The organism is Microvirga splendida, from assembly GCF_016427565.1.
Lineage (GTDB): Bacteria > Pseudomonadota > Alphaproteobacteria > Rhizobiales > Beijerinckiaceae > Microvirga > Microvirga splendida.
In genome coordinates, this window is the sequence record NZ_JAELXT010000026.1 from 1 (window position 1) to 54,639 (window position 54,639).

Annotated in this window: 60 protein-coding genes and 2 pseudogenes; 35 read left to right on the plus strand and 27 right to left on the minus strand. The window is 61.8% G+C overall.

The window, feature by feature from the left end; translation table 11 throughout:
• From JAO75_RS18910 to JAO75_RS18920, 3 genes are all read right to left on the minus strand, one after another.
• On the minus strand, nt 1–501 hold a 501-nt coding region (locus tag JAO75_RS18910; RefSeq protein WP_199050699.1), incomplete at its 3' end, for an ATP-dependent metallopeptidase FtsH/Yme1/Tma family protein.
• A gap of 65 nt (nt 502–566) precedes the next feature.
• Nucleotides 567–932 (minus strand): DUF4112 domain-containing protein, encoded by a 366-nt coding sequence (locus tag JAO75_RS18915; RefSeq protein ID WP_199050700.1) that lies wholly within the window; start codon nt 930–932, stop codon nt 567–569.
• A 207-nt stretch (nt 933–1,139) separates the two neighbouring features.
• Nucleotides 1,140–1,409: a hypothetical protein gene (locus JAO75_RS18920; protein ID WP_199050701.1), complete on the minus strand. Its 270-nt coding sequence runs from the start codon at nt 1,407–1,409 to the stop codon at nt 1,140–1,142.
• Nucleotides 1,410–1,934: 525 nt separating this feature from the next.
• On the opposite strand from JAO75_RS18920, the gene JAO75_RS18925 reads away from it, so the two are divergent.
• From JAO75_RS18925 to JAO75_RS18955, 7 genes are all read left to right on the plus strand, one after another.
• The gene (locus JAO75_RS18925; protein WP_199050702.1) at nt 1,935–2,285 is read left to right on the plus strand and encodes a HigA family addiction module antitoxin; all 351 of its coding nucleotides are present in this window, start codon (nt 1,935–1,937) and stop codon (nt 2,283–2,285) included.
• Nucleotides 2,275–3,777 carry an ATPase domain-containing protein gene (locus JAO75_RS18930; protein ID WP_199050703.1) on the plus strand — a complete coding sequence of 501 codons (1,503 nt, stop codon included), beginning with the start codon at nt 2,275–2,277 and terminating at the stop codon, nt 3,775–3,777. The genes JAO75_RS18925 and JAO75_RS18930 overlap by 11 nt, the downstream gene beginning before the upstream one ends.
• Complete coding sequence (locus JAO75_RS18935) at nt 3,774–6,524, plus strand: PAS domain S-box protein (RefSeq protein WP_199050704.1); 2,751 nt, start codon at nt 3,774–3,776, stop codon at nt 6,522–6,524. The genes JAO75_RS18930 and JAO75_RS18935 overlap by 4 nt, the downstream gene beginning before the upstream one ends.
• Before the next feature lie 300 nt (nt 6,525–6,824).
• Nucleotides 6,825–7,274 (plus strand): EAL domain-containing protein, encoded by a 450-nt coding sequence (locus JAO75_RS18940; RefSeq protein WP_199050705.1) that lies wholly within the window; start codon nt 6,825–6,827, stop codon nt 7,272–7,274.
• Between the two features lie 137 nt (nt 7,275–7,411).
• Nucleotides 7,412–8,407 (plus strand): phosphogluconate dehydrogenase (NAD(+)-dependent, decarboxylating), encoded by a 996-nt coding sequence (gene gnd, locus JAO75_RS18945; protein ID WP_199050706.1) that lies wholly within the window; start codon nt 7,412–7,414, stop codon nt 8,405–8,407.
• Nucleotides 8,404–9,918, plus strand: a complete 1,515-nt coding sequence (gene zwf, locus JAO75_RS18950) for a glucose-6-phosphate dehydrogenase (protein WP_199050707.1) — start codon at nt 8,404–8,406, stop codon at nt 9,916–9,918. Before gnd ends, zwf begins: the two co-directional genes overlap by 4 nt.
• Before the next feature lie 139 nt (nt 9,919–10,057).
• Nucleotides 10,058–10,435 carry a hypothetical protein gene (locus JAO75_RS18955; protein WP_199050708.1) on the plus strand — a complete coding sequence of 126 codons (378 nt, stop codon included), beginning with the start codon at nt 10,058–10,060 and terminating at the stop codon, nt 10,433–10,435.
• An 842-nt stretch (nt 10,436–11,277) separates the two neighbouring features.
• Here JAO75_RS18955 and JAO75_RS18960 read toward each other — a convergent pair.
• Entirely contained in the window at nt 11,278–11,637 is a 360-nt protein-coding gene (locus JAO75_RS18960; protein ID WP_199050709.1) for a hypothetical protein, read from the minus strand.
• Nucleotides 11,638–11,856: 219 nt separating this feature from the next.
• Here JAO75_RS18960 and JAO75_RS18965 point away from each other — a divergent pair, with 219 nt between their 5' ends.
• Nucleotides 11,857–12,792 carry an OmpA family protein gene (locus tag JAO75_RS18965; protein ID WP_199050710.1) on the plus strand — a complete coding sequence of 312 codons (936 nt, stop codon included), beginning with the start codon at nt 11,857–11,859 and terminating at the stop codon, nt 12,790–12,792.
• 440 nt (nt 12,793–13,232) lie between these two features.
• On the opposite strand, the gene JAO75_RS18970 is transcribed toward JAO75_RS18965, so the two are convergent.
• From JAO75_RS18970 to JAO75_RS19010, 9 genes and pseudogenes are all read right to left on the minus strand, one after another.
• On the minus strand, nt 13,233–13,490 hold the full coding sequence (locus JAO75_RS18970; protein WP_199050711.1) for a hypothetical protein: 258 nt from the start codon (nt 13,488–13,490) through the stop codon (nt 13,233–13,235).
• A 399-nt stretch (nt 13,491–13,889) separates the two neighbouring features.
• Entirely contained in the window at nt 13,890–14,039 is a 150-nt protein-coding gene (locus JAO75_RS18975; protein WP_199050712.1) for a DUF1127 domain-containing protein, read from the minus strand.
• A gap of 249 nt (nt 14,040–14,288) precedes the next feature.
• Complete coding sequence (locus JAO75_RS18980) at nt 14,289–14,603, minus strand: hypothetical protein (RefSeq protein ID WP_199050713.1); 315 nt, start codon at nt 14,601–14,603, stop codon at nt 14,289–14,291.
• Between the two features lie 711 nt (nt 14,604–15,314).
• A complete protein-coding gene (locus tag JAO75_RS18985; RefSeq protein WP_199050714.1) occupies nt 15,315–15,539 on the minus strand; it encodes a hypothetical protein in 225 nt (74 codons plus the stop codon).
• A gap of 50 nt (nt 15,540–15,589) precedes the next feature.
• On the minus strand, nt 15,590–15,937 hold the full coding sequence (locus tag JAO75_RS18990) for a hypothetical protein (RefSeq protein WP_199050715.1): 348 nt from the start codon (nt 15,935–15,937) through the stop codon (nt 15,590–15,592).
• Nucleotides 15,938–16,020: 83 nt separating this feature from the next.
• A complete protein-coding gene (locus JAO75_RS18995) occupies nt 16,021–16,773 on the minus strand; it encodes a hypothetical protein (protein WP_199050716.1) in 753 nt (250 codons plus the stop codon).
• Nucleotides 16,774–16,871: 98 nt separating this feature from the next.
• Nucleotides 16,872–17,453: a DUF7986 domain-containing protein gene (locus JAO75_RS19000; RefSeq protein WP_199050717.1), complete on the minus strand. Its 582-nt coding sequence runs from the start codon at nt 17,451–17,453 to the stop codon at nt 16,872–16,874.
• Nucleotides 17,454–17,557: 104 nt separating this feature from the next.
• Nucleotides 17,558–18,523 (minus strand): tyrosine recombinase, encoded by a 966-nt coding sequence (locus JAO75_RS19005; protein WP_199050718.1) that lies wholly within the window; start codon nt 18,521–18,523, stop codon nt 17,558–17,560.
• A 181-nt stretch (nt 18,524–18,704) separates the two neighbouring features.
• A pseudogene (locus JAO75_RS19010) lies at nt 18,705–18,965 on the minus strand (Tn3 family transposase); the annotation flags it as partial.
• Between the two features lie 173 nt (nt 18,966–19,138).
• Between JAO75_RS19010 and JAO75_RS19015 the strand changes: the two are divergent.
• Nucleotides 19,139–19,444 carry a DDE-type integrase/transposase/recombinase gene (locus tag JAO75_RS19015; protein WP_281433530.1) on the plus strand — a complete coding sequence of 102 codons (306 nt, stop codon included), beginning with the start codon at nt 19,139–19,141 and terminating at the stop codon, nt 19,442–19,444.
• Here the strand turns inward: JAO75_RS19015 and JAO75_RS19020 are convergent.
• A complete protein-coding gene (locus JAO75_RS19020) occupies nt 19,430–20,035 on the minus strand; it encodes an IS630 family transposase (protein ID WP_199050763.1) in 606 nt (201 codons plus the stop codon). The genes JAO75_RS19015 and JAO75_RS19020 overlap by 15 nt on opposite strands.
• Entirely contained in the window at nt 19,962–20,495 is a 534-nt protein-coding gene (locus JAO75_RS19025; protein WP_199050720.1) for an IS630 family transposase, read from the minus strand. The genes JAO75_RS19020 and JAO75_RS19025 overlap by 74 nt, the downstream gene beginning before the upstream one ends.
• 94 nt (nt 20,496–20,589) lie before the next feature.
• Between JAO75_RS19025 and JAO75_RS25495 the strand changes: the two genes are divergently transcribed.
• Nucleotides 20,590–20,787, plus strand: coding sequence for a DDE-type integrase/transposase/recombinase (locus JAO75_RS25495; protein ID WP_425523207.1), 198 nt, complete (start codon nt 20,590–20,592; stop codon nt 20,785–20,787).
• A 405-nt stretch (nt 20,788–21,192) separates the two neighbouring features.
• Here JAO75_RS25495 and JAO75_RS19035 read toward each other — a convergent pair whose 3' ends face one another.
• Nucleotides 21,193–22,620, minus strand: coding sequence for an aldehyde dehydrogenase family protein (locus tag JAO75_RS19035; RefSeq protein WP_199050721.1), 1,428 nt, complete (start codon nt 22,618–22,620; stop codon nt 21,193–21,195).
• 92 nt (nt 22,621–22,712) lie between these two features.
• Entirely contained in the window at nt 22,713–23,288 is a 576-nt protein-coding gene (locus JAO75_RS19040; protein ID WP_199050722.1) for a cupin domain-containing protein, read from the minus strand.
• A gap of 106 nt (nt 23,289–23,394) precedes the next feature.
• Between JAO75_RS19040 and gabT the strand changes: the two genes are divergently transcribed.
• From gabT to JAO75_RS19055, 3 genes are all read left to right on the plus strand, one after another.
• Nucleotides 23,395–24,699, plus strand: coding sequence for a 4-aminobutyrate--2-oxoglutarate transaminase (gene gabT, locus JAO75_RS19045; protein ID WP_199050723.1), 1,305 nt, complete (start codon nt 23,395–23,397; stop codon nt 24,697–24,699).
• A gap of 46 nt (nt 24,700–24,745) precedes the next feature.
• Entirely contained in the window at nt 24,746–25,990 is a 1,245-nt protein-coding gene (locus JAO75_RS19050; RefSeq protein WP_199050724.1) for a Zn-dependent hydrolase, read from the plus strand.
• 61 nt (nt 25,991–26,051) lie between these two features.
• A complete protein-coding gene (locus JAO75_RS19055) occupies nt 26,052–26,372 on the plus strand; it encodes a cupin domain-containing protein (protein WP_199050725.1) in 321 nt (106 codons plus the stop codon).
• On the opposite strand, the gene JAO75_RS25500 is transcribed toward JAO75_RS19055, so the two are convergent.
• The 3 genes from JAO75_RS25500 to JAO75_RS19070 all read right to left on the minus strand — a co-directional run bounded on the left by JAO75_RS25500 (nt 26,338) and on the right by JAO75_RS19070 (nt 27,770).
• A complete protein-coding gene (locus JAO75_RS25500) occupies nt 26,338–26,712 on the minus strand; it encodes an FAD-linked oxidase C-terminal domain-containing protein (protein ID WP_199050726.1) in 375 nt (124 codons plus the stop codon). The two genes, JAO75_RS19055 and JAO75_RS25500, sit on opposite strands and share 35 nt — an antisense overlap.
• A gap of 81 nt (nt 26,713–26,793) precedes the next feature.
• On the minus strand, nt 26,794–27,294 hold the full coding sequence (locus JAO75_RS19065) for an FAD-binding oxidoreductase (protein WP_246742604.1): 501 nt from the start codon (nt 27,292–27,294) through the stop codon (nt 26,794–26,796).
• On the minus strand, nt 27,291–27,770 hold the full coding sequence (locus tag JAO75_RS19070) for an FAD-binding oxidoreductase (protein ID WP_199050728.1): 480 nt from the start codon (nt 27,768–27,770) through the stop codon (nt 27,291–27,293). Before JAO75_RS19070 ends, JAO75_RS19065 begins: the two co-directional genes overlap by 4 nt.
• A 499-nt stretch (nt 27,771–28,269) precedes the next feature.
• Between JAO75_RS19070 and JAO75_RS19075 the strand changes: the two genes are divergently transcribed.
• The 8 genes from JAO75_RS19075 to JAO75_RS19110 are packed head-to-tail and all read left to right on the plus strand — an operon-like array spanning nt 28,270 to nt 38,493.
• Nucleotides 28,270–29,916 (plus strand): amidohydrolase, encoded by a 1,647-nt coding sequence (locus tag JAO75_RS19075; RefSeq protein WP_199050729.1) that lies wholly within the window; start codon nt 28,270–28,272, stop codon nt 29,914–29,916.
• Between the two features lie 11 nt (nt 29,917–29,927).
• On the plus strand, nt 29,928–30,869 hold the full coding sequence (locus JAO75_RS19080; protein ID WP_199050730.1) for an ABC transporter permease: 942 nt from the start codon (nt 29,928–29,930) through the stop codon (nt 30,867–30,869).
• Nucleotides 30,866–31,765 carry an ABC transporter permease gene (locus tag JAO75_RS19085; RefSeq protein WP_199050731.1) on the plus strand — a complete coding sequence of 300 codons (900 nt, stop codon included), beginning with the start codon at nt 30,866–30,868 and terminating at the stop codon, nt 31,763–31,765. Before JAO75_RS19080 ends, JAO75_RS19085 begins: the two co-directional genes overlap by 4 nt.
• A gap of 22 nt (nt 31,766–31,787) precedes the next feature.
• A complete protein-coding gene (locus tag JAO75_RS19090; protein WP_199050732.1) occupies nt 31,788–33,380 on the plus strand; it encodes an ABC transporter substrate-binding protein in 1,593 nt (530 codons plus the stop codon).
• Between the two features lie 23 nt (nt 33,381–33,403).
• The gene (locus JAO75_RS19095) at nt 33,404–34,840 is read left to right on the plus strand and encodes an amidohydrolase family protein (RefSeq protein ID WP_199050733.1); all 1,437 of its coding nucleotides are present in this window, start codon (nt 33,404–33,406) and stop codon (nt 34,838–34,840) included.
• Between the two features lie 10 nt (nt 34,841–34,850).
• Complete coding sequence (locus JAO75_RS19100; RefSeq protein ID WP_199050734.1) at nt 34,851–35,831, plus strand: ABC transporter ATP-binding protein; 981 nt, start codon at nt 34,851–34,853, stop codon at nt 35,829–35,831.
• On the plus strand, nt 35,828–36,910 hold the full coding sequence (locus JAO75_RS19105; RefSeq protein WP_199050735.1) for an ABC transporter ATP-binding protein: 1,083 nt from the start codon (nt 35,828–35,830) through the stop codon (nt 36,908–36,910). The genes JAO75_RS19100 and JAO75_RS19105 overlap by 4 nt, the downstream gene beginning before the upstream one ends.
• A gap of 29 nt (nt 36,911–36,939) precedes the next feature.
• A complete protein-coding gene (locus JAO75_RS19110) occupies nt 36,940–38,493 on the plus strand; it encodes an acetolactate synthase large subunit (protein ID WP_199050736.1) in 1,554 nt (517 codons plus the stop codon).
• Nucleotides 38,494–38,983: 490 nt separating this feature from the next.
• Here JAO75_RS19110 and JAO75_RS19115 read toward each other — a convergent pair.
• A pseudogene (locus JAO75_RS19115) lies at nt 38,984–39,619 on the minus strand (IS110 family RNA-guided transposase); the annotation flags it as partial.
• A 52-nt stretch (nt 39,620–39,671) separates the two neighbouring features.
• Here JAO75_RS19115 and JAO75_RS19120 point away from each other — a divergent pair.
• Nucleotides 39,672–40,373, plus strand: a complete 702-nt coding sequence (locus JAO75_RS19120; RefSeq protein WP_199050737.1) for an IS6 family transposase — start codon at nt 39,672–39,674, stop codon at nt 40,371–40,373.
• 323 nt (nt 40,374–40,696) lie between these two features.
• Here the strand turns inward: JAO75_RS19120 and JAO75_RS19125 are convergent, their stop codons facing one another.
• Entirely contained in the window at nt 40,697–41,044 is a 348-nt protein-coding gene (locus JAO75_RS19125) for a hypothetical protein (protein WP_199050738.1), read from the minus strand.
• A gap of 127 nt (nt 41,045–41,171) precedes the next feature.
• Between JAO75_RS19125 and JAO75_RS19130 the strand changes: the two genes are divergently transcribed.
• The 4 genes from JAO75_RS19130 to JAO75_RS19145 all read left to right on the plus strand — a co-directional run bounded on the left by JAO75_RS19130 (nt 41,172) and on the right by JAO75_RS19145 (nt 44,671).
• Nucleotides 41,172–41,669 (plus strand): hypothetical protein, encoded by a 498-nt coding sequence (locus JAO75_RS19130; RefSeq protein WP_199050739.1) that lies wholly within the window; start codon nt 41,172–41,174, stop codon nt 41,667–41,669.
• Between the two features lie 253 nt (nt 41,670–41,922).
• Nucleotides 41,923–43,218, plus strand: a complete 1,296-nt coding sequence (locus tag JAO75_RS19135) for an ISNCY family transposase (protein WP_199050740.1) — start codon at nt 41,923–41,925, stop codon at nt 43,216–43,218.
• A 339-nt stretch (nt 43,219–43,557) separates the two neighbouring features.
• On the plus strand, nt 43,558–43,998 hold the full coding sequence (locus JAO75_RS19140) for a hypothetical protein (protein WP_199050741.1): 441 nt from the start codon (nt 43,558–43,560) through the stop codon (nt 43,996–43,998).
• A gap of 166 nt (nt 43,999–44,164) precedes the next feature.
• Entirely contained in the window at nt 44,165–44,671 is a 507-nt protein-coding gene (locus JAO75_RS19145; protein WP_199050742.1) for a Ros/MucR family transcriptional regulator, read from the plus strand.
• A 64-nt stretch (nt 44,672–44,735) separates the two neighbouring features.
• On the opposite strand, the gene JAO75_RS19150 is transcribed toward JAO75_RS19145, so the two are convergent.
• Complete coding sequence (locus JAO75_RS19150) at nt 44,736–44,924, minus strand: YodC family protein (protein WP_199050743.1); 189 nt, start codon at nt 44,922–44,924, stop codon at nt 44,736–44,738.
• A gap of 107 nt (nt 44,925–45,031) precedes the next feature.
• Nucleotides 45,032–45,412 (minus strand): hypothetical protein, encoded by a 381-nt coding sequence (locus JAO75_RS19155; protein WP_199050744.1) that lies wholly within the window; start codon nt 45,410–45,412, stop codon nt 45,032–45,034.
• Between the two features lie 550 nt (nt 45,413–45,962).
• Here JAO75_RS19155 and JAO75_RS19160 point away from each other — a divergent pair.
• From JAO75_RS19160 to JAO75_RS19170, 3 genes are all read left to right on the plus strand, one after another.
• Nucleotides 45,963–46,376, plus strand: coding sequence for an MbcA/ParS/Xre antitoxin family protein (locus JAO75_RS19160; RefSeq protein WP_199050745.1), 414 nt, complete (start codon nt 45,963–45,965; stop codon nt 46,374–46,376).
• Nucleotides 46,373–47,086, plus strand: coding sequence for an RES family NAD+ phosphorylase (locus tag JAO75_RS19165; protein ID WP_343234658.1), 714 nt, complete (start codon nt 46,373–46,375; stop codon nt 47,084–47,086). The genes JAO75_RS19160 and JAO75_RS19165 overlap by 4 nt, the downstream gene beginning before the upstream one ends.
• 243 nt (nt 47,087–47,329) lie before the next feature.
• Nucleotides 47,330–47,563, plus strand: coding sequence for a hypothetical protein (locus JAO75_RS19170; RefSeq protein WP_199050746.1), 234 nt, complete (start codon nt 47,330–47,332; stop codon nt 47,561–47,563).
• A 65-nt stretch (nt 47,564–47,628) separates the two neighbouring features.
• On the opposite strand, the gene JAO75_RS19175 is transcribed toward JAO75_RS19170, so the two are convergent.
• Nucleotides 47,629–47,991 (minus strand): hypothetical protein, encoded by a 363-nt coding sequence (locus JAO75_RS19175; RefSeq protein WP_199050747.1) that lies wholly within the window; start codon nt 47,989–47,991, stop codon nt 47,629–47,631.
• A gap of 326 nt (nt 47,992–48,317) precedes the next feature.
• Between JAO75_RS19175 and JAO75_RS19180 the strand changes: the two genes are divergently transcribed.
• Nucleotides 48,318–49,460, plus strand: coding sequence for a hypothetical protein (locus tag JAO75_RS19180; RefSeq protein WP_199050748.1), 1,143 nt, complete (start codon nt 48,318–48,320; stop codon nt 49,458–49,460).
• Between the two features lie 89 nt (nt 49,461–49,549).
• Here JAO75_RS19180 and JAO75_RS19185 read toward each other — a convergent pair whose 3' ends face one another.
• Together JAO75_RS19185 and JAO75_RS19190 are read right to left on the minus strand one after the other, a co-directional pair.
• Entirely contained in the window at nt 49,550–49,774 is a 225-nt protein-coding gene (locus JAO75_RS19185; RefSeq protein ID WP_246742605.1) for a hypothetical protein, read from the minus strand.
• 115 nt (nt 49,775–49,889) lie between these two features.
• Entirely contained in the window at nt 49,890–50,165 is a 276-nt protein-coding gene (locus JAO75_RS19190; RefSeq protein WP_312887636.1) for a helix-turn-helix domain-containing protein, read from the minus strand.
• Between the two features lie 93 nt (nt 50,166–50,258).
• On the opposite strand from JAO75_RS19190, the gene JAO75_RS19195 reads away from it, so the two are divergent.
• The 5 genes from JAO75_RS19195 to JAO75_RS19215 all read left to right on the plus strand — a co-directional run bounded on the left by JAO75_RS19195 (nt 50,259) and on the right by JAO75_RS19215 (nt 54,444).
• Nucleotides 50,259–50,885, plus strand: a complete 627-nt coding sequence (locus JAO75_RS19195) for a hypothetical protein (RefSeq protein WP_199050749.1) — start codon at nt 50,259–50,261, stop codon at nt 50,883–50,885.
• 61 nt (nt 50,886–50,946) lie between these two features.
• Complete coding sequence (locus JAO75_RS19200; protein ID WP_199050750.1) at nt 50,947–51,450, plus strand: antitoxin Xre/MbcA/ParS toxin-binding domain-containing protein; 504 nt, start codon at nt 50,947–50,949, stop codon at nt 51,448–51,450.
• 37 nt (nt 51,451–51,487) lie between these two features.
• Entirely contained in the window at nt 51,488–52,045 is a 558-nt protein-coding gene (locus tag JAO75_RS19205) for a 3'-5' exonuclease (protein ID WP_199050751.1), read from the plus strand.
• An 86-nt stretch (nt 52,046–52,131) separates the two neighbouring features.
• Nucleotides 52,132–52,662 (plus strand): helix-turn-helix domain-containing protein, encoded by a 531-nt coding sequence (locus tag JAO75_RS19210; RefSeq protein WP_199050752.1) that lies wholly within the window; start codon nt 52,132–52,134, stop codon nt 52,660–52,662.
• 861 nt (nt 52,663–53,523) lie between these two features.
• Nucleotides 53,524–54,444 (plus strand): hypothetical protein, encoded by a 921-nt coding sequence (locus JAO75_RS19215; RefSeq protein ID WP_199050753.1) that lies wholly within the window; start codon nt 53,524–53,526, stop codon nt 54,442–54,444.
• Nucleotides 54,445–54,639 lie beyond the last annotated feature (195 nt).

The window sequence follows — 54,639 nt, forward strand, 5'->3', positions numbered from 1 at the left end:
CTCGTCGATGCCGGCCACGTCATCGAAGGTCACGCGGCCATGGGCCTCGGTGAGCAGCTTCGCCTTGGACTTGCCGATGGACATCAGCCCACCTCCGCCACCCTGCTGGCCCATCGCTCTGCGGGAGAGCCAGACGACGATGCCAATCATCAAGGCGAAAGGCAGCAGCGACAGCAGCAGGCTGCCGAGCACGCTGGGCTGCGGCGGCGGCTCGGCCTTGATCACCACACCTTTCTGCTGCAGCTGGGCAATCAGGTCGGCGCCTCGCGGAACATAGGTTGTGACACGCTCGCCTGTGGAGCGTTCGGCAACAACTTCCTGCCCCTGGATAGTTACAGAGCGGATCTCGCCCTGGTCGACGGCCGTCACAAAGGCCGAGTAGGGGAGTTGCTCACGGCCGGGTGCTGACGTGTTCTGGAAGTAGAACAGCGACAGCAAGGCCATGACCGCGGCCACAATCGCAAGATTGCGAAAGTTGGGTGCGGTGTTCGGGTTGTTCATGTCAATGCTTTCTGAACGACACTGTCACAGGGTGACGCGCACCTGACCAGCGTGCGTCGATGTTGTTAACGTTGGAAGCGGTTCGGCACCGGGTGCGCCTTGTCCAAGTGCCCACGGAGAAGGTTCATGTTGCGCAGGTTCGAGCGGTAGAACACATCACCGACCCAGCCCACGAGTGGAACGGCGCTGATCACGAAGTCGACACCGATATTGCCCATCATGCGCAGGAGCGTCGGCATGGGCACGCCCAGGCGTCGCGCCTCCCAGATCACATAGGCCGACATGCCTTTCGATGTGAGTGTTCCGACACCCGGAATCAGGTTCAGGAGAGCGTCTGCGCCGAACCGAATGTTGGTTCCGGGCACGCGAGCGGCGCTGTCGAGGAAACGAGCAAGAGTTTCCAGCCTGGCTCGTGCTCCATCTGCACGCATGGCAGTGTCATTGAAGATGGGAGTATTAGAGTAAGACGTCACAGTCGTCTCCCAGATGCGGAGCAGCTTCACATGCTCCTCAGGTGAGAGAGTCCGACATCGCAGCTTCGTGAGACTGCCAGAGGGGCCCGGACCCCGATTATCAAGATGTGGGGATAGCAAGGCCTGGGTTCAAGATCAGGCTTTTATCACTCGCGGCCGCATTATTCACCCTAAGCGGCGCTCAACGACAGTGTATTCCGCATCGATCACCCCATCTTCGGGCTGCCCCCGTTGTGCCCGGCGCAGCCGACGCCGAAGACAGAAGGACAGGGCAATGCTGCCGACCAGCATGATGGGCAACACCACGAACAGCCCGACGAGAATGACGGCCAGAAGGACAGCTCCCGCCAAAAGCAGGCCAGCAAGCCTCGACAGTGGGTCCCATACCCGGCCCGAGCCAGTCGTTGCACTCCGATCGGCATAGTGCATCTGCATCGTGGTCTCCTTCGCAACCGAGAAAGTCAACGGGTATAGCCCCTGAACCGCTCTCTATGTCTCGAATACGGACAGGACGGGCATGCTAATCCCGATCCTGCCTAAAAAAATCAGGCCGGGTCGCAGGCTGCTCCAGGCGCCGGGACTCGTGCAGGACCGCCGAACTTGGCGCGACAGCAGGCCTGAACATCGGGGGAGACCTTACACAATGCGGAATGGCTTCGCAAACGTGGATCGTTCAGCGCGAAAGTTGCTGGGTGAACGTCCGGAGTTGGCACGCCTGAGACCTAAGCTCGAAGGCAGCAGTCCTCACGAAAACAGACGTTCCGAGAGCGCAGGGAAGCTCGGCCCTGACCCCAGGCCGACCTTCTCGCCTCCTATAGTCCAAAGGAGCGGAGAAACCTCGGCGCATTCAAACAGTCTCTAGGGCAGCCGACCGTCCGATCATGCTCAGATCGGCACCAGCCCTTGTTTTCGACGGCCTGTCGCCCATAACGCTACAGTCGGCTTAACCAAGGCAATCGCATGCTCCGCTCCCGCGACGCCCTCCCGGTGCCTCCGACCCATCCAGGCTGGATCTTGCGTGACCGGGTTCTGCCTGGCCTTGGCCTGTCGGTTAGCCAAGCGGCCCGCGAGCTTCGCATCGCCCGTCAAACGCTCCATCGTGTTCTCGCCGGCACGGCTGCGATCAGTCCGGAGATGGCCACGAGGCTGGCTCGTCTCTCGGGCACGGCACCTCACTTCTGGCTCGACCGACAGCAACGCTACGACCTCTGGCACGCCGAACAGGCACTCACAGGTGTCCTCGGGTTGATCCCGACCCACACCCTTCCGGCCGCGATCCAGGCCGAGATCGGACTTCGTTATGACCGCTAAGCCTCAATTCTTCCCCAAAGCGCGCACCGGGGTTGTGGGTCTGGACGATGTCCTCGTCGGAGGCTTGTCCCCGGGACACGTCTATCTTCTGGAGGGCAGCCCCGGCACCGGCAAGACCACCGTGGCCCTTCAGTTTCTCCTCGAAGGCGCCAAGGCGGGAGAAACTGGGCTTTACATCACCATGTCCGAAACCGAGCGGGAGCTGCGGGAGGGTGCGGCCTCCCACGGCTGGGTCCTTGGCGAAGGCATTGACGTGTTCGAACTCGTGCCGCCGGAGAATCTCCTCGATGAGGCGCACCAGCAGAGCTTGCTCTACTCGTCCGATCTGGAGCTGGGTGAGACCACCAAGGCTGTGTTCGAAGCCATTGACCGAGCCCGACCAGTCCGGATCGTGATCGACAGCCTGTCCGAGATTCGGCTTCTGGCACAGAGCTCCCTGCGCTACCGCCGCCAGATCCTGGCGATGAAGCACTACTTCGCCCGGCAGGGCGCGACGGTGCTGATGCTGGATGACCTCACCACGGACACGAACGACAAGACCGTCCACAGCCTCGCCCACGGGGTGATCCGCCTGGAGGAGCTCGCGCCGACCTACGGCGCCGAACGTCGCCGCCTGCGCGTGATCAAGTACCGCGGCCAAGCGTTCCGGGGTGGCTTCCACGACTTCATTATCGCCGAGGGGGGCGTGCAGGTGTTTCCGCGTCTGGTGTCCGGCGAGCACAAGACAGGGTTTGACCGCCACGTGCTCACCAGTGGCATCGGCGCGCTCGACATGCTTCTGGGCGGCGGCATCGAGCAGGGCTCCAGTACCTTGATCATGGGACCTGCCGGGGCAGGCAAGTCCCTTCTGGCTTTGCAGTTTGCGGTCTCTGCCGCTACGCGGGGCGAGAGGGCGGCCTTGTTCATCTTCGACGAAGAGCTTGGCTTGCTCATCGACCGGGCCAAGCTGATGGGCATTGACCTGGAGGCGCTGTGCGCCAGCGGCAACATGTTCATTGAGCAGGTCGACGCCGCCGAGCTCTCCCCGGGAGAGTTTGCCCACAGGGTCAGGGCTATGATTGACAGCAACAGCGTGAAGACGGTCGTGATCGACGGCCTCAACGGGTACCAGGCCGCTATGCCGGACGAGAGCTTCCTGGTCCTACACATCCACGAGCTGTTGCAGTACCTGAACCGGCAGGGCGCCTCGACCTTCCTGACGATAGCCCAGCACGGTCTAATCGGCGACATGAAGTCCCCGGTCGACGTCACCTACCTGGCCGACACCGTGGTTCTGCTGCGCTACTTCGAGGCCTTCGGTCAGGTCCGGCGGGCGATCTCGATCATCAAGAAGCGGTTCGGCACGCACGAGAACACCATCCGCGAGATCCGGATCGACGGCCGAGGCATCGCCATCGGGGAGCCTCTAGAGGGCTTCCAGGGGATTCTGCATGGTACTCCGGTCATGCCCAAGGGCGACCGGCACCGGCTGCTCGAAGACCGCCGACCATGAGCGATGGTCTCCAATCCCGTTCGGAGCGGGCGCTCGTTCTGGCTCCGCATGGGCGGGATGCTGCCATCGCAGTCGACATCCTGGCGGCCGCGGGGATCGCGGCCGAGATCTGCCCCGACCTGCCAGCGCTGGTACAGGAGATTGAGCGCGGCGCGGGCTTTGCGCTCTTGACTGACGAAACGCTGCGGACCGCTGACCTTAAGGGGCTGTCGCAGTGGCTTGCTCGGCAGCCCCCCTGGTCAGACTTTGCCTTCATCGTCCTGACCATGCGGGGCGGCGGCATCGAGCGCAATCCAGCCGCCCGGCGCTACCGCGACGTGCTCGGCAACGTCTCGTTCCTGGAGCGTCCCTTCCACCCCACTACCCTCGTCAGCCTGGCCGGCTCGGCGCAACGCGCACGGCGACGGCAATACGAGGCGCGGGCACGGCTCGAAGCCCTGCGCGAGAGCGAGGCGCGCTACCGCACCTTGTTCGAGAACATCGACGAAGGCTTCTGCATCATCGAGTTCCTCGACGGACCTCACGGCCCCTTGAGCGACTACATCCATGTCGAGGCAAACCCCGCCTACGCCATCCATGCCGGCATCCCGAACGTCGTGGGGCAGAAGGTGCGCGAGATGGTGCCAGACGAGGCGGATGCCTGGGTGGCGCTCTACCGCCGCGTCCTGGAGACCGGCGAGCCCACCCGCTTCGAGCGGGAGCTCGTCGCCACGAGGCGCTATCTGGAACTGGCTGCCTTCCGGGTCGAGCCCGCGGGCCGTCGTCAAGTCGCGGTGGTTTTCCGGGACGGCACGGCACGCAAGCAGGCCGAACTGGCCCTGCGCGAGAGCGAAGCGCGCCTGCTTGCCCTCAATGCGGATCTCGAACGTCAGGTGGCGGAACGCACGCGCCAGCGCGGCCGCACCTGGCAGGTGAACCCGGACCTCCTCGGCGTCGCAAACGCCGCAGGCTACTTCACGAGCTCCAACCCGGCCTGGGAGCAAACACTCGGGTGGACGCAGGAGGACATCGCGCGGACGCCATTCCTAGACCTGCTGCACCCGGATGACATCGGGCCAACGCTCGCTGCCTTCGATAAGCTCAGGCAGGGTGAGCCGGTGTTGCGGTTCGAGAACCGCTACCGCGCGAAGGACGGAACCTATCGTTGGATCTCGTGGGTCTCTGTTCCCGAGGGCGAGGAGTTCTATTGCAGCGGGCGTAACGTGACGGTGGAAAAGCAACAGGCGGCTGAGCTTGCGGAGCGCAGGGCCGAGCTCGACCGCCTCTGGACTTTGTCCGAGGACATGCTGGCGCGCGCCGATTATCAAGGGATGATGTCGGCGGTCAGCCCAGCCTGGACGCGGGTGCTGGGATGGTCTGAGGCGGAGCTGCTGTCGCGGCCGTACGCAACGTTCATGCATCCCGACGACATCCCCCCGACCCTGGCTGCGCTGGCTCGGATGAGCGAAACCGGCCAGCCGACGCGGTTCGAGAACCGCATTGCGACCCGGGACGGCGGTTGGAAGCCCATCGAGTGGACCGTCGCGCCCGAGGCTGAGGGCGTCAACTTCATCGCGGTGGGACGTGATCTCAGCATCATGAAAGCACGGGAGACGGAACTCGCCGTCGCTCAGGAGGCACTGCGTCAGTCGCAGAAGCTGGAAGCCGTGGGACAACTGACGGGCGGTGTGGCGCACGATTTCAACAACCTCCTCACCATCATCAAGAGCTCGACCGACCTCCTGCGTCGGCCCGACCTCGTCGCTGAGCGTCGGCGTCGCTACATCGATGCTATCTCTGACACGGTGGACCGAGCGTCGAAGCTGACGGGTCAGCTCCTCGCGTTCGCTCGCCGGCAAGCATTGAAGCCTGAGGTGTTCGACGTGTCCAAGCGCGTTGAGGCCGTCACTGACATGCTGCGCACGGTTGTGGGTTCGCGGATCCAGATTATCACCGAGATCGATGCGCAGAGCTGTTTCACTCAAGCCGACGTGAGCCAGTTTGAGACGGCGCTGGTCAACATGGCTGTGAACGCGCGCGACGCCATGAACGGTGAGGGCAGGCTCACGGTGACGGCGCACAGCATCCCTGTGTTGCCGCCCTTGAGGGGCCACGCCGGAGGCCCGGGGCCGTTCGTAGCGGTGTCCGTCAGCGATACCGGTGCCGGCATCCCGGCCGACAAGCTCTCGCAGATCTTTGAGCCGTTCTTCACCACCAAGGAGGTAGGCAAGGGGACAGGTCTTGGCCTGTCCCAAGTCTATGGCTTCGTCAAGCAGTCGGGCGGCGACGTTGCGGTCGTGAGCGAGACCGGGCACGGCGCGACGTTCACGATCTATCTGCCTCAGGTGGAAGGAGCGCTGGACGAGCAGACCGCTCAGTCCGGCGATGCGGCAGGTGTGTCAGAGGAGGGACGAGGGCGGCGGGTGCTTGTCGTCGAGGACAACGTCGAGGTGGGGCGGTTCTCCACCCAACTCCTCCAGGATCTCGGCTATGAGACCACTTGGGCGGTCAATGCTCGCGAGGCTCTCGACCTCCTGGGCGAGGTCGATGGCTTCGACGTGGTGTTCTCGGACGTGGTGATGCCGGGTATGGGAGGCGTGGAGCTCGGCGAGGAGATCCGGCGCCGACGCCCTGGCTTGCCCGTGATCCTTACGTCCGGCTACAGCCATGTGCTGGCTGAGGAAGGCCGCCACGGCTTCGAGCTCTTGCACAAGCCTTATGCGGCCGAAGAGCTGTCCCGGGTGCTGCGCCGGGTGACGTGCCGTTGACAGGCGACCTTCTGGGCAGTTTTCCATCTCAACCCTGGCCCAGCCGGTTATACTTCTCCGTTTCCGAACACAGGTGGGGTCTCCTGCGCTAGCAGGGATCAGTAGACGTGGGTCGCAAGCAGGCCTAGGACAGGCTCTTGGGCCTTGAGGGTACTGAGCGGCTTACGCGGCCGTACCCATCAGGGTTTGTTCCACCCAGGCTCCGGCCTCTTGGGGTGTCTTGAACACGTGTGGAGCAACCCGTACGTCGCATTTGCCGAACCCCGCTTCCAGGTGCCACCAGCCCTTGTACTCAGGGTCATGGTGCGTTCGGTCGAGGCGCACGAACACGGCGGCAAGCTGCTTGAAGGCCGGTCCGGCATGGTGTCCGAGACCCTCGAGAAGTTCCGGAAGCAGGGTGTTCAGATTGCGCTTGACGATTTCGGAACGGGGTATGCGTCCCTGACGCACCTGAAGCAGTTTCCCGTCAGTCACATCAAGATCGATCAGAGCTTCGTACGCGACCTCGAATGCGATCCCGAAGACAGAGCCATCGTTGAAGCGGTGATTGGCTTAGCCAAGAGTCTGAACCTCCATGTCACGGCCGAAGGCGTGGAAACGGAAGGTCAAGCGCGGCAGCTACGCGAAATGGGGTGTCATGCCGCACAAGGCTACCTGTTTGCACGCCCAATGAATGCTGCCGGATTGGCCGAGTTCCTTACATCGCAGAGCGGAACAACAGCGGTCACTCAACGCGGGGATCTACAATGATACCCGGTAAACGCCTCTAAAGCGTGACAACTTCCTGTCGAAGCCTATCTTCAACCTCCTCGATGGGGGCGTTTGTCCTAGCTTTGCCGGACGAACTCCGCTCCGAACACCTGGCAAGGCTGTGTGAGGGCCAGGAGATGCAACTGGGAATGGTTGGCTTGGGCCGCATGGGCGGGAACATCGTCCGCCGCCTAATCCGAGCAGGACATGCAGCCATTGTGTACGACCACAATCCGGAAGCGGGCAAAGGTTTGACAGGTGAGGGCGCTATCGAAGCGTTGAGCCTTGAAGACCTCGTCGCAAAGCTGCAGGCCCCGCGGGCTGTCTGGGTCATGCTGCCCGCCGGTGAGATTACCGAGGCAACTATTCAGCAGCTTGCTGGCCTTTTGGAGGAAGGCGATACCATCATCGATGGCGGCAACAGCTTCTGGCAGGACGATGTCCGGCGCTCAGTCCAGCTCCGTAGCCGCGGCCTACACTACGTCGATGTGGGCACCAGCGGCGGGGTCTGGGGGCTCGAACGCGGGTACTGCCTGATGATCGGCGGCGAGACAGCCATCGTCGAACGCCTAAATCCGATCTTTGCCGCCCTGGCGCCCGGCCATGGCGACCTGCCGGTCACCCCTGGGCGCGAGGGCAGGGATCCTCGGGCCGAGCAGGGCTACATCCATGCCGGGCCAAGCGGCGCCGGCCACTTCGTCAAGATGATCCACAACGGCATCGAATACGGCCTGATGCAAGCTTACGCCGAGGGCTTCGACATCCTGCGCAATGCCGCAGGCCTAGCCCTGCCGCCCGAGCATCGCTTTGACTTCGATGTCGCCGATATCGCCGAGGTCTGGCGCAGAGGCAGCGTGATCACCTCCTGGCTGCTTGATCTCACCGCCACGGCCCTGGCCGAGGATGAGCACCTCAGCACCTACTCGGGCTATGTCGAAGACTCCGGCGAGGGCCGCTGGACCATCCAGGCGGCGATCGATGAGGCGGTTCCGGCCGAGGTCCTCACCGCCGCCCTCTATGCCCGCTTCCGCTCGCGCCAGGAGCATACCTTTGCCGAGAAGATGCTCTCGGCGATGCGCAAGGGGTTCGGCGGCCATGTCGAGCCGAAGCGGCAGGAAGGAGAAAGGTCATGACGCGATCTCCCGCGCCCGCCGCTGACCGATGCTGCTTTGTGATCTTTGGGGCCTCCGGTGATCTGACGAGCCGCTTACTCCTGCCGGCTCTCTACAACTTGGCGGCCACAGGCCTGCTGCCGGAGCGCTTTGCCATTGTTGGCGTGGCACGCAGCGTCCACACGGCGGAGGAGTTCCGCCAAGATCTGCTCGACGCGCTTCAGGCACATGCAACCCGGGAGGTGGATCCACAGCTGGCTCAGCGGCTGGTGGCTCATGCCGCTTACGTGTCCGGCAGTATCGACGATGCGGAAACGTTTTCCAAGCTCAGGACGGCTTTGGAGGAGATCGAGGCAACCGCCGGCACACAGGGCAACCGGCTGTTCTACCTGGCGATGCCACCGGACACGTTCGAGCTTATCGCGCGCCAACTAGCCCGGGCTGGCCTGTCTCAGGAAGAGCCCTCAGGCACGCCATGGCGCCGGGTGGTGGTTGAGAAGCCGTTCGGGACGGACCTAGCCTCGGCCCGAGCACTCAACCGTGCCCTTCTGGAGGTTCTGACCGAAGACCAGATCTACCGCATCGATCATTATCTCGGCAAAGAGACGGTTCAGAACATCCTGCTGTTGCGCTTTGCCAATGGTTTGTTCGAGCCGATCTGGAACCGCAACCACATCGATCACGTGCAGATTACCGTGGCCGAGACCGTAAACGTGGAGAGGCGAGGGCGATTCTACGACCGGACGGGAGCCTTGCGGGACATGGTGCCCAACCACCTGTTCCAGCTGCTGGCGTTGATTGCCATGGAGCCACCCGCGCGCTTTGAGGCGGAGCGGGTTCGGAATGCGAAGGCCGAAGCCCTGGCGGCGATCCGCATTCCCAGCGAGGCTGAAGCGCTTGCGAACTCAGTGCGCGGGCAGTATCGCGCCGGCCGCGTTCACGATGAGCCGGTGGTGGCCTACCGGGAGGCTGAGCATGTGGCACCCGGAAGTGTCACCGAGACCTACGCGGCCCTTCGACTAGAGGTCGACAACTGGCGCTGGGCGGGCGTGCCGTTCTACCTGAGAACCGGCAAGGCCCTCTCCGTCCGCCGCACAGAAGTGGCGATCAAGTTCAAGCAGGCGCCGATCTCGATGTTCGAGCAAACCTCTGTCGATCGTCTGGGGCAGAACTTCCTGGTTTTGCGGATACAACCCAACGAGGGGATTACACTCCGCTTTAATGCGAAGGTGCCTGGACCTGTGCTGGCGGCAGAGAGTGTCGACATGACTTTCAAGTACAAGGATCATTTCGACGTTGCCCCGAGCACCGGCTACGAAACGCTGATCTATGACTGCATGACGGGAGACGCGTTGCACTTCCAGCGGGCGGACGGGGTGGAGGCGGGATGGGCCGTGGTTCAGCCGTTTCTGGATGCATGGTCGAAGGCTGGTGCCAAGGGACTGGAATTCTATCCCGCCGGTTCATCTGGACCAGAGGAGGCAGGCTTCCTGCTCGCACGAGATAGTCGGCGCTGGCGCGTGATCGAATAGGATCGTGGATACGACTGGTCCAAGCCAATTCTCTGAAGGCATGGCTCACCCGCGTAGGCATAACCAAGCTGCTGAGCGCTGGCGAAGACCCTGCATGCTCGCATTCTGTCGCATTTCTGCCCCTATTGCAGTTAAACAGATGCCCTCCAAGCTGAACAATAAGGAAGGGTTGACCATGATTGCTCAGGCCACGGACAACGCTCCTCCTGACCCGTCTCTGGAGTATGAAGGGGTAAAGGTCTACCGCATCTACCAGTTCGACGATCCGTCCACCTATCCACCTTCATCCCACATCTTCACCACCTCTCCAGACGGACGTTACGCGTCTGATCACTTCCGCTTCGACATCCGCAGCCTGACCGTCCCTGCGGCATCAGTTGACGAGAGTGGTGTGCGGACAGGGGAGAAAGCTGCAATCGCGGCCGTGCTGGAGCAAGCCATCGATCGCGGCATGGTCACTCCGCCGGCTAGCAACTCCACATCTCGGCCCGTGCAGGTTCATCACCAAGCCTGGTGAATTTTGTTCAGGTGGGCTCAAGCATCAGCAGCGGGATAGGAGAACGCATTGTGCAAGTAGACTTCTGGAGCTCTCGGATCGACATCTCCTGCCCCGACTGCCAACAGATGTTTAAGGTTCGGCTTCGCAAGCTTCAGTTCGGCTCGGTACTCGTCTGCCGCCTCTGCCGACACGAGTTCGAGGCCAGCCGCGACTCTGATCTTCCAGAAGTCCAAGTCGCCCTTGCTCACATGAGGCACATTGTGAAGCAGCAACCCATTCCTCAGAAGGCTCGCACAGCCGACAAAGTTCCGGCACGGACGGGTTTAGAGAAGGCTACTGAGCTTCAGGCTTGCCGGCTTGGGGCACTTGCGACTCAAGGTGCCACGAGCAGGGGATCCACCGATCCTTGAGAAGATCGTCCAGTCCGGGCCTCTCATTCACCCCTCGTACATCCGAGAACTGCTCGTCTAAGGGCAAGTAAGCGAGCCTATCCTAGGCTGTTGTCGGGTGCTGGAGGCTCTTGCTAGCCCCTCATCAATCAAAGCTCGTCTCATGGTGATTTCTCAATGACACGCAAGCACTTGGCCCGCCTCCTGTTTGCCAGCGCCGCCGTTCCGCTCGTAGCTTTTGGAGCTGGTGCTCAGCCTCGCTCACCTGTCTTTGCTGACATGCCGTTCCATGAAAGTGCAACGTGGCGCGACGGATCGCTCCGTCCGGCGGATCGAGCTGGCCCCGTGCTGGCGCAGACTGAAGAGCCGGACGAACGAAGGCGCCGGCGCGACCAGGATGAGCGAGGCAAAGGACAGAGCGACCGGCGTGAGCGGCGCGAGGAGCGGCAACGGGACCAGCAGGACCGACAGCTACGGCAAGAGCAGCGCCGGCAGGAGCAAGACCGGCAACAGCGCGAGGAAGAGCGGCAGCGCGACAGGCAGGAGCAACAGCGCCAACGGCAGGATGATGAACGGCGCCGGGAGCAGGAGCAAGAGCAGCGTCAGCGCCAGCGGCTGCAAGAGCGCCAGGAGCAGCAACGCGGACAGGAACGCGAGCAGCGCCGTCAGGAACAGGAACGCCTGCGGCAGGAGCGCCAACAGGACCAAGATCGTCAACAGAGGGATGAGGAGCGACGTTGGGAGCAAGGACGCGAACGGCGCGAGGAACAGCAGCGTGCGCAAGAACGCCTGCAACGGCAGGAGCAACGCCGCCAGGAGCAGGAGCTTCAACAGAGGATCCGGGAGCGCCAGCAGCGGCTGGAGCAGGAGCACCTGCGCGACCGGGACCGGCAGCTAAGAGAACAGGAGCGTCAGAGAAGCCAGCAGCAGGAGCGGCTCAACCGCCAATTGGAACGCCAGCGGGATGAAGAGCGTCAGGAACAGCGTGAATCGAGGCGGCCAGGCCTCGCTCCTCAGGACAGCCGGAGGGACCCCGGCGAGCGTGGACGCATGGGACCAGGGTTCGAAAACCAGCGCGACCTGCGCCTGGAGGAATTGCGGGCACTGCGGCGCGAGCGTGTCGAAGAGGGTGGGCGCCGCACCATCATCGAGGAGCAGGACCGCGTCATCGTGCGCGAGGGAGACCGCTACATAATCCGCCACGACGAGACGGACCGCTTCCGCCGCGCCTATGGCGACGCGCAGGTCCGGCGCGAGCGGCGTGGCCAGAACGATGTGACGATCGTCCGCCGTCCAAACGGAACTGAGATTGTCACGATCCGTGATCCTGACGGCAACCTTCTACGCCGGCTCAGGCGAGAACCCGGTGGGCGTGAGGTGATCCTGTTCGAAAATGCGGCCCCAAGCCGCCGTGACCGGACCCTTGTCGAGGAGACCATTGTTCTGCCGCCTCCTCAGATCACTATCCCGCGTGACAGATACGTCGTCGAGGTCGAGGAGGCGAGCCAAGAAGATCTGTACGAGGCTTTCACGGCTCCGCCGGTGGAGCGGATCGAGCGCTCCTACACGCTCGATCAGGTGCGCCAGAGTCCAGCCCTTCGTGACAGGGTCCGTCGGGTGGACGTCGACACGGTCACCTTCGACTTCGGCTCCTGGGAACTCTCGCAGGAACAGGCACGAGCTCTGACTGGGGTGGGGCAAGCCCTGCGCCGGGCCATTGAGCGCAATCCCAGTGAGGTCTTCCTGATCGAGGGGCACACGGATGCGGTGGGCAGCGACATTGACAATCTTACGCTGTCGGACCGGCGGGCCGAAACCGTGGCGACCCTCCTGAGTGAAATGTTCGGCGTTCCGGCTGAGAACCTCACCACGCAGGGCTACGGGGAGCAGTATCCGAAGATCAGCACACAAGAGCCGGAACGCCAGAACCGGCGTGTCACAATCCGCCGGATCACGCCCCTGCTGCGAAATGAGGCACGCCGGTAAGGGCGTGCCCGCAAACACCAACGTGACACCAGAGGTCGGGCAGGAAATTCCAAAACTATAGAGCAGGGAAAGGGAATGACGATTGTGACCCAGAGCATCAGCGCTCTCGTCGGATTCCTCTTCCCAACTCACAGCTCCGACTCCAGTGACGTCAGCGCAGTGCTCTGTTTGTTTATCCTCAGTAGCGTGAGCATCGCACCGGGAACAGGATCAAGAAGCTCCTCACGGGTGCGATTTCGCAGAACTTGTCCGATATGCTCCAGGAGGTATCGAGGCACGTGTGGCGTGCGTTGGCTCTCCGATTGGCTCTGCCGCCGGCTTTCCTGGCCCCCCATAGACTCTTCTCCATCGCCGTTAATCGGCTGTTATGTCAGCTGTCGCAGACCAAACTCATGGCGGCAGGATGGGTTTCAGAGCGCCTGTGCGGCCATTTACTGCGTTCAGAGGGATTCACTTTCGCGCCGGTTGGCCTTGACCTGAGGATCGCCAAGCCAGGTGCACAGCTCCTCCAGGGTCGAGAAATTGTGTTCGATCGTCGTGAACGGCGCAGGTCTCTTGCTCTGAGGCAGATCCTCGAGCAGTTCCGCCGTCCAGGTGTAGGGCTGTCGGGAGCCGCTCCTCACGACACTGCCTATGATCTCACCGTTGAGAAGGAGGTCATAGGCGCCGGGCGCAAGCTGGGTGAGGCTGTAGGTCATAAAGTGCCCTTAGCAGAGTTGAGCTTGAGCTCAATGCACTCGTTAGCTCTGGCGATGGTAGCTTGCGACTGGATCAAACATTGTAAGCCGAATGACAAGTCAGGAGAGGCCGGAAGCGTGTACGACCCGGCCTCTCCCTGCCTGGTCCCGAACAACTATTGTGGCAGCCACACCTCCAGGCAGACGAAGCATAGCCAGCTTCGCACTTTCCTACATCAGGAGCGTTCCCCCAACCCGCGGGACTGATCAGCTAGGGAGAGGAAGCCATTCCTCCATGTATGCAAGGGGCAGCTCGGGCCTCCTGACACGCCATCAAAAGACATGCACAGGCACGGATACACAGCAGACCTTGTCGCCTCCACCCAATCTCATCAGTCGCCGCGGTACTCAGTTCAGGCTTCACTGGCCCTGGCGTGCCACCTGCGCGATGTCATGCCTGGCAATGCCGATGTCCGACAACTCACGGTCGGACAGGGCATTCAATTGCCGGGCTGTTTCACGAGCTCGCAGCCAGCGACGGAGGCCTGACAGAGCAACTGATAAAAACATAACGCAACCTCAATGATGAGCTGGCCTAAGCGCAGAGGCGCCGCGCAAGGGCAGCGAGAAAAAAGGGCCACCTGAAGGGAGGTGGCCGAGTTTAGGGAGGAAACCCGCCACAGGGAGACCGTGACGGAGGAGAGGTCATCTACAGCGCACCTGGCTCAAGACCAACCTGAAAGTGGTCGCCCCTGCCATGCGCAATGAGCATGGAACGCATCGGGCGCATTTACCCCTCGTTTACGGCTGCCGGGCGGTTCAATCAGGGACCTTGCTGATGATCCACCTGACCGCCTCAGGACTGAAGCCGATCTCGATCAGCTCCTCTTCCAGATCCTCAACTGCATCAGGATCAAGGGTGATGGAGTTGTCCTCTGCATCTGCCTCTGAAATGGCCTTCGGCTTGTCGACCATCTGCTCGGGCTCACCGGCCTCGTCGTTAATGGGAGCTACTGTCACGCGGACAACGGGGTCGTCATCATCCTCCTCCTCGTCGTCCTCACTCTCGTAAACTTTGAGCGTGACCCAGCGCCCCTCGACCTCATCCTCATAGACTGTTTTCCACTCGCCCATGTTCCCCTCCTGGATCAGGCACTACTGCCGCCGTGTTCCCGCATTGTAGCGCAATACTCTCGGACCTTGAGAGTTTTGCCGTTGCCGAGGTGTTCCACAGACCCTGTGTTCTCCCTGCGCCAGAACTCCGCAGACTTGAGCCCCGTTCAGCTCAATCCCGACGGGCTCTTTCTATGGCGAAGCGCACGCAGCTCCGGTACCTGCCTCAGCCATCAAAGCGATTGCTTCACACCTCGTACAATTGGCTCATGAAGACCATCTCAACCATTCCGTTGTGGCTGTAGAAGGGTAGGGGCGCTTGGGCTGCCGCGCAGAACCTTAGGTTTCTCCTCACTAGCCGTCATGACAGGAACCGCAAGGCCCTGAAGCAGAGGCAGCGTGATGATGCCAGCCACGACGGCAAGCACGGCAATGATGAACTCGGCTCGCCCATACGCAGCCCTTTTGCTGTGAAAGGGATGGCAGCTTTTCGGGGGACTGAACACAGCGTTGTTATCATTCACCGCCATCAGCGGCCTGGGTTTTAGGTGCGCCAACGGCATTGGGCCGCACGAGAACGCTTTGTTGGTGCAAGCAGAAAGTACAACCCTCATCCGGCAGCCTCCCCTACGAGGTCCTTCAATGAGTGTACGTTGCCCGCCTGGTTCATGCTCTCGCCCGAAGGGGTAACTCCGCCGCTCCAAGGGGGTACAAGGTCCCAAGGTGTTGGTTTCAGGTCACCTGGAATGCGCGCTGAGCGCGCTCCCGGATCTCGTCCAGTTCGTCCTGAAGGGAATTGATCTGCCCTTCGATCTCTTCGAAGGACGTGCACTCGGGTGTGATAAACAGGCGGCCATCCTCGCCCCGGGTGTAGCGGAGGAGGGCGATCTTCACGCTTGCCGGGTTGTCCGGTGTTCCGGGTTGGATTTCGAGCTCCAAGGCTCCGAAGAGATGCATCGATGGTCCCCGTGCTAGGGCTAAGAGTGAGGCTGCATTCCAGAGATTGCCTAACCGGCTTGTGCCTCCGTTTGCTGGCGGTGAAGCATCAGCGCGATCTCCGGCCTGTTCTCCTCAAGCCACTGTGTAGCATCAGGCTGGCTGACGACACACTCGATCGTAGCCCAGGTGGGATCCTCGAGCGCCTCGTCCCTCAGCCGGGTAGCCGCATAACCGATGAGCCGATGAAGGCCCTCATAGCCGGGCCGCGCCTCAAGCGCATCGGCGACCCAGACGCTGGACCAGCCCTGCTCGGCAAGATGCAGGATGCTCTGCCCATCGGCCTCGCGAAACCATGGTGTCGCGTCGAACTCGAGAGCGAGTGCATTATCGGCGGTATGGCACGAAGCCCGGATCATCGCCTGCCTCCCGGATCAGCTCTCCGGAGCGCAATTCTAACACACGCTCCCGTGCAGACTGAACCGATGCTGTCCCCACAGAACTATCGCCTGAGCTTCTCCAGTCCCAGATCACCCCAGAGCCAGGTGAAGTCATAGCTGACCATCGGATCGTCGGGCTGTCCCCCGCTCTTCGACTGGTTTTCGATGTGCTTCAGCCAGTCTACGACCTTGCGCCGTCCCGCGGCGGTTTGAACGGCGGCCCGCGGGCTCAGGTCCCCAAGCGCCGAAATCGGCTCGTCGAGGGTCTTGCGGTAGTGGTCGGTCAGAGCCTCATGGACCAGTTCGGTCTGTAGTTCAGCGGGAAGGTCGCTGGCCCTGTCCTGGTGGACGTCTCCATCTCGCCCGGCCATGACCTGTTCAAGCGTTTCGATCTCGGTCAGAGCCGGCCCGACCAGTGCTCCGGCCAGTTCAGCCAGGTTGGCCATCCCACGCTCGGCCCGCTCGCGGGAGTTCGCCTCCAGCACCAGCGCTTTGCCCGTCAGCTCGATAGTGCCCAGGACCGTGTCGCCCGTGTCGAGCGTCACCCGCACAGACGGGCCTTGATGTGGGACGGCCCTGCTCGCCAGCTTGCCTGAGGATTGCCGTTTGGCAGGCTGGCGCGGCTCGATCCAGTTCCAGAAGCCCTCATTCTCCTCCTGGAAAGCCGGAATGGTGCGCAAACGCTCCCGGATTTCAGCGGCTGCACCTTCTGAGCGCAGGGGAAAGCGAACCCGGCAGAAGACCACCTCGTCGCCATCGCTGTTGAGAATGGTCGGCGGGCTCTGATCGAGGGCTGAAGCCAGAGCATCATCCAACCAGATGGTGCTGAAGATCGGCGCGGCAGTCGCCAGGAACAGCAGATCGGCGATCTGGCCATCCTCCCGGGTCGCTTTGGGCAGTTGCGCCTCCCTGGTCAGCTTGCGGAACTCGCGCCGGCTTGTGTTCTGGCAGCCTTAAGATCATCCATGAGCAGAGTGGCGGCACTCGGGCGGAAGGGCAGGAGACCTCCGGCGAGGATGTTCTTGCCGGAGACCTCGACAATTCGGGCACCGATCTTGTCCCAGACCTTGAGGCTCTTGGTGGCGGAATGCTCGCTGACCCGGATCGGCTCACCGCCGCCCAAGAGATCCCGCGCCAGGAAGGATTGGCCGGGCACGATCTCGCTGACCTCGTACAGGCTCATGCAGGAGTTCCGTAGCGCCTCCATGTAGCGCCGGTTGCCGGTGCTCTCCTTCCAGCCGCGGCGCTTGAGATAGTCCTCGACGATGTTGCGCCCGTCCGGCTCAATGGCTCGGGTCAGGAAATCCTCAAAGGCGCAGCCCCACAGGGCCATGGCCGCGTGATGGCCGATCACCTCGGCGATGTCCTCGAAGCCCATCTCATAGTCTTCGCAAGCTGGACCGAGGTGCAGATCCAGAACTTCCGAAAATGGCTCGCGCCATTCCTCGTGTGTAAGCCATTTCATCAGCCCGGAGAGGGAATGGTTGCCGAGCATGATCCTTCGATCCTGGTTGAGTTGCAGGAGAAGCGCTTCAAGCTCAGTGTATCGCCGCAGGATTTCGGATCAAGCGCGGCCTCCGAGCCCCTTACCCATACGGCTCAAGCGGCTGTCGCGCGCCCCTCCTGTTGATCCTCATTCAGTGGATGGAGGTCGCGGACCATCTGGTGGAGGCGGGAGGTGTCCAGATGGGTGTAGATCTGGGTGGTCTCGATGCCGGCATGGCCGAGCAGTTCCTGCAGCACGCGCAGGTCGGTGCCGCCGGAATGCATGTGGGTGGCAAAAGCATGCCGCAGCACGTGCGGCGAAACCCGATCGGGGCTGGCAAGGCCTGCCGCCACCGCGGCTTCCTTGATCTCGAGCAGAGCCGCTTGGCGCGTTAGCGCCTTGCTGCCGTTGCGCACCGAATGAAACAGCCAGGGGGAGGGGGCTCCGCCGGAATAGGTGCGGGCCAGCTTCTCCCAGTGGGCGATGGCTGCAATGGCACGCTCGTGCAGAGGCACCAGCCGCTGCTTGTCGCCCTTGCCGCGCACCAGCAGCATACGGGTGCCGGGAGGCGCAGCGTCGGAGGGCAGCGCCAGGGCCTCGCTGATACGCATGCCCGAGGCATAGAGGGTCTCGAACAGAGCAGCCCGCCGGGCATAGCCGGCCTGCCGGTACAGACCGACTGACGGATCGGCCGCAAGCCTGTGGGCCGTCTCCAGGAGGGCTTCCGTCTCAGCAACGGACAGGACGAAGGGCAGCTTCCGGGGCCGGCGCATGGTCGACAGATTGGATGTGGGATCGTGGGAGCCGAGGTCCTCCGCGATCAGGAACTTGTGCAGGCCGCGGGCCACCGTGATCCGTCGGGCAATGGTCGATCCGGCGTAGCCGCGCTGATCGAGAGCGGTGATGTAGTTGCGGATCTGCTCCAAGCCGACCTCGTCTAGGCCGAGGCTGTTCTCATCCAGCCAGACAAGGTAGCAGTTGAGATCGTCGGTATAGGTGTCGATGGTCCCAGCCGAAGCCCCAAGTTCTGTTGTCAGAGCATCGAGCCAAAGTTGAGCCAGCCGCTGGTTGGTCCGCATGCGATTCTCCTTTGAGAGGACCCTGCCACACCGCCGGTTACGAACTTCTTGTCAAAACGTTTGTATGCAATATGTAGCAAAATTACATCGATGTCGTCCTTTAGGAGGTGGGAACAAGAACTGCTCCCAAACACACGCTAAGCTAGAACGAACAAAGAACCTCCATTTCCGCCCGGCTGGATCATGCGGCTCGTGCAAAGGGCTGCGGCAGGCGCAAGGGGCGGAAGCCGTCGATGAGCGAGGGCTTCTCACCCCATGCATAGGTGCCGGTGAGGTTAATGTGCTCCCAGCTCAATGGCGACACATGTTTGAGCACCTCGGCCCGGATGATCCGCCCCTGCCGGCGGAGGTGATCCACCGCACGTCCGAGATAGACCGTGTTCCAGTGGACAATGGCGCTCACGACCAAGTTCAGCAGCTTTCGATCGCGGCACTCGCCGCGTCGGCTTCAACCCGGTGTCTCAAAAATTGCAGGCGGTACAATCGCGATTTGGCTGAGATGATGCAGGAACGCGGTGTCGCCGTTGCCCCATCTACGAGCTTCCGTTGGGTTTAGCGCTATGCTCCAGAGATCGAGAAGCGGATCCGACCTAGCCAAGGACCTCGTTCAGGCTCCTGGAGAGTGGACGAGAACTACGTCCGCGTCGGGGCAAATGGAAATACTTGTTTCGCGCAGTCGACAAGCACGGTCGGCTGATTGCCTTCATGCAGTCCGATCGCCGCAATACCAACGCCGCTTACCGCGTCTTGCTTAAAGTCATCAAGGCGATGAGCCTCTATCCACCATCCTCCATCAAAACGGATAAACTGGCGTCATATGCTAAAGCAATCCTGCGCCTGCAGAACGAAGGTTTTCTGTCAAAGGGTGTCGAACACCGCACCTCGAAGTATCTGAATAATACCCGGTCAGGGAATTGCTGACGCAGTGAGATACGGGTAGGCCGTCAATGTTGTGAGACGGCCTGTCTCATCGAGGAGCCGGTTCCAGGCCCGGCAGACCGCCTCCAGGACAGCCTCGTAGTCGTCGAGCACGCGATGCGAGAGATAGCGCTCGCGCAGGTACAGCCAGACCCGCTCGACCGGGTTCAGCGCAGGTGACGCTGGCGGCAACGGCAGCAGCGTGATCGTCTCTGGCACGTGCAAGGCCCGCGCGTCGTGCCAGTCGGCCTGATCCAGCACGAGCACCGCGTGCACGCCTGGCTCAAGCTGCCGCGCGAAGTGCTCCAGAAAGAGCGTCATCGCATCGGCACTCACCCGCGGCAGCGCCAGGGCGAAGGTCTCGTCCGTGCCGGGCCGGCAGGCGGCAAACAGATACAAGCTCTCGAAGCGCTGATCGACCACACCAGGTGGACGCTCGCCGCGCTCGTACCAGACGCGGGTGGTTCGTCCCTTCTGGCCAAAGCGTGCCTCGTCCTGGCACCAGAGCTGGAGACGCGCGTCAGGATGCTCTGCCGCGAGGCCCTGCAGCTTTGACGGGAGTTCCTTTTTTGAACGCCGCTTGCGCGGCCGGATTGCCCTTTGGGTGCGAAGGCCGGGTCTTCTGGCGCGACAGGTTCAGCCGCTTGAGCAGGCAGGAAAGCCCCCACTCACTGTAGTGGACGCCATAAGTCCGCTCGACATGCTCGCACAGGTCGACCAGGCGCCAGGCACTGACCCCATCGCGCTCCGGCTCCGGCCCGCGCAGGATGTGGGCCTTGAGCGCGGCCTGCTGACCAGGGTTGAGTTGCTCCGGGCGACCGGAACGATGGCGGTCATGCAGACCGTTAGGTCCCTCAGCGTTGAAGCGTTGGATGGCATCGTGCAGGGCCTGACGTTCCATACCGACCAGTCGGGCGGCCTCAGTTCGGGTCATGCCTTCGAGCGCATTGGCGATGGCCAGCAACCGCAGGCTGGCCCGGGTGTCCCTCTCACGAGCGGCACGCTGACGGAGGTCAGATGCTGAGTAGTCCTGCCGGATCCGGAGCGCAGCCATGCTGATCCCCCGCAACAGCGCCCCCGCTCCGCAGTGAATCACGCCATGCAGCTCATCGCAAATCCGAGTCAGAAATTGTCTGGACGGGTATAACATCCTTGAGGCGGGTCATGGCGCGCTCAAGCGCGTAATCCGACCGACACGCGGCTTCCAGACGATGAAAACAGCTGTCGCGACCCTGAAAGGTATTGAAATCATGCGCATGATCCGCCGCGGTCATTGCATACAGCGGGAACGTCAGGCGACAGGCGAAGCCCGTCTCGTCAATCAGCTCTTTGGTCTTGCTGCCTGAGTGACTCGTCGACGGGCTTCGTTATGCCCTTTCAAGCTACTGCAGCAGTGCCCTTCATTGGCAGAGCAGTTTGATATGCTTGCTGCCTGAACCTGTGACGGAGCGTCGGCCGTCTTCGTGTCCCTGCTCGAAATTTGCGCCGCAACCAGAAATTCGGCCTTGATGACTACTACGAGTTCTGCATTCAACGGATCCGGAACAGGACTGATACCGCAGTGTCGTCGAGGTGAAGCAGTTGCGGGTTTGCCAGGGCTGGAGAATCATGGCGGCTGAAACCGCACGCGCTCAGGGGTGCCCGGTGCGGCGGTCTGCATTGCAAATGGTTTCGCGCAACGCAGGCTGCCGTGCTCGGGTGAGCTGATAATGCTGCTCTCACGTTCAGCTGAACACTCTCCTGGCGCTACCTCATTGCGCGTAGCCGAACATGGATTTGACTTCGAGAAAGTCCTCGAATCCGTATCGGCCCCATTCGCGGCCATTGCCCGATTGCTTGTATCCACCGAAGGGTGCCGCCACATCGCCCCCAGCGCCGTTGATGTGCACCATGCCGGCCCGAATACGCCGAGCAATCCTACGGGCCCGCTCCGGATCCGCCGAGGTGACATAGCTTGAGAGGCCATAGATCGTATCGTTTGCGATGCTGATGGCCTCCTCCTCGCTGTCATAGGGCATGATCGAGAGGACCGGGCCAAAGATTTCTTCCCGGGCGATCATCATGTCGTTCGTCACATCGGCGAACACAGTGGGGCGGATGTAGTAGCCCTTGGAGAGCCCTGCGGGCCGTCCGGGCCCGCCGGCCACGAGGGTGGCGCCCTCCTTGATGCCGGCTTCCAGAAGAGCCTGGATCTTGTCGAATTGAACTTGGCTGACAACCGGACCGATATTGGTGCCGGGTGCTCGCGGATCGCCTGCAACGGTCGCATCTGCGATGCGTTTGGCGATGGAAGCCGCTTCGGCCTGGCGGCTTCGCGGGACGAGCAGGCGGGTCGGAGCGTTGCACGACTGGCCGCTGTTGCCAAAGCAGGCGCGGGCACCATGCGTGATCGCCTTCTCGAAATCCGCATCGTCCAGGATGATGTTGGGGGACTTGCCGCCGAGTTCCTGGTGGACGCGCTTGACGGTGTCGGCTGCGGCCTTGGCGACGAGAATGCCGGCGCGGGTCGAGCCCGTAAACGACACCATATCGATGCTGGGATGGCTCGAGATCGCCGCGCCGACCGTAGGCCCGTCGCCGTTGACGAGATTGAACACGCCCGCCGGCACGCCGGCCTCGTGCATGATTTCGGCAAAGAGCAGCGACGAAACCGGCGCGATCTCACTCGGCTTGAGCACCATGGTGCACCCTGTGGCAAGCGCCGGCACCACCTTGCAGGTGACTTGATTCATCGGCCAGTTCCAAGGGGTGATCAGCCCGACGACACCGATCGGCTCGCGCACCACAAGGGTGTTGTTGATGACCTCCTCGAATTCCATCGTCTTGAGCACGGCGATGCCCTGTGCGATGTGCCCGTGCCCGGCGCCCACCTGGGCCTGCCGCGCGAAACCGAGGGGAGCGCCCATCTCCCTCGAGATAGCGTCTGCCATCTCGTCAGCGCGCCTGAGGTAGACGGCGAGGATGGATTCGAGCAGGTCGAGACGCTCCTGGCGGCTCGTCCGAGAATATGACGCGAAGGCGCGCCGTGCCGCGTCGACGGCCTGGTCGACGTCCTCTGCCGTGCCGAGCGCGATTCGGGCGAAGGTCTCCCCGTCGGCGGGGTTGATGACGTCGAGCGTCGGGCGGCCGACCGGCCTGACCCATTCGCCGTCGATATAGAAAGACAAGAACTCGTCCATGGAACTGCTTCCTCCGCTCTGGCCTTCAGGATGGGTTGATTGCTCCCATAATGCTCAAAATTCTATCCAGCGCCAGCCCGAATTCGCGCCAATCAGAGATAGGGAGGGGTGCAGGCGCTGACGACTTCGCAGATCTCGGTGCCGATGTTGCGGAAACGGTGGGGGATCCGGCTGTCGAAGAGATAGGCGTCGCCATGGCGCAGGATCTGGACCTGATCGCCGACAGTGACCTCGAGTTCCCCCGAGATGACGATGCCGCCCTCGTGGGAGGCATGCTCCAGCATGGTCGGCCCTGTATCGGCGCCGGGCTCGTAGCGCTCGTGGAGGATCTGGAGGCCATGCTCGCGCGCGTTGCCGACCTGGCGGAGGGTCATCCGCTTGTTCTTCTTGCCGTTGATGCTGCCGAGCCTCGACGTGAGGTCTATCAGCTCGTCAGGGCCGTAGAAGACCTTGTGCTTCTCCCGCGTCGTCTCCTGGAAGAAGTCGGCCATGGTCATCGAGACGCCCCCGAGGATCTTTCTCAGGGAAGCCACAGAGGGACTGTTCCGGTTCTGCTCGATCATGGAGATCAGGCCATGTGTCACGCCGGCTCGGATCGCCAGATCGCGCTGCGACAATCCGGCCGAAAGCCTTATCTCCTTCAATCTCGCTCCAACGTCGAACTCCATTGACCCTCCGAGTCACTCCGGCCCATCTTGTCATGCTCAAAATTTTAAGCAAAACTGCGATTGCTCAAAGACAACGATCTACTCAGTAAATACCGGGAGTCTCCTGATGAGCGCAACATCCACCCTCGGGGCCCGCCACAAAGCCGCCGTACCCCGCGGCGTCGCGACGAAGGACCTCTACGTCACGCGGGCCGAAAATGCCGAACTCTGGGACGTGAACGGCAAGCGCTACATCGACTTCGCAGCCGGTATTGCGGTGCTGAACACCGGCCATCGCCATCCTGACGTGATGGCGGCGGTGCGGGCCCAGACGGAGGCCTTCACCCATACCTGCTTCCATGTGGCACCCTACGAGAGCTATATCAGCCTCGCCGAGCGGCTGAACGGGCTGACGCCCGGCAGCTTCGAGAAGAAGACGATGCTCGTCACCACCGGCGCGGAAGCCGTGGAGAACGCGGTCAAGATCGCCCGCGCCGCCACCGGCCGCTCGGCCATCGTCGCCTTCAGCGGCGGCTTTCACGGCCGCACGATGATGGGCATGGCGCTCACCGGCAAGGTCGTTCCCTATAAAAAGGGCTTCGGACCGTTCCCGGCCGAGGTCTACCACGCGCCCTATCCGAAGACCTATCACGGCGTCGATGTCGAACGGGCCCTGTCCGGCTTAAGGGACCTCTTTCTGTCCGATGTGGATCCCACCCGCGTTGCGGCCTTCATCGTCGAGCCGGTTCAGGGGGAGGGCGGCTTCTACATCGCGCCTCCGGAGTTCCTGCGCGGCTTGCGTGCGATCTGCGATCAGCACGGCATTCTCCTGATCGTCGATGAAATCCAGACGGGAATCGCCCGCACCGGCAAGATGTTCGCAGTCGAGCATTCCGCTGTCGTGCCGGATCTCGTCACCATGGCGAAGGGGCTTGGCGGCGGGTTCCCGCTCGCGGCGGTGACCGGACGCGCGGAATTGATGGATGCCGCCGGGCCCGGCGGCCTGGGCGGAACCTATGGCGGCTCCCCGATCGGCATCGCCGCCGCCCACGCGGTGCTCAACGTGATCCAGCGCGAGAAGCTGTGCGACCGGGCTCTCGAGCTCGGCGATCTCTTCCGCGAGCGATTCGATGCCCTGTCCCGCCGCAACGAGTTCTCCTGCATCGGCGACGTCCGCCATCTCGGCGCCATGATCGCCATCGAGGTGGTGAAGGACCGTCACACCCGCGAGCCGGATGCCGCATTGACCTCGGCGCTTACGGCGAGGGCGCAGGAGAAGGGATTGATCCTTCTCTCCTGCGGCGTGAACGCGAACATCATCCGCATCCTCACGCCTCTCACGATCCCGTTCGAGCAGGCCCGCGAGGGATTGGACATCCTGGAGGAGGCGCTCGGCGAGGTCGTCGGCTCCGCCCTCGCCGCCGCAGTCTGATCGACGCCGCAGAACATTGGCGGGCTCCCCGCCAGGGAGGCTGCCCATGACGTTCTCTCCGGATGCGCGGATCAACCTGAGCCGGCTTCTCGCCGATATCGACCGCTCGGCCGGAATCGGGATCGGGCGGGAAGGCGGTTTGTCCAGGCTTGCCTTGAGCGATGCGGATCGCGAGATGCGCGACCTCTTCGTGGGCTGGTGCCGGGAGGCGGGTCTTGCCGTTTCCATCGATGAAGTCGGCAACATCTTCGGCCGGCGTGCCGGCCGGGAGGACGATCTTCCGCCGGTGCTGGTGGGAAGCCATCTCGACACGCAGGCCAACGGCGGACGCTTCGACGGGATTCTCGGCGTCCTCGGCGCCCTCGAGGTGGTGCGCACGCTCAACGATCTCGGGCACGTGACCCGGCGACCGATCGAGATCGTGAACTGGACGAACGAGGAGGGCGCGCGCTTTTCTCCGCCCATGCTCGCCTCGGGCTGCTTCGCAGGCGCCTATCCGGTGGACTGGGCGTATGAGCGGCAGGCGGACGACGGGGCGGTATTCGGCGACGAGCTCCAGCGCATCGCCTATCGCGGGTCAGTGCCTGCGGGCGGGCGCATCCCGGATGCCTATCTTGAGCTCCACATCGAGCAGGGACCAGTCCTCGACACGGAAAAGGTGCAGGTCGGCGTCGTTACCCACGCCTACCGCTCGCATGGCTTCCTCGTCGAGTTTCGCGGGGAAACGGCTCATACGGGGCCATGGCCGATGGAGAAGCGGCGCAACGCCCTGCTGGCCGCCGCGCGGCTCCTCGTCGGCGTGGATGATATCGGGTGGGAATTCGCGCCGAGCGGCGGAAAGGCCACGGCGGCGCGGCTTGTCGCCTGGCCCAACAAGGCAGGCATTCTCTCCGACTGGTCCCAGGCGGTCTGCGACGTGCGCCATGACGATCCCGCGAAGGCCGACAGCATGGCCGACAAGGTCCTCGGCATGATCGAAGCCGCCGGCCGGCGCGCGGGCTGCGATGCAAGGATCATGGATCGCTGGACCTGGGGCGGCTCGATCTTCGACAACGATCTCATCGGCTCGATCAGGGCTCATGCAGGGGCCTTGGGCTACTCCCACAGGGATCTGCCCAGCCAGGCCGGGCATGATGCGTACTTCCTCGCAGGCATCTGCCCGACCGCGATGATCTTCACCCCGTGCCGCGATGGCATCACCCACAACAATGCGGAGTTCGTTGCGCCGGAGGAAATCGCGCCTGGCGCCAACGTTCTGCTGCATGCTCTGGTCGTGCGCGCCGACCGTTGACGAAGACCGGCAGCCTCACAGGGCAGAGCGCCATGAACACTGAGCAAGAAGGAGAGGGGGCATGAGCTTCGAATGCACCATTCCGGCCGTTCCGACGGTCCAGCAGGACGATTCCGACGTTCGGATCACGCGGTGGGATTTCGCTCCCGGCGCGGTGACGGGATGGCATCGCCACGAATGGCCCTATTTCGTGGTAATGCTGGTGGACGGCACTCTTCGCATCCATAACGGGGACGATGTCACCGACGTGCCCCTCGTGGCCGGACAGGCTTACTCACGCAGATCGGGTATCGAGCACGACGTCATGAACGGATCGGATCACCCGATCGCGTTCATCGAAATCGAGATCAAGCGCCCCGAAGCCCTTTCCATTCCGGGGTGAAGCAATTCACGCGGGCGCGAGGACGCGGCCGGGATTGAGAATTCCTTTCGGGTCGAGCGCGTCCTTGAGGGTCCTCATCAGGTCGAGTTCCGGTGCGGCTCATGGAGAGATAGAGGCGCTTGAGAACACTAATGCCGTGCTCGGCCGAGATTGTGCCGCCGGCTTCGGACACGACGCCATAGACGACTGCGTTCATCTCATGGCCGACGGCCTCGTCGTAGCTCTCGTCGGACAGGGAGAGGTGGATGTTGCTGTCCGCCACATGGCCGAACACGATCAACACGGAGTGGGGCCGCCGGGCGCGGCTGCCCAGGCGCAGAAGATCGACAGCCTCCGCCATCTTGGAGAGGGGGATGCTGACGTCGAAATGGGAGCCTTCCGGGAGAACGCGGTCGAACTCGTAGTTGGCCTCGCGATAGGCTCAGAACCGCCTGCGGTCATTGCCCGACTGCGCGATCGCGGCATCGGTGACGATACCTTGTTCGATGAACTCCGCAAGAGCTTCAGCGAATGCGTCCTCCGCTCCCGGATCCGCCCCCATCGCGGCTTCGATCAACGGCGTGATCTCATGCAGGTCGGCGAAGGGCTGCGTGAGGCCCGAGCGGTCGATGGCGACATCCATATACTCGCGCCACATGGCCTCGAACACGAGGAGGCGACCGAGAAAGCGGCTGTCAAGCCGACGCAGCACTGCGAGCCCGTCTGCGAAACTTCCGACCGCGCAGAGCGCTGATGCGAGCCCTTGCGGGCGCGGGTGCAGCGCAAGGACGACGCGGGTGACGACGCCAAACGTGCCTTCGCTGCTGATGAACAGCTGCATCCAATCGTAGCCGGCGTTGTTCTTCATCATCTTGTTGAGCGAGCGGAGCACGCGCCCATCGGGCAGCACGGCCTCGAGGCCCAACACGTTCCGGCGTGTCATCCCATAACGCAGGACCTGATTGCCGTCCGCATTTGTTGCCACGTTGCCACGTTGCCGCCGATGGTGCACGTGCCGCGTGCGCCGAGATCGATTCCGCACAGAAATCCCGCCTCCTCGGCGGCGGATTGGATGACGGCGAGAGGCGTGCTGGCGAGCGCAGTCAACGTGGCGCTGTCGTGATCGATCTCCTCCACGCCCACCAACCGCTCGAGCGAGAGAGCGACCTCGCTCTCCTGCGGGTTGGCGCCGCCCGCCAATCCGGTCATGCCGCCTTGGGTGACGATCCTCTGGCCGTGAGCGTGGCAGATCTCCAGGCAGCGCGACACTTCCTCCGTCGAGCGCGGGAAAACCAGGGCAAGAGGTGCACGCATTCTGGCGCCGCTCGCATCGCCGAAATTCTTCCGGGGAATGTCGGCTCCGGTTCTGACGCATTCCGTCCCCAGCGCTTCGCGCAAGGTGTCGAGAACCGCGGTCATGCATATCAGCTCCTGGGCTGCGATGCGAGGGTGCACCTGCGGATAAGGCTCGCAGTGCTTAGAATTCTATACACCGGCAACCGGACCCCTTGCCAACGTCTGGATGCCTCCTCCGCAAGCATCTGGCAAATTTTCCATATCGCTCTTGAGCAAAAAATCGCCACCTGTGCCCGGTCTTACCACCCTAGGTTGATTGCCATGCTCAGAATCTTGAGCAAACCTATCGTTAGGGAACATAATGATCCAAAATGGCGGGAAGATTTCAATGGGCTTCATGATCGGGCGAGTCCCTGACCTCGAAATAGGCATGCCATTGTCGACCGCTTATGCAGCGCACCATGGTTCTGCCCCGCTGAGACTTTGCACACAGGCAATCTGAGTTTCGGGTTCGGCGTGTGCCACACGCGGCAGGCGCCAACCCATCGCTTCATCGGCAACGGAATACGATCAGCGCACGGATGCTCCGCCACAGGAGGATCGGCGACACGGGAGAGGGACAATGCAGAAGGCTGATGCGATCATCTCTGGAGGCAAGATCTTCTCTGGCCTCAGAGAGGGATTCGTCGAAGCGCTCGCCATCGGGGGCGACCGAATCCTCGCTGCGGGCAGCGCGGCGGATGTGGAAGCCCTTTGTGGCCCCTCGACCCGGATGATCGATCTCGGCGGACGCGTGGCCCTTCCCGGTCTCAACGACGCGCACATGCATCTTATCCCACTCGGGCTCGGCATGCTGGAGGTGAACCTCCGCCCTGAAGAGGGCGTGACGAGCATGGACGAGCTTCTGCGTCGGATCGGCGAGGCGGCGAAGTCGAAGCCTCCGGGCGCGTGGATCACAGGTCGCGGATATGACCACAACGAGCTGGCCGAAGGCCGTCATCCCACGGCCGAAGAGCTTGACCGCGTCGCGCCGAACAACCCGGTCTACATCAAGCGTACCTGCGGGCATGTGGGCGTCATCAATACGCTGGCGATGCGCGAGACCGGGATCGGTCACAACACACCGAGCCCCGATGGCGGGCTGATCGAGCGCCGCGACAACAAGCTCACCGGTCTCCTGGCCGAGCTTGCCCTGCGCCTCGTCGTAAATGCGATGCCGAAACCATCGAAGGAAGAGTTGGTCGCTGCTGCGGAGCGGGCAGGGGACTACATGCTCTCGCAGGGATTCACGAGCGTGATGGACGCCGCCGTCGGCATGGCGGCCGGAATGGACGAGCTTGCAGCCTACGAAGATGCGGCTCGCGACGGACGGCTGCCCGTGCGCACATGGGTCTGCATCTACGGCAATGCGGACGGCATCGGCGACGAGGCTCATGCGGCCGGCTACTGCTTCGGCCGCGAGGTCGGCCTCCTGCGCTACGGCGCCATGAAGGTCTTCGGCGACGGCAGCGCCGGCGGGCTGACCGCCGCCATGAGCGAGCCGTATGTCGTCGGAGATCCGGAGAACCGGGGCATCTTCTGCTATACCGATGCCGAGATGCACGGCTATCTCGCCCATTACCACAAGCTCGGATACCAGCTCGCGATCCATGCGATCGGCGACGCGGCGATCGAGCAGGTTCTCACCGGCATCGAAAAGGCGGGAACGCCGGAGCAGCCCATCGCCGGACGGCGCCACCGGATCGAACATTGCGGCTTTCTCTCGGACGGACAGCTGGCCCGCATGGCGGCAGCGGGGATCGAGCCCGTGCCCCAGCCTCTCTTCATGTACGAGTTCGGCGATCTCTACGTGCACAATCTGGGCGAAGCGCGTGCAAGCGCCGCCTATCCCATGAAGAAGTGGCTCGATGCCGGCCTCCATCCTGCCGCGAGCTCGGACGCGCCGGTCTGCGCCACCAATCCTTTCCAGAACCTCTTCACCATGGTGACGCGCCAGACGAAGCGTCACACGGAGATCGGCGGCAGCGAAAAACTGACGATGGAGGAGGCCGTCCACGCCTACACCTACTGCGGCGCCTACACGCAATTCGCGGAAGAGAATGTAGGGCGGCTGATCCCGGGGCAGCTCGCCGACATCGCCATCCTGTCGCATGACATCTTCTCAATCGATCCGGCAACGGTCGAGAAGGATGTGCGGTGCGACATGACCATCCTGGCCGGAGAGGTGGTCTACGACCGTGAGGGTCAACTCGCCACCGCCGCAGAATAGGACGGCCTTACATGCTGCGCCATATGCTCGAGCGATTGCTCCTCGCGGTGCCCGTTCTCTTCGGGGTCCTTCTCCTCGGCTTCTTCCTCATGCAGGTGGTGCCGACGGACCCGGCCATCGTCCGGGCGGGTCCGACGGCAAGCATGGAAGTGATCGAGGCCATCCGTCAGGAACTCGGACTCAACGAGCCGCTCTGGAAACAGTTCTTCATCTATATGGGACGTCTGCTTCAGGGCGACCTAGGCGTATCGATCATCAACAACGTTCCCGTCACGCAGGAACTCGGCGCGACCATCGGCCCGACCCTTGAGCTGATGCTCGCCTCGCTGATTTGGGCCATCCCGCTCGGCATCGTCATGGGAACGGTCGGAGCTTACTATCGGGGCACGTTCCTCGACCGGATCATCATGGCGGCCTCCGTGGCAGGCGTCTCGATTCCGGTCTTCTTCCTGGGCCTCATCCTGATCTGGTTCCTCGGCTTCCAGTACCAGATCCTGCCCTTCACCGGGCGGCCCGGGCCGATCTGGACCTGGGAAGGGTTCAAGGCGGTGATCATGCCGGCCATCACCCTCGGCGGCGTCTTCGTGGGGCCGGTGGCCCGCATGACGCGTTCCTCCGTTCTCGACGTGCTGGGGGCGGATCACGTCCGCACCGCTCGGGCCAAGGGCCTGCCGGAACGCACCGTGGTAACCCGTCATGCCCTGCGCAATGCCCTCGTGCCGGTGGTGACTCTCATCGGCCTTCAGATCGGCTTCCTGCTCGGCGGCGCGGTGGTGACGGAAACCGTATTCAGCTGGCCGGGGATAGGCCGCCTGGCCGTGGGAGCGATCCTATCCAGCGACCTGCCGATGGCACAGGGGACCATCATCGTCCTTTCGCTCGGCTTCATTCTTGTGAACCTGGCCGTGGACGTCCTTTACGCAGTGCTTGATCCGAGAGTGAGGGGCGCATGAGCGATGGCGTCGTGATCCCACAAAGTCCCGTAGGCGTGCAGCAGCCCGAGGCCGACCGGATCGTCCGGCGCCCGTCGGTCCTCCTTCTTCTGCTGCGCGAGCCGAGTGCATGCGTGGCTCTGATGACGGTGGTCACCATCCTGCTCGCGGCGCTTTTCGCGCCGTGGCTGGCACCGGGCGATCCCTATGGCGGCGACCTCGCGCTCACGCTGCAGCCGCCGGGCGAGCTTGCCCTGCTTGGAACCGACGGCCAGGGGCGCGACATGATCACCCGTTTGCTCTATGGCCTGCGAACGACGCTCATGATCGGGTTTGCGGCGGTGTTCATCGGCTGCGGCATCGGGGCCGTCATCGGCTTCGCTGCCGCCTATTATTCGCGCCTCTCAGGCCTCCTGATGCGCCTGATGGACGTGCTGCTGTCCTTCCCGGCCATTCTCTTCGGGCTCGCCATCGCGGCGATCTTCGGGCCGGGCCTTACGGCCGTCATCATCGCATTGTCCATCGCGACGGTGCCGCTAATGGCCCGTGTGGTTCGCGGCGCCGCAATCGTCGTTATGCAGCAGGACTACATCGAGGGTGCTCGCGCCCTCGGCATGAGCGACAGGCGCCTCATCCTCAAGCACCTCCTGCCGAACTGCCTCTCGGCGATCTTCGTGTTCGTCACGCTGCGCTTCGGTCAGGTCATCCTGCTCGGAGCCGCGCTGTCGTTCATCGGACTGGGTGCGCAGCCGCCGACTGCGGAACTCGGCGCCATGGCGGCGGATGGACGAAACTTCCTGTTCTTCGCGCCGCATGTCTCGGTCCTGCCGAGTCTGCTCATCTTCATCATCGTGCTTGCGTTCAATGTTCTTGGTGATGCGCTTCGGGACGCACTTGACCCGAAGCTCAACAAATAAACGACCAGAGGAGAACCAGAGAATGTCTAAAGCCTTGAAGTCCATGCTTATCGCCGGCGCTGCCGCTCTGACGGTCGGCTCCATGCCAGCCGTGGCCCAGCAAACCAATGCGCTCACGATCCTGCGCGTGATCGACGCGGACAGATACGACCCCATCCGCTCCACGGCGACGGCCGCGGCGGAGATCGTCTACATGCTTGCCGATACGTTGGTCAGCATCGACTTCGACATGCAGACCATCAAGCCGCTCCTAGCGAAATCATGGGAGGTCTCCGAAGACGGAAAGACCTATACCTTCAAGCTCCGTGAGGATGTGAAGTTCTGCGACGGCCGCCCGATGAAGGCAGAAGATGTCATCTTCTCCCTCAAGCGCTGGACCGATCCCGCTTCCAAGTCGCCGGTCTCCTTCCGCGGCGGCCCGGTCAAGGACATCAAAGCCACCGACGACTACACCGTTGTCTATGAGCTGAAGGAGCCCTACGCCGACCTGCTGTTCCAGCTTGGCCTTTCCTTCGCATCCGTTGTCGACAAGGCGAGCGTGGAGAAGCTCGGCGAGAACTTCGGCGTGCAGGGCTTCAATGCAACCGGTCCCTATTGCTGGGTCAGCTGGACGCCGCGCCAGGACTTCGTGATGAAGAAGAACCCCCACTACACATGGGGGCCGGAGATCTACAAGGATCCGAAGCCGCAGGTCGAGCAGATCGTATGGCGGGTCATCCCCGAGCAGAATACGCTGATGGCCGCCATGCAGGCCAAGCAAGCGGATGCGACCTACTACATGCCCTACATCGCCATCGACAGGATCTCTCGCGTGCCCGGCATGAAGGTGCAGCAGCAGAAGAACTACATCTATGACGCCTTCATGGGCTTCAAGGTGGACAAGCCCGTGGTGAAGGACGAGGCAATCCGCCGGGCCGTGAACATGGCGACGAACAAGGATGCCATCGCCAAGGCCGTGTATTTCGGGAAGGGCGCGCCGATGCAGTCGCTTCTGAACCCGACCGTTCTGGACTTCGACCCGAAGTCCGCGTCCATGATGCCGAAGTTCGATCCTACCGCAGCCGCGAAGCTCCTCGACGAGGCGGGCTGGAAGGTCGGATCCGACGGAGTTCGCGAGAAGGATGGCCAGAAGGCGACGTTCACCGTCTACGGGCTGCGAAATGCCGTCAATCCACGCGTCTCCGAGGCCATGCAGGCGGATCTGCGCAAGATCGGCATCGACATGAAGATCCAGCTCTGGGACGCTACGGTCGGCTGGGGCAAGCTCGCGACGCAGGAATTTGACGCCTTCTACATGTCGTATCCCTACGTGACGGCGAACGAGGCTCTGAATCTCTATTTCCGCAGCACGCAGACGCCGACGCCGAACCGGATGAACTGGAAGAACGAGAAGACTGATCAGCTTCTTGCCACCGCCACGACCGCGACGGACGATGCGACGCGCAAGGCCGCCAATGCCGCCGTTCAGCAGCAGCTCACCGAGGCTAGCGTCTGGGTGCCGCTGGTGTCCGAGCCGATGTGGCTGGTCACTGGCGAACGTGTCGAAGGGGCCCGGCCTCACGGGGTTTATGGAGCAGGGCTCTACAAGGGTCTCGACATCAAGCTGAAACGCTGAGCGCGAGAACCGGAGCGACATCCATGACCGTCACCGTAATCAAGAATGCGTCCTTCGTTGTTGGATGGGACGCCGAACATAACAGGCATACCTACATCCAAGAAGGCGATGTCGCTTTCGAGAACGGTGAGATCATTTTCGTCGGCCGTGGCTATCAAGGAGGCCCCGCCGACGAAACCATCGACGGCGCCGGGCGCATGGTAATGCCCGGCCTCGTCAATATTCACTCCCACCCCGCAAGCGAGCCCCTGAACAAGGGATTCCTGGATGAGCTCGGCTCGCCTGCGCTCTACAACTCGTCGCTCTACGAGTACATGACGATCCTTCGCCCGGAGCCGGAAGCGGTTGCCGATTGCGTGCGGGTCGCCTATTCGGAGCTTCTTCTGTCGGGCGTGACGACCCTGACCGACATGTCCGGCGCCCACCCTGATTGGTTCGACCTTGCAGCCCAAAGCGGCTTGCGCGTCTGCATGTCGCCCATGTTCCGCTCTGCCAGTTGGGGCACCCGCAACGGCCACATGGTGGAGTACAAGTGGGATGAGAAAGCTGGCGAAAAGGCGATGGAGCAGGCCTTCGACCTGATCGAGAAGGCACAGGCCCATCCGAGCGGCCGCCTTTCCGGAATGGTCAGCCCGTCCCAGATCGATACCTGCACGCCCGACCTGATCCGCGACAGTCACGCCGAGGCGAAGCGACGGGGGCTGCCGTGGCAGATCCATGCTGCGCAGTCCACAGTCGAGTTCCATGAGATCACCCGTCGCCATGGACTGAGTCCGGTCCAATGGCTCGAAAGCCTCGGCGTACTGGGCGACACCAGCATCATCGGCCATGGCATCTTTCTCGACGACTATTCGCGCACCGGCTGGCACAGCCGGAAGGACCTCACCATTCTGGCTGAGTCAGGGACCTCGGTGGCTCACTGCCCGACGGTATTCATGAGGCGCGGGATCGCGTTAAAGGATTTCGGCCGCTATCGCCGGGCGGGAGTCAATGTCGGGCTCGGAACCGACACGTATCCGCACAACATGCTCGAGGAGATGCGTCACGTGGCCTATGTGGCCAGGCTCATGGCGGAAAGCCCCCGAACCCTCACGACCACCGACCTGTTCGAGGCTGCGACGATGGGCGGCGCACGAGCCCTGCTGCGCAACGACATCGGCCGCGTGGCGCCGGGCTGCAAGGCCGATCTGGTGCTGGTCGACGTCACGCATCCCATGATGCAGCCGGTACGAGATCCGGTCCGGAGCCTCGTCTACGCGGCGGCCGAACGTGCGGTCGATACGGTGTTCGTCGACGGCCGCCGGGTCGTCGAGGGCGGCAGAGTGCTGACCTTCGATTACGAGGGGGCCGCTCTGCGCCTGAGTGACGCGCAGAGGCGGACGGAGGAGCTTGCTCCGTCCCGTGATTATGCCAACCGCCCGGTCAGCGCCTATTCGCCGCTGACCTTCCCGCTCGCGTAACGGAGACGGCATGTCCGAAACCATCCTTGACATCCGCGGTCTTGTCACGGCCTTCAATACCCGAAACGGAGCGATCCGCGCTGTGGACGGCATCTCGCTGTCCGTCAAAAGGGGCACGACGCTCGGCATCGTCGGCGAGAGCGGCAGCGGCAAGAGCATGCTGTCTCTCTCCGTGATGGGCCTAGTCCCGCCGCCTGGACGAATCGCCGAGGGGCAGGTGATGTTCCGCGGAACGGATCTGACGAAGCTTCCGCCGGCAAGGATGCGCGACCTGCGCGGAAACCGCATCTCGATGATCTTCCAGGAGCCGATGACGAGCCTCAATCCGGTTCATACCGTCGGGTTCCAGATCGTCGAGGCGCTGCGAGCGCACCGCAAGGAGGCGGCAGCGCGCCTGAAGGAGGAGGCGATCGAAGCCCTTCGTAAGGTACGGATCCCGTCTCCCGAGCGACGGTTCGACGAGTATCCGCACCAGCTCTCAGGCGGCATGCGCCAACGCGTGATGATCGCGATGGCCCTTACCTGCAAGCCGGACCTCCTCATCGCCGACGAGCCGACGACGGCTCTCGACGTCACGATCCAGGCGCAGATCCTGGAGCTGCTGCGGGAGCTTCAGGCCGAGACCGGCATGGCGATCATCCTGATTACCCATGATCTCGGCGTCGTCGCGCAGGTCGCCGACGAAGTGGCCGTCATGTATGCCGGGAAGGTCGTGGAGAGCGCGCCGGTCAGCCGGATCTTCCAAGATCCGCAGCACCCCTACACGATCGGCCTCATGGGTTCCATGCCTCGGATGGAGGAGGACGTGGATCGCCTCGTCGCCATCGCCGGCGTCGTCCCGCCGCCCTTCAGGCTGCCGCCAGGCTGCCGATTCAATCCGCGCTGCCCCTTCGTCGGCAGTGAATGCCGCGTCGAGCAGCCTGCACTCGCGGCCTTGACCGATGCGCATGCTGTCGCCTGCTGGAAAGCCCCGCTGGAGGAACACGTATGACGAAGCCGCTTCTCGAGCTGGAGGACGTCCGCAAGCTCTACCCGGTCAAGAAGGGCCTCATCGTCCAGAAGGAGGTCGGCACCGTCCGGGCGGTCGATGGGGTGAGCTTTCAGCTGATGTCCGGCGAGACGCTCGCCGTCGTCGGCGAAAGCGGGTGCGGAAAATCGACAACCGCACGACTTGCGATGCGACTGATCGAGTCCACGTCCGGAACGATCCGTTACGACGGGCAGGACATCACCAAAGCCACCCGGCAGGACATGCGGCGCCTGCGCCGCGACATGCAGATCATCTTCCAGGACCCGTATTCGAGCCTCAACCCACGCATGACGGTCGAGGAGATCATCGCCGAGCCGATGGTGGTTCACAACGTGGGTGACAGGGCTTCACGCCGGGATCGCGTACGCGAGCTCCTGCGCCTCGTCGATCTGGCGCCCTACCACGCGGACCGTTATCCACACGAGTTCTCTGGCGGCCAGCGGCAGCGCATCGGCATCGCGCGGGCGCTGTCGGTCTCGCCCCGCTTGGTGGTCTGCGACGAGCCGGTTTCGGCTCTCGACGTGTCGATCCAAGCTCAGATCGTGAATCTCCTGAAGGATCTCCAGAAGGAGTTCGGTCTCACCTATCTCTTCATCTCTCACGGTCTTGCGGTCGTGAAACATGTCTCCGACCGTGTTGCCGTGATGTATCTTGGACAGATCGTTGAGATCGCCGACAAGAAGAGCCTCTACGACAACCCCCGACACCCCTATACGCAGGCCCTGCTGGCAGCTGCGCCAGAGCCTGATCCGTCCCGCCGCACGGCGATGAAGAGCCTGGGCGGCGATCTCCCGAGCCCGCTCAATCCGCCATCCGGATGCCGGTTCCATACCCGGTGCCCTTTGGCACAGGAGCGCTGCCGTTCCGAGGTTCCGGCCCTTCGAGAAATCGGCGTTGGCCACCGGGCGGCCTGCCACTTCGCCGAGAGCGTTCCGGCCTTCGACCGCTTCCGAAACGGAGAGGGCATCCACCCGCGCCTGCAGGAGCGGCTAGCGCTCTATGCCCGCCACAAGGCGGCACTGGCCACGGCCAGCGCGTAACCAAGAGACCTTCAAGGAACGCTCGAATCATGAATGGTGCCGACCGCCTTTGCGACGAGCTTCTCGCAAACGATATCGATGTCTGCTTCGCCAATCCCGGGACATCCGAGATGCACTTCGTCGCGGCTCTCGACCGTAAGCCGCGCATGCGCTGCGTGCTCGGCCTGTTCGAGGGGGTCGTGACGGCCGCCGCGGACGGCTATGCGCGCATGGCCGACAAGCCTGCGGCCACGCTTCTCCATCTCGGTCCGGGTCTCGCCAATGGGCTCGCCAATCTCCACAACGCCCGGCGCGCCTCGACGCCGATGATCAACGTGGTCGGGGAACACGCGACCTACCACATCCGGCACGACGCGCCGCTGACCAGCGATATCGAGAGCCTGGCCCGCCCCATGTCGCAGTGGGTGCACCGCATCGAGAAGGCAGAGGATGTGGGCCGCGATACCGCGGCCGCATATGAGGCGGCCATGTCGCTGCCCGGTGTGGCGACGCTCATCCTGCCGGCGGATGCGGCTTGGGGCGAGATCCCGGATACACCCTTGGCGCGGACGGCACTGCCTCTCCCGGTTCCCATCGAGGCAGGCACCATGCGGAAAGCCGTGGAGGCGATCCGTTCCAGGCGCCGCACGGCGCTTCTCCTGAGCGGAAAGGCGCTGCGGGCAGACGCTCTGGAGATGGCGGCCCGTATCGCCGATGCTGCGGGCGTGCGCCTCATCGCGCAGATGTCCAACGGGCGTATCCAGCGGGGAGTCGGCCGTGTTCCAATCGGCACGGTGCCCTATCCGGTCGATATGGCGCTCGAAGCGCTGAAGGACATCGAGTGCGTCGTCATGATCGGCGCGCAGGTTCCGGTCGCCTTCTTCGCCTATCCCGGCAAGCCGGGACGCCTGATCCCGGACCATTGCGAGGTGGTCGAGCTGGCGACGCGGGCAAGCAACTTGAAGGAGGTGCTTTCGTGGCTGGCCTTCGAGCTTGGCGTCAAACCGGATGCGCCCGTCACTGTCTCGCAGCCGAGCACCGAATGGGAGGCGCTGCCTGACGGGGATCTGACGGAGGACGCAATCGCGATCGCCGTCGCACAGATGCTGCCGGAGGGGGCGATAGTCTGCAACGAGTCGCTCACTTCAGCCCGCCGCTTCTTCGGGCTGTCCCATCGCTCGGCCCCACATGATTTCCTGTCTCTCACCGGGGGGGCCATCGGCATCGGCATCCCCCTTGCGGTTGGGGCAGCGGTTGCCTGCCCCGACCGCAAGGTCGTCGGCCTGCAGGCGGACGGCAGCGGCATGTATACGGTGCAGGCGCTGTGGACGCAGGCGCGCGAAAACCTAGACATCGTCACCATCGTCTTCGCAAACCGGAAATACGCCATTCTTCAGGGCGAGATGCGGGCCGTCGGAGCGACGGAGTTCGGGCGCAACGCTCAGCGGATGCTCAATATCGACGATCCTGCACTGGACTGGGTCAGCATGGCGAAGGGCATGGGCGTCGAGGCCGCGCGGGCCACGACGGTCAGAGAGTTCACTGAACTGTTGAAGGGCGCGATGGCGCGGCGTGGGCCCTTCCTGATCGAGGCTGTCATCTGAGATTGGGAGATCGCTAAAACGAAGTCTTTTATCGGTGGAGATATTACGGCAGTGGAGTGGGACGGGGTCTGTAGGTCCTGATGGGGTCGTCTAATCGCGGGGCACTTTGCAAGCTTTTTCTCAACAGCTCACTCGCTCGGGCCCATGATTTGAGCCGAGAGAGAGAGCCTTGCGGACAGTCCCGATCGCGGCCGGTCCTTTGGCGTGCCATGTGAGAGTATGACGGGGGCAGGGTCGTCTTCGCGGTCGGCATCAGCCGCCGCATGATGGGCTTTCGCAGGCTGGATGTTCCAATGTAGACGACGCACTCCGCTCATCAATGCGCAGGTGCACTCCATCAGGCGGAATCATCTTGCCCACGTCCCTGCCGGGACGTCTCAGTGCATCCAGGGCGGATGCGAACGGTGGCCGGACCAATCTGGTTCAGCAGGAGGGTATCGGGTTATCCGTTAGCGGACACCAGCCCAGCCGAGCGATCGAAGCGCTGACCCTACACCAGCATCGCGTGCATGATGACAGCGAGTTTCCTTGCTACCGCCACGGCCGCCCGCTTGAAGCCAAGCTTGCCCTTGAGCCGGAGCCCCCAGGCGCGCAGGCCACATTCTGCATGGGTGCGCGTGAGCATCACGGTCGCAGCCTCGTACAGTAGGCCCCGCACATGGGCATCACCGCGCCGCGAGATGTGGCCGTCGTAGTCTACCTCTCCCGATTGATAGCGGCGCGTCTTGAGCCCGAGCCAGGCTCCCACAGAGCGGGACTTCCTAAAGTTCTCCGGGTCTTCGATGGCGGCCACAAACGAGGTCGCGGTCACCGCGCCGACCCCAGGGATCGACATCAGCAGTTGACTGGACGGGCTCTGACGGGCTGCCGCAATCAGCTGCCGGCTGAGATCGGCGGCTTGGCTGCGGAGGCTCTGCCACGCGCTCAGGATCGGCAGGATGACCTGCGACAGGGCCTCATCACCCTCGAGGAGCGTGCGTACGTTGGTTGAGAACGTGGCGCCTTTCCCGCCAGGCACGATCAGGCCAAAGGTTTTCATCAGGCCGCGGACCTGGCTGGACAGCTCGGTGCAGATCCGCACGAGGCGGGTGCGGGCCGCTACCAGCGTACGGGTCAGCATGCTGTCGGCGATGTCACATTAACCCGACTATGAGAGCGGGCCGCGTAGACGGTCCGCCATGACCAAGCCCGTCCGCTACAAGCGCCACCGCTTTCCACCCGAGATCATCGCCCACGCGGTATGGCTCCATTTCAGGTTCCCCTTGAGCCTGCGGCTTGTCGAGGAAATGCTGCTTGAGCGTGGTATTGTTGTCTCTTACGAGTCCGTCCGGCGATGGGCGATGAAGTTCGGGCCGTCCTACGCCCGCCGCCTCAAGCGCAAGACACCAAGCCCTCGCGACATCTGGCATTTGGATGAGGTCGTGATCACCATCGCCGGCCAGCAGCACTGGCTCTGGCGGGCCGTGGATCAGGATGGCTATGTCCTCGACGAAATCGTCCAGACGCGGCGCGATACCAAAGCGGCGAAACGCTTGCTGAAGCGCCTGTTGAAAAAGCAGGGCCGCCCGCCCAAGCGGCTGATCACCGATAAGCCCGGCTCCTATGCTGCTGCCCGGCGCCAGATCATGCCCGCGGTTGAGCATAGCTCGCATAAGGGTCTGAATAACTGGGCGGAGACCTCGCATCTTCCACTGCGAAAACGTGAACGGGCTATGCAGGGCTTTCGAACTCCGGGAGGGCTACAAAGATTTGTCAGTGTGTTCTCTGCCGTCCGCAACCTGTTCGTTCCCCCTCGCTCCCGCCGCTCTGCCCTTGCCACCCACCTTCACCGCCTCAATGCCATGGCGGCGTGGAAGTCTGCGGCCAGCATCGCCGCTTGAGCGTGTCCGGCGATCGAGGCGGCCTCAATGCGCCCGATGCTGTTTAACGTGACAACACCGTATTATCCTATCTGGAGCGTCATCGGCTGAACTCGCCTCGCCCAAGTCGCGAACTCCTCGAGCTGCGCGAGGAGCTTCAAGGCCTCTTCGCTGCGGCCAATCCTGATCCCATACTGGACTTCGTCCGTTTCGTCTTCATGAGATCCTCCTTTGGGAGGACCCTGCCACAGCACCAGTTACAGCCTTCTTGTCAAAACTCCGCAAACCAACCATCTACTGTGGCCCGAATTCTCGGCCGAACACGAGAACCAAAATAACCTGCCTTACACCGTCAGTGTCTTGAGCTTATTTCGGCGATTCGGGTCCAGCTTCAGCGGGAGTACCGTCACAATCATCTGCTCTCGTCGCTGGTAGACGATCCTCACTTTCGGAGATGCTGCCAGATTGCGTCGCGTCAGCCTGGCGATGACCATCACCCTGGGGTAGGGGGCCCAATACGGACTCGCAAAAGCAGCGCGGTATTTGAGCTCGATCCGATCAACCAAATCAATCAAGGAGGCGGGATCGTAATCGTCGAGATTGTAGCGCTCGCGGAATCGCCGAAGCGCATGAATTGTCCAGTGACGTTCGATCGCCGCCATGATGTCCTGCTGAGACTTGGTGAGGGTCATGACCGCTCGACAGAGAACCCCGTATCCATGATCAGGATTATGTTTCCCCTCAGCTCGATTGCAATCGCAGACTCCGATAGAATTGGCCGTAATCGAACGTAATGCTCGACTCTCGTCTATGACACAGATGGCCGACGAGATCCGGACCCTCATTGCTGATCTATACGATGATCCTGAGGGCTTCCTGAAGACGCCGCACCGGTGGTTCGGCAGTCGATCTCCGGACGAGCTCATAGCGATGGAGGCGGGCCAGTTCGTGCTCTTGAAATTCCTTCACGGAGGAGACCACATGCCGCCCATTGGACCGGATCGAGACTTCAAACCCTACACCGCCGCGAACATCGACCACGCGATTGACCAGGCGATCGCCCGTCTTGAGAGCCCAATCGAGCAGCTCAGGTCTCTCAAGGGATCTGGGCCGGAGATCGCCACGGTCATCGGAAGGGCACGGGAGGTTTATGGCGATGAAGGTCTGCTGTGGCTTCTTGAGTATAGTGCGGAGGGCCCGAATGGTCCGAGCAGCTCAAGAGCGCGATCCAAGAGGCGGTCGCCGATGCAGTCACGGAACATCAAAAAGCAGGAAATCCTGTGTACTTCGCGGACGATGCGGGTTGCTCGTGTGTGATGATGCCCGCCGGACATGAGCGCCGGTTGACTGATGCCGAGATTGAGGCTCTCACGCGGCAACCAATCGCCAAGCTCTCTTGGAATTGGTAAGTTCTCTTAGCCGGCAGGGTGATCTCGTGGCCGGCAGCAGACTTCTTGTCAAAAGTCTCCTTATGCGAATTAGATCTGTAGCTGCAATATAGAGATGACACCCCCTTGCAAAGTTCAAATGGCACTCTCCTGCTTTTCGGGGTTGCAAGAGGACGTGGCCGATGGCGGTGGTGTCGATGAGCAACAAGGAGTTTTCCCGGCTCAATGTCTTGATGGATTTAGAAGCCCGTCGGATCACCGTTCGGGACGCGTGCGCCCTGCTTCAGCTTAAACGTCGGCAGGTCTTCCGGCTCCTGAAGGCCTTTCGGGAGCATGGAGCCGTCAGCTTGGCGTCCAAGCGCCGCGGCAGGCCTGGAAACAATCGGCTTCCCGCATCGGTCCGCGACCTGGTTGTGACGATCATCAAGGAACGCTATCCGGATTTCGGTCCGACATTGGCCACTGAGAAGCTGCGGGAGACCCATGGTTGTCCCATGTCCCGCGAGACGGTCCGCAAATGGATGATGGAGGAAGGTCTGTGGCTGGATCGCCGCCGGCGCCTTCCTTCCGTTCATCAGCCGCGCAATCGCCGCGAGCGGATGGGCGAGTTGATCCAGATTGATGGCTCCAAGCACTGGTGGTTCGAGGCCCGTGGCCCGCAATGCACGCTTCTGGCTTATATCGATGATGCCACCAGCCGGCTCATGCACGCTGCCTTCGTGCCCTCAGAATCCACCTTCGATTGCCTGCGCGAGACCCGCCAATACGTCGCAGTCCATGGCCGCCCGATCGCCTTCTACTCGGACAAGCACGCCATCTTCCGGGTCAGCAGGACAGAGGCGGAAGGTGGTGACGGCATGACCCAGTTCGGACGGGCCCTGCATGAGCTCAACATTGACATCCTCTGCGCCAACACGCCGGCCGCCAAAGGCCGGATCGAGCGCTCATTCGGCACGCTCCAGGATCGCTTGGTCAAGGAGATGCGGCTTGCCGGCATCTCGACGATCGAGGCCGCCAACGCCTTCCTGCCGGGGTTCCTGGCCGATCATAACCGGCGTTTCGCCAAGGAGCCGTTCAGCCGCACGGATGCTCACCGTCCGGTGCCGCAGGAGATGGTGCTGGAGGATGTCTTCGCCTGGAAGGAGGAGCGCACGGTCACGCACAATCTGACGCTCCAGTACAACAAGGTGATGTTCATCCTCGAGCCCAACGAGATCACCCGGCTGCTGGCCCACCAGCGGGTGACGGTGTACGACTATCCGGACGGACGGTTTGCGATCAAGCACAAGGGCATCTCCCTGCCCTACCGGATCTACGACAAGCTGCGCCAGGTCGACCAGGCGGCGATCGTCGAGAACAAGCGGCTCGGGCCGATCCTGGCCTATGTGGCCGAGCGGCAGAAGGAACTCGACATGAAGCGCAGCCAGAAGGCGCCGCGCCGGCAAGGGCAGGGCAAGAGCATCTTCAAGGTCGGCTGAAACCTCCTGCAGCCTTCCTGTTTAAAGCAAAAGACCCCAGCCGATTTAGTCCCTTTCCCGAGTGAAAACTGGATGTTCTCAGAACCCTGCCCTGCAACCCTGACCAGCTGTGCAGGATTCTTAGAACATCGTCGGATCCATTCACCGGCGTCTATACTGGTGATATCTCTAACGGGGCCAAACAGAGACTTGTCTAATAAGTTCTGACACTATCTGTAGACCGGTGGATTCTAATCTGAAGTGCGAAATCAGTGTATGAAGGAACTGTGCCGGGCGATGTTTGACGCGGAAACACAGCTTTGCTCAGGTCTTCAACGAAGTTCGCGAGAAGAACAGCCCATGAGCCCATCGTCACACTGGACCCTGTTCATCGCCCGTCCCGGACGAGATCGGCAGCATGTCATCCGGGATCCTCAAGGCGAGCCCCGGATCATCTTTGGCGAAGACGATGGCAAAAAGATCAATGATCGTCTCGCCGGATATCTTGTCGAGAGCCTCAATGCGGGTCTGGATATCGAAGATCCGAATCCGGAAGAGGGCTGGTTCCTGGACAGCCCGGAAGACAGTGACGAGCAGGATCCGGCCATTCTCATTTGCGACCCTGATTTCGAGACTCGGCTTGAGATCCTTGACACGGGCAACATTGAAGAGGATCAGGCGCTGGGCCGGAAGGTTGTGGCCTTGATCAATACCTACTTCATCCAGACCGAAGCTTCACATCTAAGGCCTTCCTCTGCTGGTTTCCCATCAGAAAGGCAGCAACCCAGATCCAAACGTTGAACGGTGGAGCAGATGAACTCCTGCGCCAGGCAATCATAGCTTGGCATAAAGCGTCCGTTCGGCAAAATCCCACGGTTGACTTGCTCCCGCACCTGTCTGGGCGGCTTGACGCCGCAATGTAATCGGCTAACTGATCACGCATTACCTTCTCAGCATTGGATAAGTTATGGATCAGCCTGAACAGCAGCTAGATTTCGCCAGCATCACCGCCGACATCGTTTCGTCTTACGTTGCTAATAACTCGGTTCATCGGGGCGATTTGGCTAATGTGATTGCAGCCGTGCACTCTGCCCTGAAAGGCCTCGATTCTCCGAAGCATGCAGAACCTGAGAAGCCAGAGCCTCGCATTCCGATCAGGAAGTCCATCACGCCAGACTTCCTGATCAGTCTTGAGGACGGCAAGCAGTACAAGACGCTCAAGCGCCACTTGGGCAAGCTCGGGCTGACGGCCGAGGAGTACCGTGCAAAGTGGGGTCTCCCGGCCGATTACCCGATGGTTGCACCCAGCTATGCTGCGAAACGTTCCGAACTCGCCAGGAGCAGCGGCCTCGGTCAGATGCGGAGGAAGAGTGCCGCGAAAGCAGCTGCTAGGTCGGGCGAGAAAGACACGGCACCGGCTGAGGCCGCAAAGCCGAAGCGTCGTACACCTTCGAAGAAACTGGCTGGCAAGTAAGCCCGCTCTCAGGCCGGGCTCGGTCACTCCTGGCGCCAGAGGAGATAAGGGTTGTGAGTTGCCCCTAGGCAGGAACGATTGGCGTCTGAGGCTGAAACTCCTTCGCAACGATGTGCAACGGGAATATGCCTTCTTTGACTGCAGCTCCCTCAAACCATCTGCAGGTGATCTCGCAGCCATCGACCTCAACAACGGTCATCCGATGAGAGGGATAAGCTATCAAATGCACGACATCGCCAACGCTGAACTGCATGGTTCGCTCCTGCTCCACGTCACGAGAGTGTAGCCAGCCAATGGGCAGTCGGTAAGATTGCCAAGCTCATTGCCCAACGTCGCCTGGGGCAACTCAGGCTGGGTCTCTTATTCGACAGCAATGGCTTTGAGGGCGCGCCTGACAGCAATACGGGCTGCCTCAACGTGCCCCCTGGCCAAGAGTTCGTCGACGATCCTGAGCGCCATCACCGCATCGGGGCACTGTGCAGTGTCTGAGGTGGATACCGCAACGCCGTGAGTAGTTAATGCTCCGGCAGGGTCATCGCTTTGGCCTGCAAGATAGGCTGGGCTGCACTTGAGCACGGAAGCAAGGCTCGCCAAGGCATCCTCTCCCGGCTGCTGCGAACGACCCGTGATGATGTCCTGGATGAACCCCGCCTCAAAGCCTGCTTCCAGGGAGGCCCTGCGCCACGAGATCTTGAGAGCGCTTACCCGTTCCCCGATGCGCTCTTTCAGGATCGCATTCACGCTTGGCTCCTTGAGGTGACGATGCTGCTAAAGCCAAGAGGCGAGGAGGCGGTACATCCGCGCACTCCCCACCTGCCTTTCGGCTCCGGCTATCTTCCGCTCGGAATGGTTAATAAGAAAATAACGAACGTTGCTGACTGCAGCGATCAATCGGATTGTTCTGCTTTCTAGCTGATGGACAGAGGCGCGTCCTTCATGATGCAGATAACTGAATGTTGTGGTCGGTAGCCCTAAGTAGACCGCCGAGTTCATAGACGCGGCCAAACAAGCCACCTCAGCGCAGGGAACCTGTGTACTTCACGGACGACGGGAACATCTGTGAGGTCACGCCCGATTGAAGGATCCGCAAGCTCGCCCAGACGGAGCTGGATCAACTCCTCGGTGAATAAGGCGGCAAGCCGGCTCACATCTGGATTTTGACCACCTTTATGTCAGTCAGCGCTGCGATCCTAGGAAGGCACTCCCGTTTCATATCCGGGCAGGCACGAGGAACAGTATATTGCCATATGGCATTAAAATAGTTATATAATGCCATAAGGGAGATCCTACCATGGCTACCTTGTTGCCTGTTGACACCGTACCTAAGGACTTCCGGCCCTCACCGATCACCGATGAAGAGGCCGCTGCGATGTTTCGCGCAACACTCAACCTGTTCCGCCTGTGGGACATCACAGACGAAGAGGCGGCAACCCTGCTCGACCTGCCGGTGCGAACGTACCGGCGCTGGAAGGCTGGCGAGATCGGCCGCATTGATCGCGACAGTAAGGCCCGGCTTTCAAACCTCATGGGCATCCATAAAGCCTTGCGACTTATCTTCCGCGAACCGCAGCGTGGCTATGCTTGGATCAGGAAGCCTAACTCTGCATTCACACAAAGATCAGCCCTTGAGGTGATGCTCGGTGGTGAACTCACCGACCTGATGCGCGTACGCCGCTACCTGGACGCGGAGCGGGGCACCTGGTGATCGACATAAGTTCGATTCCCGTCTCTGAAGTCAGGTGGCGTGGCTCAGTTCGGATTATCCGAAGCATCTTTCCGCCGATCGATCTTTTCGAGGACATTGCAGACCCAGCCGATTGGCCCCTCATTATATCGGCGGAGCAGAAGACCAATCCACGCCTGATGGAGACCATCGGCAATCTCGACCTTGTCCCCGAGAAACGCCGCGTCGCCGGCTCTGGCGCGAGTTATCTCATGGCGCCTTTTACCCATGTGAGCACCGATCGACCCAGCCGCTTCAGCGATGGGACATTTGGAGTGCTTTACGCAGGTAACATCTTTGAAGTCGCTCTGTTCGAGACGATATATCATCAAGGGCAGTTCATGGCCCGGACGAACGAACCCGCTGGATGGACATCTCAATTTCGGGAAATCGTACTCGAGATCAATGCACATCTTCATGATCTGAGGAGCAACGAGGTCGACCAATCGGGATTGCTCCTGCCCGACGATTACAAGTCGAGCCAAACATTAGGCTTTCAGCTCCGCGCTTCAGACTCCGATGGAATAGTCTACCCAAGCGTTCGTTATTCAGGTGGTGAGTGTGTCGGGTTATTCCATCCGGACGGTGCCGCAAATCCCATCCAAGGTCGGCATCTCGACTATCACTGGAACGGCACGAAGGTTGATCTCTACCGTGATGCGACCACTGGCCAGATCTTCCGGATTGTGTAGTCAGATAGAGTGAAGATTGCTGCTCAACACCTACATTCGCGCCTGAGCTCCGGAGTCACATGACAGCTGACATAGGTGGCAACGAGATTTTTACTTAACAGGCATCAGAGTAGTTGCGTGGTGTTGCAACCGGCACCGCACATGCCTCGGCTGAGAACCCCGCCCGGTTCATTCAGCCGAGGCGCTCTTTGATTCGCCGTGGTGGCGATAGTGTCGAGGCCGCAGATACGAGCGAGGGCACCCATGCCTGACCACAAGATGCTCTCCGGTGAGTTGGGCCTGTGGTCAGCGGTGTTACTGGGCCAGGGTGAGAAGGATTGGGCTGAACTGCTGGACCGAGCGGCCGCCAAGCTCGCCCAGGATGAGCAGGATGAAGTAACAGCCTCCAGTCTCCGACTTTACGCTGTTGTGGTCGGGCAGAATAACCAGCCTTCGTTTCAGGCTCTGCTTAAGAAAGCCGCCGACGCCCTGAATTGATCTCACATCCCCTGCACACGAGATGAGCCTGGAAGAAACAACTTTCAGCGGCAGAGACTATCTCGTCAGGCCGCTTGGCGGACGGAAAGATCCGGAACAACCAGGTACTCATAAGGTTTTAGATGATCCGCAGCCGCCTCGAGTCGGCTGCAAAAGCGCAGATGAGCATCTTGGAGAAGGCGTCGCCCTCTTGCGCTGGGCTGCGAGAGCTTAATGTTCTCTCCAACCAGCGCCGCCGCTGCCGCAAATAGATCGTCGGCAGCAGCCTCAATACCGGGATTCCGCTCAAACAGGCGAAGGGCACGAATGAGATGATAGCCGAGGTCGCGCAGATCAGCACTCTGACCATCCTGCTCAATCCTTCTTAAAACAGATGCAATCAACGCGAGCTTCTCATCGACTGCATCGGTGAGGATCTTGAACATCATCTGCTTGCCTTGTGGGAAACGGCTCTGTGACCGACTCAGAGCACGAGGGGAGAATGGGCAAGTATGGTTAATGAGCTGTTACCCATCTGAACTGTCAGGCAACCTCACCCCGTTTGGAGAGATGGCGCTACCCGTTGAGCGGAACGGACCAGAATGGCCTTCCTTGGCCGTCGGTGGTCGCCCACTCGTGAGAGGCCTTGGAAAATCTCCAGCAGGGTCTTATTTGATCTCACATTCCTCCAATTGCTTTCCTGTCGAAATGACACTCGGCCATGAGACTTGTTCTCAGCCGGAAAGCCCGTCGCGATTAACATAGGACACGCCAGATGCCAGGCATCGCACGTCAGTTCGAGCCGCAGATCACCCGTACCGGTGGAGCCCCCTCCAAGTATCGTTTCACCGCCCGATGCTCCGGGTGTCCCAAGACAGACAGCTACGAGGCCAGCAAGCCTGCCGGGGATGAGTTCGTCAAAGGCTACTTCAAGGACCGCGGCTGGCTTCTCGGCCGCGATCGGGCCTATGATCTGTGCCCAGCTTGCCTGGCAGAACCCCGAGAGGCTCAGCGCCATCGGTCGCCAGAGGCTCCGAACGCATCCAGGCGCCTGAGCGCTCCGGTGGACAAACGGTCACGGGATACGGCTGACATCCTGGCGCGCCACTTAGGCAAGCCCGAGGAGCTCGCTGCTGAGGTCTTCCGTCCCAAGCAGATGCAGTCCCCCCGCCCGTCCGCTCCGAATGCACCTCAGCAGACCGGATCAACCCCTGCCCTGTCATCGGAGGTGGAGCAGGCTCTGACCGGGATGGCTGCGGATCTCAAAAGTCTCCGCTCCACCATGGAACTTATGGCCGAGCAGGTGAGCAAGCTGGTGGCGCTTGGAGGCCAGCAGATCGAAGCGATTGCACGACTGACACCTCTGATGGTCCAATCGGCTGAGGGAATTTCCGGCAGTGTAAAAGAGGTTGTGACCGCCGTTCAGACGCTCTCCCCGCCATTGGCCGTGACGCTCCCCCAAGAACCGGTTGCAGCAAGTGAGGTTCACAACGAGCAACAGCAGGACGTCAGCTCAGAACCGGAACCTGCTGAGATACCTGATGCGCCGGCGAAGCGGATTCAGCGTTCTGGGAAAACCGGAGGTCCAGCGCGTAAAGCTGCCACTGCTCAGGTCGTGGTAAAATCAATTCCTGATGCCAAGCGCTCGGACCGGTTCTACACCTCCATCCGCCTGCCCCGCGAGCTGTGGGATCAGGCAGGCTTTGGGCCGGACGACAAACTTCTGCTTGCCTGGAGCGGCAAGGCTCTCACGGTTGAGCGTGCGACCGAGGGTGGCGTGAAGCCGAAGGCGGTTGGTGACACCTCTGTGGTGCTGCAATCCTGGAAGCTCGGTAACCTCAACTTCGATCAGCCCAAAGTCGCCGGCATCAACGGCTCTCTTCGGCTGACAGCGCGACGTCGCAGCCCTGAGGCCTGATCGTCACAACATGCACAGTGATCGCCTGTTCCGCTCTGGCTGCAGCGCACAGGCTGGGAGGCAGAGGCGTGCGGGCGTCTAGTCCTGAGCTAGCCCTGTGACTTGGCCTGCACGGCGATCCAGTCTTGCGCCTTGATCAGGGTCGCCTCGCGGTCTGCCGCTAGGACAATGCCAGGCCGCTGATTGGGCTGGGTGATCACCGCCATCCACTCTAGCAGTGTCGGCTGCAGCCTGATGGTGTAGCCGAGATATTCGAGCGCCAGTGCCTCATCGAGCATTTCAGGGTCGGTCGGGTAAGGGTGCGGATCAGTCATAGCACGTCAGCATTCGTTGATCGGACTGTGGTGAGGCATGCTCCCTGCCCTGCTTGTTGGTCTCGCCGATCCACGCTCCCAGAGAAGATGCCTCTGGCCAGTACGGTAGCGGGTTTCAGGTGTCGTTCTCGGAGGTTAGTTGCTGCGGGCGTGTGCCCTCATCAGGCATCTGCTTCTTGAGCCGCACGCCTGGCCCCTCTCCGTTCTCCGCAATGAAGATAACCCCAGCAGCTTCGAACGCAGATCGAATAGCTTCAAGTGTCGAGTGTTTCGCGTCTGCCCCATTCTCAATCCTGGTGATTGTATTTGCTGTAACCCCTGCTTTCTCAGCAAGTTCGCGTACGCCCCACCCAATGGCCGCACGCGCCATTCGGATCTGAACGGGCTTCATTTGTACAATGTCCAAATGTATGTTGACAAATCTAAGATTCCGCGCTATCTAGTGCGACACTGTACAAATGCTGACTTTCAGGAGCAACACGCTATGTCTGACATGGATCGTGATGGGCCAACGTATGCCTCACGCCCAGCTGCCTCGGAGAACCTCTCGCTGATGCAGCTCGAGGCGACCTTTGAGGCCGTGCTGGCCGATGCGCTCGTCTCGGCCACGCGCCTGAACCAGCTGGAACAGACCTGGTCACAGAAAAAACCGCCTCTGCCGAGTGTTCTCCTGACCACCCGAGCCGATGCCATCTTTGACCTGTGCCACGAAAATGAGATCGGCTTCTACTACACCGTCCGCGACATCCCAGCCTTGTACGAGACCGCGAAAGCCTCACCGCATCTCTGGCCTCGGGTGCAGGCCATCGTCACGGCGCTTCATCGCCATCATCACGAGCTCTCGCTGGCGGCCGATGAAATCGGGCTGACGGCAGCCTATCAGGAGAATGCGGAGCATCAGCAGGCTGCTGTGGAGGCTGCGGATGCCATTCTCCGTCAGCCGGCCAGCTCGGTGGCGGTTCTGGTCGCCAAGGCCAGAGTTCTGGTGGCAAGCCGAGGTTTCGACTTGACCCAGGATCCTTGGTCCCTGAGCTCCCTTGACGAGCGCGCCCTCCTTGTCCTCGTGCAGGACCTGCTCAACACCTCCCCTGCTCCCAAGGCTGACGTCTGATGGCCACCAGAGCCTCCTGCATTCCCGAAGCATCCCCACACTGGCTGATGAGGCAGAGGCCATGAGCTTTGAGTTCTGGTTTGCCACAGTTATCCTGCCGGGGATCGTCTGCTGCCTGGCATGGGCCGCCGTGCTCCTCAACGAGTGGCACTACAAACGCCAGCGGGCTCGCGCCTGGTCAGGAGAATTGCACCAACCGCTGGGCCAGGAGGATGCAGCCCTGGTGTCCAAGGCTACCCTGCGGGCTGCCGCGCACCTCGGTCTTCCTGATCCGGTACTTGCCACGATCCTGGGCCTGCCCGCCTCAGGGGTCGAGCAGGCCCGGGAGAACCAGACACCTGTGATGCAGGATTGGCTGACGCTCGAGCGCGCCGCTCCCCTCATCCGCCTGAGCCGGGCTCTCGATCATGGCCTCGGAGGAGATCCCGAAGCAGCCGAGAGCTGGATGAGGAGCCACAACACCGCCTTTAGCGCTCGCCCGATTGACGTCCTGCAAACGGCGGGTGGACCGCAGAGGGTGCTCGATCATGTGCAGGGCCTGCTGGGCTCGTCATGCTCTGTCTGATCGCTCGTTCCTGCCATCACTTCCTGCTGGAGATCTCATGCGGCTGACCTTCAGTGGCTTTGAGGTGCTGTTCATCGACATCGAGGCGTCGGGCCTGAGCTCCGCTTCCTTTCCGATCGAGATCGGCTGGGTGCTCGATGATGAGGCAGGGCCTGAGAGCTTCCTCGTCAGGCCACACGCGACTTGGGATCTCGACAGCGGCTGGTCGGCGCAATCGGCGGCCATTCACGGTCTCAGGCCAGCCATGCTCAAGGCGGAGGGCCTGTCCATCGACGAGGCTTGCTCCCGCCTGGATGAGGTTACCCACGGCCGGCTCGTCGTGTCGGATGCCCCTCAGCATGATAGCTGGTGGCTCAACCGGCTCTATGGCGCGGTAGGTCAGAGGATGACTTGGACAGTAGGCGATGTCGAGCGTCTTTATGGCGGGCTTGCCCAGGAGGCCGGGCTGGATCCGACTATGGCAGAGCGGTTGCTCACCCACATCGAGCAGATCTACCCGCATCCGCATCGGGCGGGACCCGACGCTCTCCGGCTCGCCAAAGCCGCGCGGTATCTCGCTGATCCAGAGTTCAGGCGAGGACTCCATGTGACGTGAGAGCCCCACCCTCCCGACAGAGCCCTCCCGGCTTACCACTGCCGCCGACGATCCCACCACCCTCTGTCTAACCAGGAACTCGACTCATGAGCCGTACAGGATTCAAATCGAAGGACGTCGAGCGCAGCGCGATCCTTCGCACCCTCAGTGTCAACTTGGAAATGATCCGCCGCATGGAAGGTCTGACGATGAGCAAGTTCGCCAGGATGGTCGGAGTTAGTGATCGATATCTCAAGGAGTTGATCCGCCAGGAGACCAATGTCAGCATCTTGGTGCTGGAGCAGATTGCCGCGCGTCTGCACATCCCGCTCATGACCCTGATCGCGTCGCCGTTGGAGCTCCGGCTCCCTGGAGCGGAACTAGGCTTCTTGCGTAGCCTCCAACAGGAGAGCAGGGCTGAGACTCGTAGTTTGACAAAAGCCCCACCGACCGACGGATTTAAGACGCCCCTGCGCCACACCGGCCTTGTACCCGACGAGCCGAGCAGCCTCGCAACTTTGCTCACCCGTATTGCCCACAATCAGCTTGCCTTGGGCAGACAGTTGGCAGAGTTGGATGTCTGGATGAACGATCATCGCCTGGGCGGCCGGACAGGCAGGCCAGATGCGATCCAATAGTGTGGACCGTCCCTCGGCCGAGGAGGAGCACGTTCATCGAGAGCAAGATCTAGGAACACTCTGGACATGACGCTGATGACCCAGGGTTAACACCCATCGTTTCTCGATAGCCGCTCCATCGAGCGCCTGCCGAATTCAGCGAAGTAAGCAGATGCTCAGGAATCGGTTCCCGCATGAAAGGGCCGTACATGTCCGGAGGCCCTGCTCTATTGGGGTCATACTCAAGCGCTTGAGCTTCAGGTCCGGAGGCCGTCCGCCTCTGCCGCTACCGCCTGATCATCCCGGCTCGGCCCAGGATTGGCGCTCTTACACCATACCGCAGGACACGATGGGGTTGGCCAGGACCGGCTGACGCCAAAAGGCGATCCATGTCCCTGGAGCGTGAGTCACGTGGGTGCTGCGTCAAAACTGGGGTATTGGGCCCTCCTGTATCCCCGCATGACTCGCAGCCGACGTGCGGCGCATTTGCGGTATTGGGCCCCATGCACTTCAAGCGTGAGTCACGTTCACGGCGCATCAGGTTTGAGGTATTGGGCCCGAGGATCGCTCAGTCGTGCGTCACGTGGGCCCTGCGCCAAAACTGAGGTATTGGGCCCATGAACTCCGGAAGCGTGAGTCACGAATGGACTGCTCCAAAACTGCGGTATTGGGCCCACCCTCAGAAACACTGTGACTCGCGTCATGTGCATTCCCCTTCCAAACCCCAGTGTCGAGCAGTTCCGCCCTGCTCCCTTATCGTCCGGCTCCGAGCTCACGCGGAATGTGCTGGTGGATCGTGGACCCCCTCCCCTTTTCATTGTGCCAAGGCTCCATCAGACTCATCACAGGTTCAGCTTTGATTTGAGTTTTGCAGGAGTACCGATGGTTAAGACCGAGACCAAGGATCGCGCACAGATCCTTGAGGACCAGAATGATCGTCAGAGTCGGAAAAGGGCGCGCGACGAGGCACACGTAGCCCACCTTGAGGCCATTACCGCCAAGACGAGTACATATTGGACGCATCTTGATGAGCGGGATCAACGGCAAGTTGATCTCATTGCCCGATTGACACATCAAGTTAATCGTCTGGAGAGGCTCGTGCTTGGCGATGGGACGCAAACCTCGGCGTCAGGTGCTTCCAATGTTCTCACCCTTCCAGCTGAGGTGCTCACTCAGCTGGTCACACTCAAGTGCCTGGAGAACCCTTCCCGGGAGGTTGCTTCAGATGCAAATCAACCGGAGCCCCGATTCCTGGGTTTATCGGCGATGGATTTGCTGAACATGCCAGACGAATTCCTGGGCGTCTTCGGCTTGCGGGAGACCGTTGCAAGATGGACGACCCGGATTTGGGCTGACGAGAGCGAGGTCGAGGACCGCCCAGTTCTGGAGGAACAGGCGGCTTTGGTTAATGCTGCGCCGTGGGAGCCGCCGTACGCCGACAATTCCACGGATAGTGGACCCAAGGACAAGCCGGACGACCTAGATCATGTTGCCTTCGGAACCAGTACCAACGACCAACTCAGCGGTCACAGGCCGATTGAGTTCGAAAAAATGCAAGCCGCCTATTCTGCGTGGAGAGATCGGGATTGCCCGTTTGGACCTCACACCCGGGAACGGGGGCAATGGTTGAAAGACGCGCAGTTCCCGTACGCCGGGCTTTTGTGGCGCGTGAGTTATGAGAAAGCAGAAACCCAGCCTGACCATGGAATGATCCATTGGAACATGACATTTACATCTGATGATGGGCGCACGCTGGTGGGCCTGTTGGTCAGACCCCGGCCGGCGAGAGACAGAGCGGCCTAGAACCTGTCCGACCCAGTGCCATCGAATAAGACGGGAGCGATGTCGTCCATCGAGTGACAGCATCATCGTCGCTGCAATGTGACCCAAGGTGTTTACTTCGCGTTTGGGCAAGAGAGTACCACGCTCGTAGGATGCTCCGAAGCTGCTTGTCAGCCTGGCCGAACCGATCCTCAGAGCGGCAGAAGCCGAATGAGC

What these genes read in the sequence shown, in the direction of transcription:
- JAO75_RS19190 (WP_312887636.1), bottom strand. Translation starts at nt 50,165, where the DNA reads ATGAAGCCCGTTCAGATCCGAATGGCGCGTGCGGCCATTGGGTGGGGC.
- JAO75_RS18930 (WP_199050703.1), top strand. Translation starts at nt 2,275, where the DNA reads ATGACCGCTAAGCCTCAATTCTTCCCCAAAGCGCGCACCGGGGTTGTG.
- JAO75_RS19005 (WP_199050718.1), bottom strand. Translation starts at nt 18,523, where the DNA reads ATGCGGACCAACCAGCGGCTGGCTCAACTTTGGCTCGATGCTCTGACA.
- JAO75_RS19150 (WP_199050743.1), bottom strand. Translation starts at nt 44,924, where the DNA reads ATGCAGTTCAGCGTTGGCGATGTCGTGCATTTGATAGCTTATCCCTCT.
- JAO75_RS18990 (WP_199050715.1), bottom strand. Translation starts at nt 15,937, where the DNA reads ATGATCCGGGCTTCGTGCCATACCGCCGATAATGCACTCGCTCTCGAG.
- JAO75_RS19170 (WP_199050746.1), top strand. Translation starts at nt 47,330, where the DNA reads ATGCCTGACCACAAGATGCTCTCCGGTGAGTTGGGCCTGTGGTCAGCG.
- JAO75_RS19090 (WP_199050732.1), top strand. Translation starts at nt 31,788, where the DNA reads ATGTCTAAAGCCTTGAAGTCCATGCTTATCGCCGGCGCTGCCGCTCTG.
- JAO75_RS19145 (WP_199050742.1), top strand. Translation starts at nt 44,165, where the DNA reads ATGGATCAGCCTGAACAGCAGCTAGATTTCGCCAGCATCACCGCCGAC.
- JAO75_RS19075 (WP_199050729.1), top strand. Translation starts at nt 28,270, where the DNA reads ATGCAGAAGGCTGATGCGATCATCTCTGGAGGCAAGATCTTCTCTGGC.
- JAO75_RS18915 (WP_199050700.1), bottom strand. Translation starts at nt 932, where the DNA reads ATGCGTGCAGATGGAGCACGAGCCAGGCTGGAAACTCTTGCTCGTTTC.
- JAO75_RS19000 (WP_199050717.1), bottom strand. Translation starts at nt 17,453, where the DNA reads ATGCTCGGCAACCATTCCCTCTCCGGGCTGATGAAATGGCTTACACAC.
- JAO75_RS18985 (WP_199050714.1), bottom strand. Translation starts at nt 15,539, where the DNA reads ATGCATCTCTTCGGAGCCTTGGAGCTCGAAATCCAACCCGGAACACCG.
- JAO75_RS19135 (WP_199050740.1), top strand. Translation starts at nt 41,923, where the DNA reads ATGGCGGTGGTGTCGATGAGCAACAAGGAGTTTTCCCGGCTCAATGTC.
- JAO75_RS19085 (WP_199050731.1), top strand. Translation starts at nt 30,866, where the DNA reads ATGAGCGATGGCGTCGTGATCCCACAAAGTCCCGTAGGCGTGCAGCAG.
- JAO75_RS19195 (WP_199050749.1), top strand. Translation starts at nt 50,259, where the DNA reads ATGTCTGACATGGATCGTGATGGGCCAACGTATGCCTCACGCCCAGCT.
- JAO75_RS18925 (WP_199050702.1), top strand. Translation starts at nt 1,935, where the DNA reads ATGCTCCGCTCCCGCGACGCCCTCCCGGTGCCTCCGACCCATCCAGGC.
- gnd (WP_199050706.1), top strand. Translation starts at nt 7,412, where the DNA reads ATGCAACTGGGAATGGTTGGCTTGGGCCGCATGGGCGGGAACATCGTC.
- JAO75_RS19105 (WP_199050735.1), top strand. Translation starts at nt 35,828, where the DNA reads ATGACGAAGCCGCTTCTCGAGCTGGAGGACGTCCGCAAGCTCTACCCG.
- JAO75_RS19205 (WP_199050751.1), top strand. Translation starts at nt 51,488, where the DNA reads ATGCGGCTGACCTTCAGTGGCTTTGAGGTGCTGTTCATCGACATCGAG.
- JAO75_RS19180 (WP_199050748.1), top strand. Translation starts at nt 48,318, where the DNA reads ATGCCAGGCATCGCACGTCAGTTCGAGCCGCAGATCACCCGTACCGGT.
- JAO75_RS19210 (WP_199050752.1), top strand. Translation starts at nt 52,132, where the DNA reads ATGAGCCGTACAGGATTCAAATCGAAGGACGTCGAGCGCAGCGCGATC.
- JAO75_RS19175 (WP_199050747.1), bottom strand. Translation starts at nt 47,991, where the DNA reads ATGATGTTCAAGATCCTCACCGATGCAGTCGATGAGAAGCTCGCGTTG.
- JAO75_RS19200 (WP_199050750.1), top strand. Translation starts at nt 50,947, where the DNA reads ATGAGCTTTGAGTTCTGGTTTGCCACAGTTATCCTGCCGGGGATCGTC.
- JAO75_RS19160 (WP_199050745.1), top strand. Translation starts at nt 45,963, where the DNA reads ATGGCTACCTTGTTGCCTGTTGACACCGTACCTAAGGACTTCCGGCCC.
- JAO75_RS19040 (WP_199050722.1), bottom strand. Translation starts at nt 23,288, where the DNA reads ATGGAGTTCGACGTTGGAGCGAGATTGAAGGAGATAAGGCTTTCGGCC.
- JAO75_RS19095 (WP_199050733.1), top strand. Translation starts at nt 33,404, where the DNA reads ATGACCGTCACCGTAATCAAGAATGCGTCCTTCGTTGTTGGATGGGAC.
- JAO75_RS19130 (WP_199050739.1), top strand. Translation starts at nt 41,172, where the DNA reads ATGGCCGACGAGATCCGGACCCTCATTGCTGATCTATACGATGATCCT.
- JAO75_RS18940 (WP_199050705.1), top strand. Translation starts at nt 6,825, where the DNA reads ATGGTGCGTTCGGTCGAGGCGCACGAACACGGCGGCAAGCTGCTTGAA.
- JAO75_RS18920 (WP_199050701.1), bottom strand. Translation starts at nt 1,409, where the DNA reads ATGCAGATGCACTATGCCGATCGGAGTGCAACGACTGGCTCGGGCCGG.
- JAO75_RS19125 (WP_199050738.1), bottom strand. Translation starts at nt 41,044, where the DNA reads ATGACCCTCACCAAGTCTCAGCAGGACATCATGGCGGCGATCGAACGT.
- JAO75_RS19070 (WP_199050728.1), bottom strand. Translation starts at nt 27,770, where the DNA reads ATGACCGCGGTTCTCGACACCTTGCGCGAAGCGCTGGGGACGGAATGC.
- gabT (WP_199050723.1), top strand. Translation starts at nt 23,395, where the DNA reads ATGAGCGCAACATCCACCCTCGGGGCCCGCCACAAAGCCGCCGTACCC.
- JAO75_RS19025 (WP_199050720.1), bottom strand. Translation starts at nt 20,495, where the DNA reads ATGGCTGCGCTCCGGATCCGGCAGGACTACTCAGCATCTGACCTCCGT.
- JAO75_RS18980 (WP_199050713.1), bottom strand. Translation starts at nt 14,603, where the DNA reads ATGGGCGAGTGGAAAACAGTCTATGAGGATGAGGTCGAGGGGCGCTGG.
- JAO75_RS19185 (WP_246742605.1), bottom strand. Translation starts at nt 49,774, where the DNA reads ATGACTGATCCGCACCCTTACCCGACCGACCCTGAAATGCTCGATGAG.
- JAO75_RS19215 (WP_199050753.1), top strand. Translation starts at nt 53,524, where the DNA reads ATGGTTAAGACCGAGACCAAGGATCGCGCACAGATCCTTGAGGACCAG.
- JAO75_RS19080 (WP_199050730.1), top strand. Translation starts at nt 29,928, where the DNA reads ATGCTGCGCCATATGCTCGAGCGATTGCTCCTCGCGGTGCCCGTTCTC.
- JAO75_RS19065 (WP_246742604.1), bottom strand. Translation starts at nt 27,294, where the DNA reads ATGACACGCCGGAACGTGTTGGGCCTCGAGGCCGTGCTGCCCGATGGG.
- zwf (WP_199050707.1), top strand. Translation starts at nt 8,404, where the DNA reads ATGACGCGATCTCCCGCGCCCGCCGCTGACCGATGCTGCTTTGTGATC.
- JAO75_RS25500 (WP_199050726.1), bottom strand. Translation starts at nt 26,712, where the DNA reads ATGGCGGAGGCTGTCGATCTTCTGCGCCTGGGCAGCCGCGCCCGGCGG.
- JAO75_RS18975 (WP_199050712.1), bottom strand. Translation starts at nt 14,039, where the DNA reads ATGTTTTTATCAGTTGCTCTGTCAGGCCTCCGTCGCTGGCTGCGAGCT.
- JAO75_RS19100 (WP_199050734.1), top strand. Translation starts at nt 34,851, where the DNA reads ATGTCCGAAACCATCCTTGACATCCGCGGTCTTGTCACGGCCTTCAAT.
- JAO75_RS19140 (WP_199050741.1), top strand. Translation starts at nt 43,558, where the DNA reads ATGAGCCCATCGTCACACTGGACCCTGTTCATCGCCCGTCCCGGACGA.
- JAO75_RS18955 (WP_199050708.1), top strand. Translation starts at nt 10,058, where the DNA reads ATGCCCTCCAAGCTGAACAATAAGGAAGGGTTGACCATGATTGCTCAG.
- JAO75_RS19035 (WP_199050721.1), bottom strand. Translation starts at nt 22,620, where the DNA reads ATGGACGAGTTCTTGTCTTTCTATATCGACGGCGAATGGGTCAGGCCG.
- JAO75_RS19120 (WP_199050737.1), top strand. Translation starts at nt 39,672, where the DNA reads ATGACCAAGCCCGTCCGCTACAAGCGCCACCGCTTTCCACCCGAGATC.
- JAO75_RS18965 (WP_199050710.1), top strand. Translation starts at nt 11,857, where the DNA reads ATGGGACCAGGGTTCGAAAACCAGCGCGACCTGCGCCTGGAGGAATTG.
- JAO75_RS19050 (WP_199050724.1), top strand. Translation starts at nt 24,746, where the DNA reads ATGACGTTCTCTCCGGATGCGCGGATCAACCTGAGCCGGCTTCTCGCC.
- JAO75_RS18970 (WP_199050711.1), bottom strand. Translation starts at nt 13,490, where the DNA reads ATGACCTACAGCCTCACCCAGCTTGCGCCCGGCGCCTATGACCTCCTT.
- JAO75_RS18935 (WP_199050704.1), top strand. Translation starts at nt 3,774, where the DNA reads ATGAGCGATGGTCTCCAATCCCGTTCGGAGCGGGCGCTCGTTCTGGCT.
- JAO75_RS19110 (WP_199050736.1), top strand. Translation starts at nt 36,940, where the DNA reads ATGAATGGTGCCGACCGCCTTTGCGACGAGCTTCTCGCAAACGATATC.
- JAO75_RS19055 (WP_199050725.1), top strand. Translation starts at nt 26,052, where the DNA reads ATGAGCTTCGAATGCACCATTCCGGCCGTTCCGACGGTCCAGCAGGAC.